Source organism: Pseudomonas sp. E315, from assembly GCF_055406205.1.
Window position 1 is genome coordinate 343,965 of sequence record NZ_JBUZPJ010000002.1, and the last position, 57,671, is coordinate 401,635.

48 protein-coding genes (2 of these 48 cut by a window edge) are annotated in these 57,671 nt (G+C 56.5%); 17 read left to right on the forward strand and 31 right to left on the reverse strand.

The genetic code is table 11. The annotated features are described in order from the left end of the window. The 5 genes from eutC to ACZRJQ_RS04915 form a co-directional block, all read left to right on the forward strand. Positions 1 to 465, forward strand: partial view of an ethanolamine ammonia-lyase subunit EutC gene (gene eutC, locus ACZRJQ_RS04895; RefSeq protein ID WP_463977279.1) — the 3' portion only. 336 nt of this gene lie to the left of the window's left edge; the window shows 465 of its 801 coding nt (coding positions 337-801); the start codon falls outside the window, past its left edge; it ends in the stop codon at positions 463 to 465. 254 nt (positions 466 to 719) lie between these two features. Beyond that, complete coding sequence (locus tag ACZRJQ_RS04900; RefSeq protein WP_463977280.1) at positions 720 to 1,376, forward strand: DedA family protein; 657 nt, start codon at positions 720 to 722, stop codon at positions 1,374 to 1,376. A 5-nt stretch (positions 1,377 to 1,381) separates the two neighbouring features. After that, positions 1,382 to 2,194 carry a M90 family metallopeptidase gene (locus ACZRJQ_RS04905; RefSeq protein ID WP_463977281.1) on the forward strand — a complete coding sequence of 271 codons (813 nt, stop codon included), beginning with the start codon at positions 1,382 to 1,384 and terminating at the stop codon, positions 2,192 to 2,194. 101 nt (positions 2,195 to 2,295) lie between these two features. Continuing rightward, positions 2,296 to 2,823, forward strand: coding sequence for an inorganic diphosphatase (gene ppa / locus ACZRJQ_RS04910; RefSeq protein ID WP_016779241.1), 528 nt, complete (start codon positions 2,296 to 2,298; stop codon positions 2,821 to 2,823). Between the two features lie 231 nt (positions 2,824 to 3,054). Then, positions 3,055 to 3,807 carry a LexA family transcriptional regulator gene (locus tag ACZRJQ_RS04915; protein WP_463977358.1) on the forward strand — a complete coding sequence of 251 codons (753 nt, stop codon included), beginning with the start codon at positions 3,055 to 3,057 and terminating at the stop codon, positions 3,805 to 3,807. A gap of 535 nt (positions 3,808 to 4,342) precedes the next feature. On the opposite strand, the gene ACZRJQ_RS04920 is transcribed toward ACZRJQ_RS04915, so the two are convergent. From ACZRJQ_RS04920 to tssA, 20 genes are all read right to left on the reverse strand, one after another. Next, the gene (locus tag ACZRJQ_RS04920; RefSeq protein WP_463977282.1) at positions 4,343 to 4,600 is read right to left on the reverse strand and encodes a hypothetical protein; all 258 of its coding nucleotides are present in this window, start codon (positions 4,598 to 4,600) and stop codon (positions 4,343 to 4,345) included. Positions 4,601 to 5,777: 1,177 nt separating this feature from the next. Beyond that, complete coding sequence (locus ACZRJQ_RS04925) at positions 5,778 to 6,290, reverse strand: hypothetical protein (protein WP_463977283.1); 513 nt, start codon at positions 6,288 to 6,290, stop codon at positions 5,778 to 5,780. Continuing rightward, positions 6,290 to 14,773, reverse strand: a complete 8,484-nt coding sequence (locus ACZRJQ_RS04930; RefSeq protein ID WP_463977284.1) for a two-partner secretion domain-containing protein — start codon at positions 14,771 to 14,773, stop codon at positions 6,290 to 6,292. The genes ACZRJQ_RS04925 and ACZRJQ_RS04930 overlap by 1 nt, the downstream gene beginning before the upstream one ends. 30 nt (positions 14,774 to 14,803) lie before the next feature. Continuing rightward, the gene (locus ACZRJQ_RS04935) at positions 14,804 to 16,462 is read right to left on the reverse strand and encodes a ShlB/FhaC/HecB family hemolysin secretion/activation protein (protein ID WP_463977285.1); all 1,659 of its coding nucleotides are present in this window, start codon (positions 16,460 to 16,462) and stop codon (positions 14,804 to 14,806) included. A 288-nt stretch (positions 16,463 to 16,750) separates the two neighbouring features. Continuing rightward, positions 16,751 to 17,710 carry a serine/threonine-protein kinase gene (locus ACZRJQ_RS04940; RefSeq protein ID WP_463977286.1) on the reverse strand — a complete coding sequence of 320 codons (960 nt, stop codon included), beginning with the start codon at positions 17,708 to 17,710 and terminating at the stop codon, positions 16,751 to 16,753. Next, entirely contained in the window at positions 17,703 to 18,434 is a 732-nt protein-coding gene (locus tag ACZRJQ_RS04945) for a PP2C family protein-serine/threonine phosphatase (protein ID WP_463977287.1), read from the reverse strand. The genes ACZRJQ_RS04940 and ACZRJQ_RS04945 overlap by 8 nt, the downstream gene beginning before the upstream one ends. Next, positions 18,434 to 21,964: a type VI secretion system membrane subunit TssM gene (tssM, locus tag ACZRJQ_RS04950; protein ID WP_463977288.1), complete on the reverse strand. Its 3,531-nt coding sequence runs from the start codon at positions 21,962 to 21,964 to the stop codon at positions 18,434 to 18,436. The genes ACZRJQ_RS04945 and tssM overlap by 1 nt, the downstream gene beginning before the upstream one ends. Next, positions 21,964 to 22,842, reverse strand: a complete 879-nt coding sequence (gene icmH / locus ACZRJQ_RS04955; RefSeq protein ID WP_463977289.1) for a type IVB secretion system protein IcmH/DotU — start codon at positions 22,840 to 22,842, stop codon at positions 21,964 to 21,966. The genes tssM and icmH overlap by 1 nt, the downstream gene beginning before the upstream one ends. Before the next feature lie 5 nt (positions 22,843 to 22,847). Continuing rightward, positions 22,848 to 24,179 carry a type VI secretion system baseplate subunit TssK gene (tssK, locus tag ACZRJQ_RS04960; RefSeq protein ID WP_463977290.1) on the reverse strand — a complete coding sequence of 444 codons (1,332 nt, stop codon included), beginning with the start codon at positions 24,177 to 24,179 and terminating at the stop codon, positions 22,848 to 22,850. Between the two features lie 2 nt (positions 24,180 to 24,181). Next, positions 24,182 to 24,685, reverse strand: a complete 504-nt coding sequence (gene tssJ / locus ACZRJQ_RS04965; protein ID WP_463977291.1) for a type VI secretion system lipoprotein TssJ — start codon at positions 24,683 to 24,685, stop codon at positions 24,182 to 24,184. A gap of 5 nt (positions 24,686 to 24,690) precedes the next feature. Beyond that, the gene (gene tagH / locus ACZRJQ_RS04970; RefSeq protein ID WP_463977292.1) at positions 24,691 to 25,890 is read right to left on the reverse strand and encodes a type VI secretion system-associated FHA domain protein TagH; all 1,200 of its coding nucleotides are present in this window, start codon (positions 25,888 to 25,890) and stop codon (positions 24,691 to 24,693) included. Between the two features lie 16 nt (positions 25,891 to 25,906). Further along, positions 25,907 to 26,041 carry a type VI secretion protein gene (locus tag ACZRJQ_RS04975; protein ID WP_463977293.1) on the reverse strand — a complete coding sequence of 45 codons (135 nt, stop codon included), beginning with the start codon at positions 26,039 to 26,041 and terminating at the stop codon, positions 25,907 to 25,909. Positions 26,042 to 26,126: 85 nt separating this feature from the next. Further along, positions 26,127 to 27,635, reverse strand: a complete 1,509-nt coding sequence (locus tag ACZRJQ_RS04980) for a sigma-54 interaction domain-containing protein (protein ID WP_463977294.1) — start codon at positions 27,633 to 27,635, stop codon at positions 26,127 to 26,129. A 10-nt stretch (positions 27,636 to 27,645) separates the two neighbouring features. Next, positions 27,646 to 30,237, reverse strand: coding sequence for a type VI secretion system ATPase TssH (gene tssH, locus ACZRJQ_RS04985; RefSeq protein WP_463977295.1), 2,592 nt, complete (start codon positions 30,235 to 30,237; stop codon positions 27,646 to 27,648). Positions 30,238 to 30,249: 12 nt separating this feature from the next. Beyond that, on the reverse strand, positions 30,250 to 31,257 hold the full coding sequence (gene tssG, locus ACZRJQ_RS04990) for a type VI secretion system baseplate subunit TssG (protein ID WP_463977296.1): 1,008 nt from the start codon (positions 31,255 to 31,257) through the stop codon (positions 30,250 to 30,252). Beyond that, positions 31,221 to 33,008 carry a type VI secretion system baseplate subunit TssF gene (tssF, locus tag ACZRJQ_RS04995; protein ID WP_463977297.1) on the reverse strand — a complete coding sequence of 596 codons (1,788 nt, stop codon included), beginning with the start codon at positions 33,006 to 33,008 and terminating at the stop codon, positions 31,221 to 31,223. Before tssF ends, tssG begins: the two co-directional genes overlap by 37 nt. Positions 33,009 to 33,060: 52 nt before the next feature. Next, the gene (gene tssE, locus ACZRJQ_RS05000) at positions 33,061 to 33,468 is read right to left on the reverse strand and encodes a type VI secretion system baseplate subunit TssE (protein WP_463977298.1); all 408 of its coding nucleotides are present in this window, start codon (positions 33,466 to 33,468) and stop codon (positions 33,061 to 33,063) included. 11 nt (positions 33,469 to 33,479) lie between these two features. Next, entirely contained in the window at positions 33,480 to 34,955 is a 1,476-nt protein-coding gene (gene tssC / locus ACZRJQ_RS05005) for a type VI secretion system contractile sheath large subunit (protein ID WP_463977299.1), read from the reverse strand. 28 nt (positions 34,956 to 34,983) lie between these two features. Beyond that, positions 34,984 to 35,490, reverse strand: a complete 507-nt coding sequence (gene tssB, locus ACZRJQ_RS05010) for a type VI secretion system contractile sheath small subunit (protein ID WP_463977300.1) — start codon at positions 35,488 to 35,490, stop codon at positions 34,984 to 34,986. 34 nt (positions 35,491 to 35,524) lie between these two features. Beyond that, a complete protein-coding gene (gene tssA, locus ACZRJQ_RS05015) occupies positions 35,525 to 37,078 on the reverse strand; it encodes a type VI secretion system protein TssA (RefSeq protein WP_463977301.1) in 1,554 nt (517 codons plus the stop codon). A gap of 413 nt (positions 37,079 to 37,491) precedes the next feature. On the opposite strand from tssA, the gene ACZRJQ_RS05020 reads away from it, so the two are divergent. The 4 genes from ACZRJQ_RS05020 (at position 37,492) to ACZRJQ_RS05035 (ending at position 42,649) form a co-directional block, all read left to right on the forward strand. Continuing rightward, positions 37,492 to 37,734 carry an exodeoxyribonuclease VII small subunit gene (locus tag ACZRJQ_RS05020; RefSeq protein WP_048367754.1) on the forward strand — a complete coding sequence of 81 codons (243 nt, stop codon included), beginning with the start codon at positions 37,492 to 37,494 and terminating at the stop codon, positions 37,732 to 37,734. After that, entirely contained in the window at positions 37,731 to 38,618 is an 888-nt protein-coding gene (ispA, locus tag ACZRJQ_RS05025; RefSeq protein ID WP_463977302.1) for a (2E,6E)-farnesyl diphosphate synthase, read from the forward strand. The genes ACZRJQ_RS05020 and ispA overlap by 4 nt, the downstream gene beginning before the upstream one ends. A gap of 131 nt (positions 38,619 to 38,749) precedes the next feature. Next, positions 38,750 to 40,648 carry a 1-deoxy-D-xylulose-5-phosphate synthase gene (dxs, locus tag ACZRJQ_RS05030; RefSeq protein WP_463977303.1) on the forward strand — a complete coding sequence of 633 codons (1,899 nt, stop codon included), beginning with the start codon at positions 38,750 to 38,752 and terminating at the stop codon, positions 40,646 to 40,648. A 117-nt stretch (positions 40,649 to 40,765) separates the two neighbouring features. After that, a complete protein-coding gene (locus ACZRJQ_RS05035) occupies positions 40,766 to 42,649 on the forward strand; it encodes a TonB-dependent receptor domain-containing protein (protein ID WP_463977304.1) in 1,884 nt (627 codons plus the stop codon). A gap of 24 nt (positions 42,650 to 42,673) precedes the next feature. Here ACZRJQ_RS05035 and ACZRJQ_RS05040 read toward each other — a convergent pair whose 3' ends face one another. The 10 genes from ACZRJQ_RS05040 to nrdR form a co-directional block, all read right to left on the reverse strand. Then, positions 42,674 to 43,468 (reverse strand): cobalamin-binding protein, encoded by a 795-nt coding sequence (locus ACZRJQ_RS05040; protein WP_463977305.1) that lies wholly within the window; start codon positions 43,466 to 43,468, stop codon positions 42,674 to 42,676. After that, complete coding sequence (locus tag ACZRJQ_RS05045) at positions 43,468 to 43,887, reverse strand: MFS transporter (RefSeq protein ID WP_463977306.1); 420 nt, start codon at positions 43,885 to 43,887, stop codon at positions 43,468 to 43,470. Before ACZRJQ_RS05045 ends, ACZRJQ_RS05040 begins: the two co-directional genes overlap by 1 nt. Then, positions 43,884 to 44,501: a GTP cyclohydrolase II gene (gene ribA, locus ACZRJQ_RS05050; RefSeq protein WP_322237386.1), complete on the reverse strand. Its 618-nt coding sequence runs from the start codon at positions 44,499 to 44,501 to the stop codon at positions 43,884 to 43,886. The genes ACZRJQ_RS05045 and ribA overlap by 4 nt, the downstream gene beginning before the upstream one ends. A gap of 232 nt (positions 44,502 to 44,733) precedes the next feature. After that, positions 44,734 to 45,696: a thiamine-phosphate kinase gene (gene thiL / locus ACZRJQ_RS05055; protein WP_463977307.1), complete on the reverse strand. Its 963-nt coding sequence runs from the start codon at positions 45,694 to 45,696 to the stop codon at positions 44,734 to 44,736. 15 nt (positions 45,697 to 45,711) lie between these two features. Beyond that, complete coding sequence (gene nusB / locus ACZRJQ_RS05060) at positions 45,712 to 46,212, reverse strand: transcription antitermination factor NusB (RefSeq protein WP_463977308.1); 501 nt, start codon at positions 46,210 to 46,212, stop codon at positions 45,712 to 45,714. Next, positions 46,209 to 46,685, reverse strand: coding sequence for a 6,7-dimethyl-8-ribityllumazine synthase (ribH, locus tag ACZRJQ_RS05065; RefSeq protein ID WP_003444275.1), 477 nt, complete (start codon positions 46,683 to 46,685; stop codon positions 46,209 to 46,211). Before ribH ends, nusB begins: the two co-directional genes overlap by 4 nt. A gap of 92 nt (positions 46,686 to 46,777) precedes the next feature. After that, positions 46,778 to 47,869 carry a bifunctional 3,4-dihydroxy-2-butanone-4-phosphate synthase/GTP cyclohydrolase II gene (gene ribBA, locus ACZRJQ_RS05070; protein ID WP_463977309.1) on the reverse strand — a complete coding sequence of 364 codons (1,092 nt, stop codon included), beginning with the start codon at positions 47,867 to 47,869 and terminating at the stop codon, positions 46,778 to 46,780. Positions 47,870 to 47,885: 16 nt separating this feature from the next. Beyond that, positions 47,886 to 48,551, reverse strand: a complete 666-nt coding sequence (locus ACZRJQ_RS05075) for a riboflavin synthase (RefSeq protein ID WP_463977310.1) — start codon at positions 48,549 to 48,551, stop codon at positions 47,886 to 47,888. Between the two features lie 46 nt (positions 48,552 to 48,597). Further along, positions 48,598 to 49,731, reverse strand: a complete 1,134-nt coding sequence (gene ribD, locus ACZRJQ_RS05080) for a bifunctional diaminohydroxyphosphoribosylaminopyrimidine deaminase/5-amino-6-(5-phosphoribosylamino)uracil reductase RibD (protein WP_463977311.1) — start codon at positions 49,729 to 49,731, stop codon at positions 48,598 to 48,600. After that, positions 49,728 to 50,192: a transcriptional regulator NrdR gene (gene nrdR, locus ACZRJQ_RS05085; protein ID WP_463977359.1), complete on the reverse strand. Its 465-nt coding sequence runs from the start codon at positions 50,190 to 50,192 to the stop codon at positions 49,728 to 49,730. Before nrdR ends, ribD begins: the two co-directional genes overlap by 4 nt. 141 nt (positions 50,193 to 50,333) lie before the next feature. On the opposite strand from nrdR, the gene ACZRJQ_RS05090 reads away from it, so the two are divergent. From ACZRJQ_RS05090 to ACZRJQ_RS05100, 3 genes are read left to right on the forward strand one after another with little or no spacing between them, the layout of a single operon-like run. Beyond that, on the forward strand, positions 50,334 to 50,783 hold the full coding sequence (locus ACZRJQ_RS05090; RefSeq protein ID WP_463977312.1) for a YbaY family lipoprotein: 450 nt from the start codon (positions 50,334 to 50,336) through the stop codon (positions 50,781 to 50,783). Next, the gene (locus ACZRJQ_RS05095; RefSeq protein WP_463977313.1) at positions 50,780 to 51,469 is read left to right on the forward strand and encodes a class I SAM-dependent methyltransferase; all 690 of its coding nucleotides are present in this window, start codon (positions 50,780 to 50,782) and stop codon (positions 51,467 to 51,469) included. The genes ACZRJQ_RS05090 and ACZRJQ_RS05095 overlap by 4 nt, the downstream gene beginning before the upstream one ends. 30 nt (positions 51,470 to 51,499) lie before the next feature. Next, positions 51,500 to 52,375, forward strand: coding sequence for a tetratricopeptide repeat protein (locus tag ACZRJQ_RS05100; RefSeq protein WP_463977314.1), 876 nt, complete (start codon positions 51,500 to 51,502; stop codon positions 52,373 to 52,375). Between the two features lie 925 nt (positions 52,376 to 53,300). Here ACZRJQ_RS05100 and ACZRJQ_RS05105 read toward each other — a convergent pair. Continuing rightward, positions 53,301 to 53,642: a hypothetical protein gene (locus tag ACZRJQ_RS05105; RefSeq protein ID WP_463977315.1), complete on the reverse strand. Its 342-nt coding sequence runs from the start codon at positions 53,640 to 53,642 to the stop codon at positions 53,301 to 53,303. A gap of 134 nt (positions 53,643 to 53,776) precedes the next feature. On the opposite strand from ACZRJQ_RS05105, the gene ACZRJQ_RS05110 reads away from it, so the two are divergent. The 5 genes from ACZRJQ_RS05110 to ACZRJQ_RS05130 form a co-directional block, all read left to right on the forward strand. Then, on the forward strand, positions 53,777 to 54,328 hold the full coding sequence (locus tag ACZRJQ_RS05110; RefSeq protein ID WP_463977316.1) for a DUF2796 domain-containing protein: 552 nt from the start codon (positions 53,777 to 53,779) through the stop codon (positions 54,326 to 54,328). 90 nt (positions 54,329 to 54,418) lie between these two features. Next, positions 54,419 to 55,129, forward strand: coding sequence for an ABC transporter ATP-binding protein (locus ACZRJQ_RS05115; RefSeq protein ID WP_463977317.1), 711 nt, complete (start codon positions 54,419 to 54,421; stop codon positions 55,127 to 55,129). A gap of 1 nt (position 55,130) precedes the next feature. Next, positions 55,131 to 56,396, forward strand: a complete 1,266-nt coding sequence (locus ACZRJQ_RS05120) for an ABC transporter permease (protein ID WP_463977318.1) — start codon at positions 55,131 to 55,133, stop codon at positions 56,394 to 56,396. A 10-nt stretch (positions 56,397 to 56,406) separates the two neighbouring features. Further along, positions 56,407 to 56,937: a DUF3299 domain-containing protein gene (locus ACZRJQ_RS05125; protein WP_463977319.1), complete on the forward strand. Its 531-nt coding sequence runs from the start codon at positions 56,407 to 56,409 to the stop codon at positions 56,935 to 56,937. A gap of 202 nt (positions 56,938 to 57,139) precedes the next feature. Next, a protein-coding gene (locus tag ACZRJQ_RS05130; protein ID WP_463977320.1) for an OmpW/AlkL family protein crosses the window boundary here: on the forward strand, positions 57,140 to 57,671 show its 5' portion. The gene runs 167 nt beyond the window's last position; 532 of the gene's 699 nt are visible here — the first part of the coding sequence; the start codon lies at positions 57,140 to 57,142; its stop codon lies beyond the right edge, outside the window.

Below are 57,671 nucleotides of genomic sequence, written 5' to 3' on the forward strand. Positions count from 1 at the left end.
ATCGACGTGGCGGTGGTGGTCGCGGATGGTTTGTCGGCACTGGCGGTTCATCGGCACACGCTGCCCTTTTTGACGCACATGGAAGAACACGCCGCCACGGAGGGCTGGTCCCTGTCGCCGGTGATTTTGGTGCAACAAGGCCGGGTGGCTGTCTCAGATGAAATCGGCGAGTTACTGGGCGCCAAAATGGTCGTGATGCTGATTGGCGAACGTCCCGGCCTCAGCTCGCCAGACAGCTTGGGCCTGTATTTCACCTACGCGCCTAAAATTGGCCTGACTGATGCCTATCGCAACTGCATTTCTAACGTGCGGCTCGAAGGCCTGAGTTATGCGATGGCTGCCCACCGGCTGGCGTACTTGATGCGTGAAGCCTGCCGTCGGCAGTTGTCCGGGGTTAACCTCAAAGACGAAGCACAAGTGCAAACCCTCGAATCACAAACCCCAAGAGAAAACTTCCTGCTGTAGTCGCTGAGGCGCGTAGCGAGGCTGCGATTGGCGACGCAGTTGATCGCAGCTTCGCTACGCCAAGCTGCGACTACGGATTTTTAAGGCCTCCACCATTCAATACACGCTTCGCTACAAACTCTGGCAGCAGAATGCGCGTCAATCCGTATAATCCTCTCGGTTCAAAATGTACGAAAAAACTACATTTCCTGTAGTTAACTACCTCTTCCCCCGCACAGACCTGCCGAGCCGGGTCATCAACACAGGTGCTTTACATGGATTTCAACCCGATCGACATTATCTTGCATCTCGATATGTACCTCGACTTGCTGGTAACCAATTACGGGCCGTGGATCTACGCCATCCTGTTTCTGGTGATCTTCTGCGAAACCGGTCTGGTGGTCATGCCGTTCTTGCCGGGCGACTCGCTGCTGTTTATCGCGGGCGCTGTGGCCGCAGGTGGCGGGATGGACCCTGTATTACTCGCCGGTCTGCTGATGCTCGCAGCGATTATGGGTGACAGCACCAACTATGTAATCGGACGAACGGCCGGTGAACGTTTGTTCAGCAACCCGAACTCGAAGATTTTCCGTCGCGACTACCTTCAAAAAACCCACGACTTCTACGAACGCCACGGCGGCAAAACTGTGACGATGGCGCGCTTTCTGCCTATTTTCAGAACCTTTGCCCCCTTTGTAGCCGGCGTAGCACGCATGTTCTACCCGCGCTTCTTTATGTTCAGTGTGTTCGGCACAATCCTGTGGGTCGGCGGCTTGGTCACTCTGGGCTACTTCTTCGGTAACGTGCCATTCATCAAGAAAAACCTGTCCTTGCTGGTGCTGGCTATCATCCTGTTGTCGCTGATCCCCATGATCATTGGCGTCATCCGCAGCCGCATGGGGCGCACGCCCTCTAAAGTCGAATCGAGATAAGCCCTATGTGGTCTCTGAGTGAATGGCGACGCCATCGGATACTGGCGCAACATCCGGTGGCACCTGACGTGTGGCACGACGTTCGCCAACACCTGAGCATCCTTGACGGTCTGGATGAGGCGCAGGACAAATGGCTGCGTGAAAGCAGCGTTTTGTTTCTGCAAGAAAAGCACCTGACACCCATGCCCGGCGTTGAGCTAACCCCCGAAGGTGAGCTTTTACTGGCAGCTCAAGCGCAACTGCCGCTGCTCAATTTGGGCGATCTGGACTGGTATCAGGGCTTTCATGAAATCGTGCTGTACCCCGATGATTTCATCAGCCCGCAGCGCCATCGCGACGCCAGCGGCGTGGAACACGAATGGCAAGGCCATCACAGTGGCGAGGCGTGGCAACACGGCCCTGTGATTTTGGCGTGGCCGGGAGTGCTGGCCAGTGGCAGTTGGGAGGGTTACAACTTGGTGATCCACGAGTTGGCGCACAAACTCGACATGCTCAATGGTGCAGCCAACGGCATGCCTCCTCTGCACAGCAGCATGAAAATCAGTGACTGGACCGAGGCCATGCAACAGGCTTTCGATCACCTCAATCACGCCCTCGATCACCACCCGCATGCCCCTGCACCTATTGATCCGTATGCTGCTGAAAACCCGGCTGAGTTCTTCGCCGTCACCAGCGAATACTTCTTTAGCGCACCCGATCTGTTGATTCAGGCGTACCCAAAGGTCTATCACCAACTGAGCCTGTTTTATCGCCAGGACCCGCTGGCCCGTCTGAAAATGCTTCAGAACGAACACCCGGAGTACCGCGCACAGCACTGAACGGCCAAGCGTGACGTCGTTGCAGGAATACGCCTATAATCGGCGCCACTTTTTGGCCACATCGGCCAAGTAAATTGGCCTACTTACGGGGGCACCGCCCAATGAGCTACAGCAAAATTCCGGCTGGCAAAGACCTGCCGAATGACATCTACGTCGCCATCGAGATTCCGGCCAACCACGCGCCGATCAAATATGAAATCGACAAAGACAGCGATTGCCTGTTCGTTGACCGCTTCATGGCCACCCCGATGTTCTACCCGGCCAACTACGGTTTCATCCCCAACACCCTGGCGGACGACGGTGATCCCCTCGACGTACTGGTTGTAACGCCTTACCCAGTAGCGCCAGGCTCGGTTATCCGTGCTCGTCCGGTTGGCATTCTGCACATGACTGACGACGGCGGCGGCGATGCCAAAGTTGTTGCAGTACCTCACGACAAACTGTCTCAGCTGTACGTTGACGTGAAAGAGTACACCGACCTGCCACCTCTGCTGATTCAGCAAATCCAGCACTTCTTCGAGAACTACAAAGACCTCGAAAAAGGCAAATGGGTGAAGATCGAAGGTTGGGGCGACGCTGAAGCTGCCCGCGCCGAAATCACCAAGTCGGTTGCTGCCTATAAGGGCTAAGCACTGAGCAGCATGTTGTTGCAGCATGCTCGAACACAAAAAACCTCGGTTCGCCGAGGTTTTTTTATGCCCCGAATAAACATCAAAAACGTGCCGTTCATCGCCATCGCATTGTTGTTGCACGGGAGTATGAATTTTCAATTTTTACGTGCGACCAATCTCTATCTACATCGCATTTTTGAACGCTTGGTTTATTTAAGCGCTCGCAGCTTCTCCGTAAACTCCGTGTTCATGAATACATCCGGTGATCGTCTAAGAAACCTCCTGCGGGAGTGCCATTTATCTGCTTCGGACTTCGCAGCCAACCGCCGCGTAACACCGCAGCACGTCAACAACTGGTTCAAGCGTGGCATCCCCATGGCTCGGCTGGATGAAATCGCAGAGTTGCTGTGCGTCAACAGCCGCTGGCTGCGCTCCGGCGAAGGCCCTAAACACCCGGGAGCCGATGTCCTCCATGCGATGACTCACTCCAAAACAGTCAACCATCCACCACCGCCAACAGCCTGCCTGAGCAGCGACATCACCACGCTGGACATTGCGTTCTACAGCGAAGTGCTAAACCCTGACGGCTCAGGCAAAACCCACGTGGCCGAAATACCTGCCAGCCAAGTACGGCTCACTTACGAGATTTTGTTGGCAATGGACGTCAGCTCCGAACACGCCATCTGCGCCCCCATGATCGGTAACAGCATGGCGCATAGAATCCAGAACGGCTCCACAGTCGCCATCGACCGCAGCCTGACCCACATCATAGACGGCGAAATCTACGCCCTCGAACACGATGGCATGCTGCGCATCCGATACCTTTACCGCCTCCCCAATGACGGCCTGCGCGTGCGCAGCCATAACCACACCGAATACCCGGACCAAATACTCAGTGCACAGCAAATCCAAGAACAGGGCGTTCGCATATTAGGCTGGGTGTTCTGGTGGTCCACCCTCAACACCCGCCGCCCCACCCTCCCCGGAAAACCAGAGGAGTGACGAGACATCAGCCCGAGGCTGGAAACTGCCAGAAAATCCCCGTATGCTCTGGCCCACTTTCGCACGCACCTTGATGTTTACCGGGTTCGCATGCACGACAACGCAGCCATGCGCTGCCACGTCCTACAGCCAGTCGCCTCGCGCTGGATGTCCACATTGCAGGTGAGTACGGTTTACCAAAAATAAACCAAACCCACCCACGAGAAGCCGGCCACAAGCCGGCTTTTTAATGTCTGAAATAATCCTGTCCCGTCCGAGAATCCTGCCGATAGCCTAGCTATCACGGACATTTCAGGCGTTTCCCTGTCCGATGGTGTACAAAGCCATTTGAATCGATAGCTGAAGGACTACGGGACAAACTGGATCTGGACATACAATCACGATCGCCCGAATATGGCTCTCGGAGGCATCACTCCCAAACAGAAATTGGCTCTGGTGGCCTGACCTCTATTTCTCGTGTGCACCCCAGGTTTTGGAAGAAGGCCGGACACTTCCCCCCTTTGCACCAATTCAAAGAGCCGAAAAAGCACGAGTTCTAACGCACCTGAGCACGACCTCTGTTGACCGAATCCAGAAGCAATTCAAGCTCAAGGCCATAACTATTCGGTTCGAAGCTTTCCTCTATACCATTCATCAAAAACTCGTTAGAAATCAACTCACAAAGTTCATCTACCTCACTTGATGATAGTGAACCATTAAGCAATTTCTCAGCCAGTGCTAGTTGGAACGCTCCCGCCATAAAGCGCAACGAAAATAAAAGCTGCCATTGGGCACTTGTTAAGAAACTACTCATTTTCCGGTCCCCGAAGCGGATTTTCCCCAACCAGTGACGACTTTACCTTCAGCATGACCACTATGACTGCATCCGTCCCCGTTCACCTAAATGTTGGACCGTACTTTGAGGGGACATATTCAATTTTTAGAAGGCTAGACCAAGCACCACTGAGTGCAGACTGACTTACACCAATGCCGCCATCCCTTCCTGCAAATTGTTCTAATGCGTGATTTGAATAGCTAGTGATTTGTGTAAGTGCCCTGGCTCCGGCGGCCTGCTCAGCAACCATCTGCATTTTAAGCAGCATTAGCCGCGCTGCTCGCTCCTGACTCAGCAATAGCGGGAACGCCTTTTGCACCAACTAATTATCGACTATGGGCAATACTCAACCATATAACTGCCCTCTAGTTCTTGTTGTATCGATCTCGCCAGTTGCACCCCTTCGGCTTTATGCCGAAGCTCTGCCTCAGGGGTGGTAAAACCAGAATCGGGAGGGTAGTCGCTATTGAACGTAGCTTGATACTCACTGTCCCACTTACTGATTTTCGCCATCAGCTCTTGAGAGAGGGGCAAATCTTCGATATCAACGTGCCCCATTCTATCCAGATCTGGGCAAAATATTGGCCCAGCCAAATACTCATTCGTTAGCCTTAACCTGATCATGGCAATGACTTCCAAGAACTGACCGGATTAGCTCGAACCACGAAACCGTTTGAACCAACCCCAACTGCAATATTGTGTTCAACACCATTGTACGTGATGCGATAAACATTAGCCGAACCATTAGTCCCGATAACCTGTCCACGTTCAAGAGCGTTCATTACCACATTTGGGATGTCATTACGTGAGATGCCTTTATTTGATTGTCGATGTTGGAGCGCCTGAGACGTTTGTTCCAATCACCTTACCTGCGCTGTACTCAATAACGTGCCCACCTGGGCCATTAGGAGTTACCTTCCCATATCTCAGTGCGTTATCAACATAGCTAGAGACATCTTTAACAGATGTTCCTTGCGAGAACTTACTAACATTCGCAAATCCTGAGTCAGGTCTATGGCGATAGAATACATGCTCAACATCTGTCATCAAACCGCCTTTGTTATAAGTGCTCGCGCTCCACGACGCATCTATTTGTCTTGGGACTGGTAATGCCTTGATTGTGTCATCTACAACAGCCCCAGTTACTTTTGCATCATTAAATCAGGCCAAACTCTCGCAACTGCATCTCACTCGCAAATTCTAAACCACCACTCTCAACCCTAGATCCATCTGAATAATGGGAGTACCCACAAACATTGCACTGAAAAGCCAACAATCCATTATGTTTACCTATAAAAACGCGCATCCCTTCAGATTTACACTTGGGACATTGCTCATCAATTTCAACAGTCGCCAGTTCCTCAACCGTATCGCGTAAAAATCTCGCAATCGCCTCTACATCTCTAGCCTGACGTTTCAGAATAACACTCTTGAAATTAATTAAATCACTCACCTTAAAGGAAGAGTACTCAACTGGAATCTCCCTCTCATCTACCTTTGCAAAGCTATCGAACCCATAGACCGAAAACGGCTCACCGGCAAGATGCTTATAGTTACTCCTTATCCAAAATAGTATGACTTCAAGAACTTGCCTCAAAGGTGCTTCATCACTCAGAGTCGCCACTGCCAACTGGAATTCATGCCATATTTTTATGGGGAGAGTACGCATCAGTTGCCCACCTTAACCGGGAAGGTTGTAATCAAATTCCCTGCTTTATCGGTGAACACCTTTATCACAGAAGTAGGAACGCCACCATCCTTCAATGTAGTAGTGCCAATAGCCCGACCTACATCAACCGTTCTTAAAAATTGGCCATCTGGCAGCGCAATAACCGGAGACTTCACAACAGAACTGCTTTGCAGGATCCCCTTCAGCTCATCCGGAGCAATAGTAAACACCGAGCGCGAGTTGGAGATTTCTCTATTGAAATGCCCTTCTAGAACGTGGTCGAAACCCGCAGATACGGGATTGCCGTTATCACGAAAAGGGGTCGTTTCCGTACGACCATTGGCAATGTTTACACGAGACTGTACTCGGCCTGGGATCTGAGTAGCAGCTTCGCCTGTCGCTTTTGCCCCCCCCGATACGAGCCGACCTAATACTGCTGCCAGGCCCGCCCCTGTGAGCTCGCCGGCCATAAACATGCCCCAGGCCGTAACGAACTCAGTAGCAGGCTGCACACCATCAAACCCTTGTCCTTGGGCCAGTGCTAATTGCCCTTGGGCTATTTCGCCATTAGTCGCCCCCTTTTTTTGCATGTCTTCTGCGAGGGTCGTTGCCGCTTGCCCATACTCAACCAAACCTGGCGGCAGGTGTTCCAAAAAGTTGTATTGCGTTAGGCTCTGCGCAATCCATTTCCCGTTCTCAAGCTTGCTGGCGCTAACATCATTTTGAGCGGCCGCAGCCAATACACCCAAAACCTGTGAACTCATGGTCAGCAGAGCTTCGTCACCCTTGACCAAACTATATAGGTGCCCCGCAAGTGCTTCGTTAGCACCGGCTGCCAAAGCGCCGATTTTAAAGTCGCCGCCCGTAGCTTCGGCCAGTAAGCCACCTACCATGGCCTGGATCGCTAACTTCTGTACTGATCCGTCATTAAAAACACCTTGGGTATAATCGCCTACCGCATTGAAACTCGCTGCCGCCAAGGTGTTGAACAAGGCATTTTTCAACGCATCACTAACATTCCCACCCTGACCTAACGCCTTACTCAAGGCCAAAGAAGTACCACTTTGCAGCGTCTGATTTGCTGCAAAGTGGCCAGCACCTTTCCAGGTGTTGAGCGACACATTGACCTTGCTGGTTCCCGTATTAGTTTGAGTTCCAGTTAAGTCATCAAAGTAACCCGCCGTGACTCCTGCTGTAACACCTGATATCACGTAGCCCTTCATGGCATCCGATGACGTTACATCTTTGATCACTGCGCCAAGGTTGCCGCGATTATTTACCGCGCTAACGGCAGCATTTGTTGCCGCTCCCGCCGCAACAGCGCCCGCCCCGGCAGCAACTCCAGCGCTAGCGCCCGCGACAGTCATTGCACTCATTGCTGCCGGCCCTACAAAAGCCGCCATCACAATCGCAATAATGATCTGCGAAGCTGGCCCAAGCCCAGAGTTGTTGTATTTGAAGCCCTCGTGGATTTCCTTGACCTGACGCCAATCTACATCGCCACGCTTTTCAGCTTCTTTGAGCCAGGCCAGTTGCGGGTTGGCCTTGACCATCGCATCGATAGACTGGCTAACGTTTTGTTGGTCGATGTGCTTGATGTCGATCTTCAGACCATCAACAGCTTTGATCGCAATATTGCCTTCGGCAATAATTTTGGCTTGGCGCAGAGTTTCGTCAGTGTTGCCTTTGCCTTTAGATGAAACCCAAAACGCGTTGTCGTCACTCTTCTCGTGACTCTCCTGATGCAGGTCTTTAACCGCTTTGAACGTGATCGCACCACCGCTGATGAGCGCGATATCATTCCCGCTGCTCAGTTGGGCCGCTTGGTAACGTTGATCTCCCCCGCTGCTCAGGGTTAAATCACCATCCGTCTTGATTTCGCTAACCACGTTTTTTATGTCAGTGATTTCGTCGCGTTGGGTTTTCTTGCTCCCCCAACTGCCCTTTTCTTTCATGTCGTACAACGAGTAGTTGCTGTCTTTCGCGGCCAGTAGGCTTAACTCGGTTACAGCATGGATGTAGGCTTCGTTACCTGCACTGATCTTGCTGGCAAGCAAGGTCATGTTCGTGCCAGCAATGGCGATCAAGTCACCGCCAGCGTTCAGCGCAGCACCTTGTTGAATTATCTGATCCGATTGGGTGGTGGTTTTGGTTTGACCCTTTTTGCCCTTGGAGTAGTCATGCTGCTCATTGGCGGCAGCAGCAAGGGTGAGGCTTTCTCCGGCCGCCACATGCAGATCGTTCACTGCACTGACGTTACTGCCGATAAAGGCAATGTCACGCCGAGCCTTAATGCTCAGATCGCCGCCTACGTCCACGGCAGAGGTGTGTTGCAGGATGGTTTGACCGGTGCCTTTGACTCGGCGCCGCTGGTAGTCGTAGCTGTCTTCTTCAGTCTGACTGGCAATCATCACGTCGCGCCCCGCGACAATGGAGGCATTGCCACCGGCTTTGAGGGTGCTACCGATGCTCATCGCATTGCGACCAGCGCTGAGTTTGAGAGTGTTGATGGCTTCAAATCGGGATGCGTCGCTCACCACATCGTTACGCAGTTGATACCCATCCCCTTCACGCTTGAAAGTGGTGACGGTACGTTCGTTGATGATGTCGCCACTTAGCGCGGTTGCATTAATGTCCCGCCCAGCGACAACGCCACCACGACTATTGGAGATTGAGTTCGTGGCGCGCATTTCCAGACGGTTGCCTGCTTGCATCAGGCCACTGTTGTCGATGTTGTTGGCGAGCAGGTTAAGGTGATTGGTGGCTCGCAAGGTGCCACTGTTATGCAAGTCAGCACCGGAAATCAGGCCGACGTCCTGACCTTGAATCAGTGCACCGTTTGGCGCGAGACGGTTATCCGCTTGAGCCAGGTAAAGCACAGGAGTCAGGACTCTTTGGCCGTTAACTTGAGCCTCTTCCATCCAGACAATATCGTGTGTCAGCGCAGCCACTTGCTCAGCGGTCAAAGAAACGCCGATTTGAAGATTCAGCGAATCTTTGTAGGAAATGGCGTTGTCCATTAAGTAGCGGTACAACGCATCGTCGCTGGCAATACCGTCGATATAACGCTGTCCCGTGCGGGCGACCACTGCTTGACGAATCAACCTTTGTTCGTAAAGACCATCACCCAAACGGAGGTGGGTGTTATCAGGGGTAATCCTGAGTTTGTCGAGCAGGTAGTCCGAACTCATAAACTGTTTAAGGTTTGTGAGCACCGGGTTGGTTTCGATCAGGTACTTGTGCCGGTTATCCAGGTGAGCAATCTCAAGCAGTCCTTGCACGCGCTTGACCTGTTGAGCATTGGTGTTCAATGCCAAGGGCCCAAACCCGCTGATTGATCCGCTAACCGGCTGGCTTTCGAGACTGAAACCGCGCTCTTTTACGCCACTGTAGTCCAACGCTTTTACACGCCTTTGAGACGAAATTTCGAGCCCCGCAACACTTAATTTAGAGCGATGACTACCAGTGTCAGCAGTGGGTTGCTGAGCACTCCAACGGAACAAACCATTTTGCCCGGCAGGCAAGCTGAAGCCTGCTAAAGCCACAGGGTTCACTTGGCGTTGTGCGAGATCCGGAGGCAGTTGCGCAGTAATCACCGGTTTGACGGTAGAGGCGAATACGGCCGCGCTGGTGTTGCGGTTAGAGGCTGAGGCGTTGATGGATGTAGTGTTCGGGCGGATAACGCTGTTGTTGATTTCCTGAGTGGCGTTGACCTTTACAGTACCTGCTGCCTGAATCACAGCGGGGGCAATAACACTCCCGGTAGTCGGTACTACGTAAGCACTGGTCTCATAAAAGCCTTTTAGACCAGCCATTACCTGAGCCATGCTCAACTCGCCCGGACGGTAGTCTGTCGAACCTGGTGTGTTGTGAAGGTTGAATTGGTCTCGGCGATTGATAAAGGTGCTGTAGTCACCGCGATTACGCGTATAAAAACCTGAGTTAAGATGACGTTCTTCGCCACCTGCAGCTCCCGTGTTGTTCAGCACACCCGTGTTGATCAAGATTTTTTTTGAAGCGGAAACCGAGCTATAGAGGTTATCGAAAGTCTTACTGCCAACCGTCAAATCACCACCGGCGTTGATAAACGCCGACGCCGAGCTGCCAGTGATCGCATCCTCATATTTTTCAACCGACTTGAAGTAGAGCTCGCAGCCTTTGCCCTTGCAGCTGTCATTCGAGTAAATGTTGAGATTGCCCGACACTAACTTCTTTTCAGCACTGAATTGATCACGCCGATTACTCAGCCTATCGCCCAGCAAACGCATGTTGCCGGTACTTTCCAAAGTGCCGGAGACGTTTTCGATCAGCCCACTGCGCCTTTTCATGTCGTTGCGTGCAATGTCTAGACCACCGAGGCTATAGACATCACCAAAGCGGTTGCTGAAGTTATTGACCCGCAGAGTCATGTTGTTACCGCTGAACAACAGGCCTTTGTCGTTGAGCAGGTGAGTGGCTTTCAACCGCACCTTTGCGGCACCACCCAAGGTGCCGTAGTTATTCAAGGTCGTGGTATTGATCGACAGGTCGCCTACGGCAGTCAGGCGCCCACGGTTATTCAGGGTCTTGCTTTTAATCTGGCTAATTCCCCCGCCAGCGATCCGAGCACCATCACCCAAGTTCAAGTTGACACTGGTGAGGGTCATGTCACCCAGACTGCTGATACGACCGTTACCGCGGTAGCCACTGGTGAGCGTCAGATCAAGGCTGCCATCACTGGCCAGAAGGCCTTCGTTTATCCACGTAACACCTTTGCCACTCAAACGTTGCAAACCCAACAACTGACCGCTGGGGGTCTGGGTGAGCTGACCTATATTCAGATTCAGGCGCCCCGCCTGAATCACGCTGCTGTTGATCCAGTTCGCAGCGTTGATGTCCAGTTGACCATTGGTGACAAAGCTACCGCCTGCACGAGTAACTTGGTCTGACGTGAGGTCAAATTTGCCGCTGCCCGTGTGAACGATCTGACCGTCGTTGTTATCCAGCCAAGCAGCTCGCAGATTGAGTTGCTCGTTAGCGCTTTCCAACGTGCCGGAGCGGTTATCAAAAAGACCCGAAGCGTTAATATCCGTCGTACCACTACGGCCCTTCGCCCGAAGGTTACCGCTGACGTTGTGGATATCGCGCGCAGCGAGGCGAAACGTTTCGTCACTTTCAATCAAGCCAAAGCGGTTACTTAACGTGCCGGTCAAACCGATGTCGATATGCCTTGCGCCGACGTTGCCACCGCTACCTTCTGCTTGCCCTTGGTTGTCGAAGTGTTCCGCTGCTAGGTTGAGCCGGTTGTCGGCATAGATACCACCACCCTGATTTTTCAAGGTGCTAGTGACGATGCTGTTTTCACCCCCAAGAGCAGACAGGTGCCCCAGTTGATTAAGCAACCCACCCTTGGCGTGGATGCTCAATGATTGCGCTTGGGTGGTGCCACCGCTGTTGTCAAACAAGCCGGTGACGAACTTGATCCAACCCTTGTTGCTATGGATCACGCCGCCCGTGTTATTGGCTACGCTGGCCGTGTCGAGATCCAGATTGCCATTTAGGCTATCAACCCTGCCGCCTTGGTTGTTAAGGGCGCCGCTGAGACGTAATCGGGAGTCTTCCTGACTTTGCAGTGTGCCTGACTGGTTGCTGAGGGTACGAGCAGCTAAGTTGAGTCGACCTGTCTGGCTGAAAATCAGGCCGTCCTGCTGATTGTTTACATCACCGGCCAATATCTTGATCACCAGATCGTTATGACTGGTCAAAGTGCCTTTGCGGCTATTGTCCAGATTGTCTCCAATGACAGTCAGACCGTTCCAGCCGGAGATCAACCCTTTGTCGACGTTGAGCACATGCTCAGCTTCCAAGCGCAATTGGTCGGTACTGAGAATGATGCCGCGGCCACTGTTATCAATGTGCTTGGCCGCAATAGTAAAGGCTCTCTGGCTGGATATTTCCCCTTGCTCACGATTGTTCAAGGCTGCCAACCGAGCAAAGGTCAGCGGCCCCTTGGCGCTGATCAGACCGGCGCGGTTGTCTAGGTTTCCGCCTTGCAGGTCAATGGCCACTGCACGCTCACCGATCAGACGGCCTTGGCGTTGGATCAGTTGTTGTACCGTGAGCCTCATGTCGCCCTTGGCCGAAACTTCTCCACCAAAGCTTGAGTCCACACGCTGGCCCAACAAAGTCAGATCATCTTGGCTGCTGATCAGACCGGCGCTGTTTTCAAGGTTAGCGGTGATCAGGTTCAGCACCTGTTGACTACCGATCACCCCGCCTCGGTTATCGACATCGCCAGCAGTGATCGCCAAGGCGCCATGACTGGCGAGCGAGCCACCCATCTGGTTGTCTAGTCTGGCCGCCTCAATTTGCAATACACGTTGTGCTGACAACACCCCTTTGAGGCTGTTGTCCAGCGCACTAGCGACTCGCAGTTGGAGACTATCGCCACTGATGACCTTGCCTTCTTGGTTGTTCAGTCGATCGGCAGTAAGCAGCACCTTGGCTTGGCTTGAAATTTCACCTTGCTGGTTGAGAACGGTTTGGCTATGCAGGTCTACACCCTTATCAGCTGTGATCAGCCCTGCATTGCGGTTATCCAGCGTGACGCTTTTTAGCGTCAACGCCCCCTCACTGACCAGTTCACCGCCTTGTTGATTAAATACGCCAACCGTTGCGTGTATCCCCCCCTTGGCACTGATGTGACCTGCGCCGCTTTCGATTTGATTGGCCTTGATAACTAAAAGGCCATCACTGCTCAACTTGCCGCTACTACGGTTGTCCAAATGACCCAATTCAGCATAGGTATCTGCCTTGCTGCTGATGACACCTTCTTGGCTGTTGTCGACACTGGCTGCGCTCAGGGTCAACGCGCCTTCGGCGATCACTAGCCCACGGTGATTGATCAGTGCATCGCTGGCAGTCACGACGAGGTTGCTGCCAAACAATTTGCCAGAGCGATTATCCAGAGTTGAGGCGGTCACACGGGTTTGCGTAGCCGATACTTCGCCCGACTGGTTGCTTAGATGACCCGCATTGAGCCTCAAATCTTTGAGGCTCATCACGCGCCCACTCTGGTTATCCAGAGCCGTTAGCACCGAGATATCGGCGTTGTTATTGCTATGCAGCAAGCCATTGGCCCGGTTGTCTAGCCGGGCGGCGTTAATCATGAGTGTGTCAGTGCTGAGGACGCGGCCACGTCGGTTATCGAATTGGTCGGCAGTAACCTGTATTTTCAGGCCACTCAACGTGCCCGCTTGGTTGTCCAGTGTTTGCGCAGTCGTCACAGTCAAACCACGGCTGGCAACTACGCTATTGGTATTTTTTAGCGTGGCCGATGAAAGGCTGATATCACCCGTTTTAGTGCGGGTGTTGTCTGCGCTGACCCCAGCTTCGATGATCCCGTTATTGGTCAACTGACCACCGCTGCTAAGGGCAAGGCTGTCCCGTGCGGCAAGGCTTTTTTGATTGCTCAGCCCAGTAACGGTTTGCACCTCAAGTCGGGTGCCGGCATAGACCGCTCCTTGGGCATCAAAGCTCTCAGCTTTGACGTTGATGGCACTGCTGGCTGACGCTTGGGCCATGCTCAAATGCCCATTAGCATCAAGCTGAATATCCCCCCCACTGGCGGCCAAGTTGCCATCCAGTTTTACGCCGACACCCTTTTCAGTGCCGACTAACTTGATCGCGCCCGCATACATACCGCCCAAGGCAGAAGAGTCGATAGCCAATTTAGGCTTGGCACTGCTGTCTTCAGTGCGAACCTTGGCGTTAAGGGTTTTCGCATTGACATCGTTACGACCAGCTATTACCGCCAAGTGACGGGCGTTGATTTGCGCGTTGATTTTGGCCGAGCGGGTGATGATTTCGAAACGATCAATATTGCTGGCGTTCAAACCTTGGCCGTCGATGGTCACAGCACCGCCATCGACTTGGTAACGAACCAGATGACCGTTACCAAGCATGGGTTTACCGGTCGTCAGGGTGACATTCGGGGTGTTGATAAAGCCACAACCGTTACAAGTGATGCCATGAGGGTTGGCCACAATAACTTTAGCTGCTTGTCCGGCAACTTCGGTGTAGCCGCGCAATTGGCTTGGGCTAGCACCATTAACTTCGTTCAGGATGATATTGGCCGCATTACCCTTCAAGTTGGGGTTGCCAAGAATGATGCCGCCTAATTGGGTTGGCTGAGTTCGGCCGGTGGCGTTGTTAAGAATGACCCCCGCGGCACCAACGTTGAAGTCCTTGAACTGGTTATGTGACAGGCCGCTGTTGTTGGGCGCTGCAATGTTGACGATGGGCACGCCATTACCTGCTGCACCCAGGCTGGTACCCGGCCTACTGACCACAATTCCGTCGGCTTGTACCAACAACGGCTGCCAGAAAATAGCGTTCGCCAATAAAAATGCCAGGCCACGCTTGGGCATTCCCAAAAATGACTCACGGGACTGCAAGACAGCAGAAGGCTGACGAGCCAAAAAGGCTAAATGGTGAACATCCATGTTGGGGTCTCGATGCAGCAATGCAGTTAATTAGAAAAAAAAGTCCATGCGCATGTAGATCGGAGCTTCGCGCTCACTGATCGCATCGGGCCGCTCCAAAGAGTGAGCAAATGTCACGTTGGCACTGACGTTACGGCCTCGGGCAAATAGCTCCAGCGAGTTGCTGGACAACCGGCCATGTGCTTCGCGGTTGTAGCGCTGGTTACGGATCACACCTTGGTCATAACCCAGACTGATGCCGTACTCCGCGAAAACTGGGCGAAGCCAGTCCAGCGTTACAGCACGCGACCAACGAAGGTCATTGCGCCAGTAACCTCCGCTGTCACCAGAAAGCTGCTGATCCTTGTAACCACGCACCGACGCCATCCCCCCCAAACTCATGCGCTGGGGACTGAAAAGCACGTTTTCACTGCGCTGACCGGCGGCCAAACTCATGAAGCGAAATGACTCACCCCACAGCTGGAAAGGTTGAAAGTAGCTGACCGTAGCGGTGTATTTACGGTAGCGAGCATCCGGAACACCACTGCGCACGTTGTGGTTACCTTGGGCGTGGAAGGCACCGATGCCGTTTTGCATCCCGACATCAAGGTTGGTAAAAGCACTGCCAATTCGCCGGCCATAGTTAACGCCTACTTGAAACTCACTCAGGCGATTGCTGCTGTTCTGTAAACGCGAGTCTTCGATGTAGTTGTTGGAGCGCACATGCGCTAACCCGGCATTGAGGGACGTTTTGCTCAGGGCGTCACGATGAACCACCCGCTCGACGCGTAACTGGTGGTTTGCACTGTCGCCAGTTTGTTTGAAGTCAAACCCCTTGCCGTGGGCCACCGAGCGGTAGTCGCTTTGGCTATGGGTGTAGCTGAAGTTCCACCAACCCCATGGCAGGTTGTAGTGAAGCATGGCGTTTTTCGAGGTTTTCTGATGATCACTGATCGCATCATGGCCACCACGCAGCACCATTTGATCCGCTAAACCTAACGGGCTGTCCCATTCAAAACCTGTACTCCACTGTTGCTCGCCGGTACTCTTCTGACCCTCGTTATTTCGCGACAAATTGGCGCGCCAAGGTTTTTGGTGATCGTTTTTAACCAACACCATACTGGCGCCCACTTCACTGCCAGGAGCTAGCTCCATGTGTGCCTGGTTGGACGGCAAGCGGTTGAGCTGATCAATCGCTTGTTCGATTTCTTGCAAATTGAGCAGGCGCCCCTCATGACCGGGAAAAGCCATGGCCAATTCGCGATTCGACAGTCTGCTGTTATCGGCCCCCTTGAAGCTTTCGAGCTTACCCTCGACCACGAGCACTTGCAGATGACCTTTGGACAAGTCCTGTTGCGGCAAATAAGCACGACTGGTTACCAAGCCTTTGTCTATGTAATAGCTGGTGATGGCCTTGAGCAATTCGTTGAGCTGAGACACCCCCAAACATTGAGCAAGATAAGGCTTAAGCAAACGTTCGCGCTCACCGTGCGAAATGCTGTCAGCACCTTTGAGTGTGATGTCATTAATTACAAAGCAACGGCTGTCGACGGCCGCGGGAGGAGCTTTGGAGGCGACCTGCTTGCCGGGTAACTCTTTGAGCTCCTCAAGCCGACGCTGTTGCTCTTCAAGTAAACGTTCCTGACGATCACGAATCAGATCTTGATCACCCGGCGTTGGCCCTGAAGCGGCCACAACAGCTCCCGGCATCAGCAGGCAACCCAGTGAAAAGACAGTTAACAACCTCATCCCGAGGTGAAATGCCAACATACTGAATTCGTCCATGAGTCGTTAAGTTGGCTGGGCAAATCCAGCGTATTCCCAAGGGCAACGACCACGTTGTATCGAGCCTCAGCGAGCAGTCATTCTTCCTATATTTTGTAAAAAAATATTTATGACTGATCCGAGAAGTGTGACGGAATCATCCGAACGGAATGACCGCATTCGCCACGCGAAAAGTGGGCACAGGTATTCAGGCGCATAACAGCCGCTCTGAGTTCAGTTTGACACCCACCCCCAAAACCCTGACGTGGGCGCTATTGCATTGCGCAGTTGTTTAACGCTGACGTTGCGTCGCGCGGGGTCGAACGCCAAGGCTGTGCGAAGGGCTGGCCACGCTTTTCGTGCAAGGTGCTTGGGCCGTTTTAGTCTGGGTTGGGGCTGCTGGTCTCTGGCGTGGGTGGATAACATTCGATTGAACGGGTGTTGACCACTCGCCAGTTCATAGAGCAAGCACCCCAGCGCGTACACGTCTGCCGCACGTGTGAGCGGTACGCCTTCTAGTAGTTCCGGGGCCGCATAGCCTGGGGTCCATGCGTTGAAGCAGCTGCGGTTCAAGTGTGCCAAGCCGTTCAACGTGCCAGGTTCGGCCTGCCCAAGCCCGAAGTCGTATACGCGCACACCCTCGTCACTGAGCAGCACGTTGCTTGGCTTGATGTCGCCGTGCAGCACGCCTCGCTCATGGGCATGCGTTAACGCATCAAGCAGCGGCAAGGCAATGTCGCAAAACGGTTGCCACGCCAGACCAAAGGGGCGTTCGCACAGCAAGCGGTCCAGCGTCGGCCCTCGTAACAACTCCATTACGATAAACGCCCGCTGATGCACCGTGTCGACTTCAAAGCTGTGCAGGCGCAGCACATTGGGATGGTGTAAGTGCCGGGTGAGCGCGAATTCATTGAAGAGCAGCGCGCTGGCGTCGGGTGATGGGCTGATCGCTTCACTGAGGATTTTTATCGCCACATAAGGCGCGGGGTCACCAAACTGCTCCTGCAACAAGTCCCGCGCTCGGTACACCGCCCCCATGCCTCCCGCGCCCAACAAGCCTTCAAGTCGATAACGCCCGCACAAAACTTCAGGCAACTGACCAAAAAGTGTGCGGGCGCTCTCCTTGGGAGGCTCAAGGCTGGGCAGCGCAAAACAGGTCACTGGGCTCTGATCTTCAAGCCGTGAGTCACCCATGACGAATCACTACGGCGCTCAAATTGTCCTTTGCCGGCCCTTGCAGTACGCCATCGAACAGTTGGGCGAGTGCCATCTGTGGCGAGAGCAAATTCAAGGCATTGCCCAGTTGGATGTGGCTTAGGTTCTGATACACACCATCACTGCACAACAGCAATACGTCCTCGGGCTGCACCTCAAATTCAAGCACGCCCAAGCTCAAATGTTCACTGGCGCCCACCGCTCGGGTCAGGGCTCGGGCTGCGGGATGTGCCTGTGCCTGCTCGCAACTCATGCGCTGTTCATCCATGAGTTGTTGTTGCAACGAATGATCCCGTGACAGTTGGTACAGCCGTTGCCCGCGCCATAAATAGCAACGGCTGTCGCCCGCCCAAACACAGGCTGCGCGCTTGCCCTCAACTAACAACGCAACCACGGTGCTGCCCATGATGTTGTGCTCGGCCTGATCGCACTGGGTCAAGTCCTGGCCCATTCGGCGATTGAGCCAATGCAAACACTGGCGCACAGACGTGAGCTGTTCATCAAACCCAAGCGGTGCGGGCAGTTGGGCCAAGCTGTTGACGATCATCTGGCTGGCTAAATGGCCCGCTCGATGACCGCCCATGCCGTCTGCCACCGCCCAAAGCCTGTGCTGCGGGCAGTCGAGAATGGCATCTTCGTTGCGCGCCCGAACCTTGCCCGTGTCGGTACGCGCACAGCTGCGCCACGTTGCGCCGGCTTGCATCACAGCTGTGCAGGCAAGCGGAAGCTGCGCAGCACGTCCATGTCAAATGGGTTCGGCATGCGCTGGCTCATCAGCAAGTAATTGGCCCGCAAACCACCCACATCCGCCTTAAGCACCATGACATCACGGCCACTCAGATATTCGGTTTGCATCAAGTCCAGCACGCGGAAAAACGACCAAGGGCCTGTGCTTTTCTCTATGCCTACCGGGCGCCCAACGGCCTTTTCCAACACCAGACTGGTGCGGCCGTTTTCAGCATCGGTCGGCCATTGAAGCGTGATGGGTACGATGGGCCCGTGGCGGTACTCAATCAGGTGGCTGCCAAACCTGAACTCAGCTCGGCTGACGCTGGAGTCCAAGGTGTAGGGCTCTAACGTGAATTGCACGAGCGGCTCGGACGGATTTTGGGCGAAGAAGCTTTGGCGGATCACCTGAAGTGCAGCCATTTGATCCAGATACACCCGGCTCATGGGCAAGGTTTGCCCTTCCAGGCTGCGCAAGCGATAACTGCCCGGATCGCCGCTGACGAAGGGTTTCATGTAGCTATCGAAGAAGCGCTCTGCAATGCCTTGCCCGCGAAAGAACTCACGGAAATCGTTGAGCGCCACATCGCTGCTGCTGTGAGCGTTAAACGGATAGCGCTTATGAATCGCCCGACCATAGAAGCTGTACAGCTCGCGCTGATAGCGCTGGTTGAGGAACTGATAAGCGTCGTTGAGCACCAAACGCCAAGTGTCTTCGGCCACGACGTTAAACCAGCCGCTGATCGGCAGTGGTAAACGATGAGTCGCTTGGCGCAGGCTACTCAACGCATCGCGCTGTCCGCCCATGCGGCTTTTGGCCATTTCAAACGCGGCGTGATCCGGGGCACTGGCGCGCCCCAAGCTGGCCAGTTGAAGTTGCACGTCGTTGACGCCCTGAAACGCCACCATCAAGTCTGCAGCCGGGCCGTTGTGTTCATCCAACAAACGGTGCAACGGTTCAAATCGCAGTTGCAGGGCTTTTTTCGCCGTATCCGGCAGGCTTTCAGGCAACGTCTCTTTGGCTTTTGCCACCGCCGCCGAGGCGACCTTGCCTAGCAACGCCGCCTGTTTAGGGGCTTTTGCATCAACGACGGGCAACGCCGCTTCAAGGTCTTCGGCCACGCTGGAAAAACGCGTGTTTTGGCGTACTTCAATTAACAGGCCCAACAGCGGCGAGTTAGCCGAGGTCAGACCCGCCAGCTGTTCGGCACCTTCACGGGCATCACTGAACGGCTGCAAGCTAAGCTGACCAACCGCCTCGCTCCAGTGGTTGGCATAGTCGCGAAAGTACAGCTGTTCAAGCTCCACCATCATCCGGCGCATGTCCATTGCGCTGATGGTGCTGCCCTCACCCAAGATCCAGTTGTCACGCAGAATGTCGCTCACCAGGCTCGCGCCCTGAACCGAAAAATACTGCTGATAGCCTTGCTGGGTGTAAAAGCCCGGAATCACATAATCGGCCCCGCTAAGCAAATGAGCTTGCGGCCCAATGTGTTGATCCAGACGGTAAGGGGCCAAGGCGTGCGCCTGCTCACGCAACACGCGGTACACAATCGTTGCCAGCGACTCGTTACGCAGCGTCTGTCGAGCCTGGGCAACCAGTGCGTCATTGACCGGGTAGCTAAAAGGCAATCCAAGTAAGCGTTCAAAGTGCTTATTCAACCCGTTTTGCGCAGCTGTATTGCCGGGGTAACGTGCAGACCAATCGCTGGCCAACCATGCTTTGAGCCAAGCGTTATCACGACGTTCGGGCATGTTGAGCATCAAATACGCACGCACGCTATTAAGCAGCCGTTCGCGATCATGCAAGCTGGCGCGGATCTGGTTTTCAAGTTGAAGGCCAACCCGTGGCAGCAATTGCGCCTCAAGTTCATGGGCATACGCTTGCTCAAGCACGCCATTGGCGCGGCCGCCCTGATATAAGCCGCTGCGCTCATGCAAGGCCACGTCAACCGTCAAGGGGAACACTTGCGTTGCCGCGAGCTGGGTGTCCAGAACGTTAAGCACCTCGCGGGCATCATCACGCGGGCTCAGCAGGGCTCGCTGCTGGCTCCATTGTTGCGCCAGAGCGCGCAGTTTATCCAAGCGATCATGGTTGGCCGAAAAACTCCCCGCCCACAGCAAACCCAATACACCCACAGCCATGAAAGAGGCCGCATACAGGCCGCGTTGTTTCCATTGAATGCGGCGACGCTCCCGCTTGCCCAGACGGGCCAACTGAGCTTGCGGGAAGATAACTCGGCTCAATAGGTGATGAATAAACTGCGATCGGCCGCTGTGCAGCGTGGGCAGTGCTTGATAGCTGGCAGGTTTGGTAACGCTCGAGGCCTCGTCAATTTCAGCCACGGGTTGTTGCAGATGGGGCGCGCTGGTCAGATAAAAACCGCGCAACGGGCTGGCGCGCTGATACCGATTACCCGTGAAAGCCATGTCGACAAACAAGCACAGCCGCTCGCCGATAGTGCTCAACTGATGCGGAAAATCGAGGATTCTGCCCCGCCGCTGGCTATCACGCTCTTGGTGGATGCGGGTGATGACCTGACTGTTAAGGCGCGTCAGCAGGGCTTCAAATTCAGCACGTAACAACACGGCATCTGTTCCGTTTTGCTCTTTGCCAAAGCTCGCGCCCAGCACCTGCTCACTTTCTTCACGGCTCAGGTGATCGAAAAACTCGGCGAAGCCCAGCAACGTGTCGGCCTTGCTCAACACCAGATACACCGGCAAGTCGATGTGCAAGGTTTGATGCACTTCTTGCAGGCGACTGCGCACCTGATCCGCCAGCACCGACAAGTCTTCCTCGGCACCAGACAGCAACTTATCCACAGGCAGCGTCACCAGCACGCCGTTCAAGGGTCGCTCGCGACGACGCTTACGTAACAAACCAAGCAGGGCGTGCCAAGCGCTGGCATCGACTTCATCGCCGGGCTGGGTCAAGTAACGGCCTGCGGTATCGATCAGCACGCCATGTTCGGCAAAGTACCAATCGCAATGCTCAGTGCCACGGGTGCTACGTGTGAGTTTTCGCTCAATTTTGTTGAGCGGAAAGTCGAGCCCCGAGAAGTCCAACAAACTGGTTTTGCCACTGGCCTGCGGGCCTAGTACCAAATACCACGGCAGCTCGTCGCGCCAGCGAGCGCTATGGCCTCGGTAAACGCTGGAGGTTTTTAGAGTGCGCAACGCCTCTTTAAAACGCGCACGCAAAGCTTTTTGCGAGACTGCAATCTGTTGCGCCTTAAGTAAACGCGCCTGACCCGTCTCGCTGTCTTCACGTGCTTTTTTACGCAAGCCCGCGCGCCAACTGACAAAGACCATGCACAGCCCCCACGTCAGGTACAGCACGCTAATACTCAGCAAACGCGTTGAAGCATCGGCCCAAAACTTGTGGTCGTTGACCGCCAACTGCGGGCCGCCCCACCACACCAGCAGAGAAAGCAACAACACCAGCAACAGTGTCCAGACCCAGGTTTGACGCACGACAGTGCCGACCATTTTTAAAACGTTTTTCATCACAAATCCCTGTTTACGACTGCTGGCCAAGCATCTAACTGTTGATACGGCTGCAACACCGCTTCGCGTTGTTCGCCAAGTACCCAAGCGAACCCTGAATACATCACCGCCAAGCAGCCCAGCGTGAACACCGCCAAGACCCATCCCGACACCCTGCGCACCAAATGACTACGCCGCTCATTGAGCCCTTGCCCGTGCGGTGAAAGTTCACGGGGAACATCGCCGCGCAAATGGCGGATCTGGCGATACAACGCATCCCGGATGGCTTCGAGCTCCAAATTCCCGCGGGCAACGATTCGAAACTTGCCCTCAAACCCCAAGGACAAGCACAGGTAAATCAGCTCCAGCAACGAGAGGTTCTTGACCGGGTCTTTGGACACTTGCTCAAGCAACTGAAAAACCTTTTCGCCGCCAAAGGTTTCGTTGTGAAAACTGCTGAGCAAGCTCATTTGCGACCACGCACTTTCACTGCCCCAGCCTGTGGTGACCACCGCTTCATCCACCACGGTGCACAGCACGTAACGCGCTTTCATCATCTGGCTGCTCTCAATGCCTGCGCGCAAAGCATTGGCCTCAAACAGCTGCAAGGCGCTTTTAAGCTGCTCGCGCAGAGCAGGCAGTTGCTGTTGATCCTTAGAGCGATGCCTGAGGTTCACGACCAACGACAGCAAGCCACTGGCAGCGGCAACCAAAGGGTTGAGACTGATCGTGAAAGTGCTCGCGGGCTTAACCCGGGCCGAGTAAATCATGCGTTGTTCAATTTGCTCGATTCGCGGGGCCGAAGGCGCATCGGTTAAGGCCCGATGAGCAGGCGCACCGCCATGGCGGTCGACCAATACGGTTTTTTCATCCATTGCAGGCTGCATTTGATTGTTCATGGCGGTCAGCTCCTGATGGCCCAAAAATTGAGTTCAAGCTCGCTAAATTCACCCGACACATGAAAGGCAAAGCCCCCGCAACCCTCTAGCTGTGCAAGGTCTTCGGTGCTGAGTTCGAGGATGAAGTAGCTTTTGTTGGCGTGGTACGGAATCTGCCGTGGCGCCACTGGCAAGGGCTTTATCTTGAAGCCCGGCAAATGCAGATTGACCAGTTGGCGGATGTTTTCAACCGAGCCCACTTTCAGGTGGGCGGGCAAACGATGGCGCAGCTCTTCGCTGTCGCAATTGGCCTGAGCCGCCAACACGAACGAGGTTGAACCCAGCATGGCGTGATCGTGCAAAGGCGCTACCAACACACCGTATTGCCGGGTTTGCAACACCAGCTCAATGGCATGTTGCTCAAGCACCATCGACAGCACATGGCGAATCGCGTCCATCAAGATGCGAAAGCTCTCTCCCTGATTGCTGTGCTGATAACGGCTTTGTAATTGCGGGCGCTTGCTGTCGCTGGCAAACGTCGCCAAATCCCCCAACATCGACAGCAAGGCGCAATACAGCTCTTCTGGGTGCAACTGCTCTAGGTGCAAGTAGTGACGCAGCACCAGCTCAGTGCGATTGATCAGTTGCAGCATCATGAAGTCGCCGACTTCCGCGCCGCCTACTTTGCCATTGGAGCGCATACGCCCAGCCAGGCTGTCGCCACGATTGCCGAGCATGCTGATGACCTCTTTGAGGCACGACAGCAAATAGCCTGAGGCATGGGTGTGAATGAACGTTGGCACGAACGCAGTATCGAGGCTGATGGCCCCGTCAGCCGTGGAGTCGAGGATTTGGCAAAGCTGCAGTTTTACGTAGCTTTGGTCACTGTTTTGCTCACCCAACAGCAAACGAAAGTCTGGGCGAGCGCACATGACCTGACTGCTGGAGTCGTCGCCGGCATTGGAGTCTGACACTTGCGTTTCATAGCCGATGTAACGCGCTAGCACATCCACGTGCTCCGCCCGTCGTGCCTCAATGTGATTGCCGGTCACCAGCGGCAAAGCCAGATAAACAGGGGTTTGCCCAGTGTTACGCGGCACATCGAGTACCAGCGGCTGGGTGTTAGCACCCAACTCAAACAAGCTGCCGTCCGGCAAGATGCCCGACGCCTGATTAATCACCAGCTTGCCCATGTTGAGAAACTGCACGTCGATTTCCAGCCCCAAAAACCCCCAGGTGTAACGCCCCAGTAATTGGGTGCGGGTTTTCATCTGGTAATCGTAATAACGGTCGTTGTGCTGAAGGTGTTGCGGGCGCAGCAACATGCCTTCCTGCCAAAGAACTTTATGCGCGTTCATGATCAGTCATCCGCCTTGGCAAACGGCTGTTGGGCCACGTGAATACCGGTCTGATCAAGTAACAAATGCGCCTCGGTCAGCTCCAATGCAGTCACCGGAACCACATAGCGCCATTGGGTTTGCGGCAGGTCTCTGTAGGCCGCCAGCACCCCGACGTATCGGCTGCCGGGCTCGACGCTAAGTTTGAGGGCGAGCGTCTCGCCGGGACGCAACTCCAGCTCTTCGCTGACCACCAGATCCTGAGCCAGCGACTCTTTTGTCCGTTGGTACAAGCTGAAGAAATCTGCATTCTCGAAAGCCACGGGGTGCTTAAGCTCCAGCAAACGAATCACCACCGGTGAAGGCCGCCCGTTGAGGTCAGGGTTAACCTGATCGCTGGCACTTAGGGTCAGGTTCAGCTTGGTGAGGCTGGAGTAAGGCGACAAAACGGAGCATCCGCTCAACAGCAACACGGTCAGTGCCAACGCCAGTCGCGCATTGAAATAAAGAGGCGTACAACGCAGCATGCGCATCATCCTTGAGGGTCGTTGTGAAGGGTTGAAATCAGGCGAATTTGCTCTTCATAAGCCTGAGCAAAATCTCGGGCCAACAGGCGCTCGCTCCAATCGTTGCCTTGCTGCAAGGCTTGGTGATAGCGGCCAAATGCACGCCAACGGCTGCCCGCAGTGGCGAGCAGCGGCTTAAAGCCGTCACGCTCAAAGCGCAAGGTCAGTTGTTGTGGCGAAAAGTGCTCGAGGCTGCTGCGCACAGCGGCGCGGCTGGCGTGAATCAAGGCCACTTGATGGGCTTGAACATCACGAAAGGCCGCTGCAATAACGTGTTCAGCGCCGGCCTGATACGACTTGCCGGGCTGCAACAACAACCCCAGCGCCTCATGGGCGTCATGACTGGACTTGAGCGGGTTGTGGCGCGTATCGGGGGCGACAGTTCGAGCCAGCCGCAACTCATTTTTGAGTTCGCTGCGGGTCCATAAACTTTGCTGTAAGCCCACAACGCTTTGTTTAAGCAACCGAGCAGCCTTGAGCGCTAGCGCCTCTCGGGCCGGCTCATCCAGCGCGACACAATCAACCCCCAGCACCTCGCCAAACGCTTGCCAAAACGTTTCATTGCCGGGCATTTTCGCAGCGGCCCGAGGTTCAGCGCTCGCGGGGGACGCAGCCTCAACCAGCTTGGGAATCGTGAGGTTTTCGAAGTCGATTTGGGCGTAATCAACCGGTTGCTCCCACACAGGCGCAACTTCACCCATACGGGCAGGCTCGTCGAAAATCGAGCTGACAGACGCGATTGCAACCACTGGATCAATCGGATCAAGGTTCAGAAACACTTCATCCGGGATCGTCCTACCTGCCGCTTGAGGGCACCCGACTTGCTCCAGCAACTCGTGCAGCTCGTGATCCAACCGAGCACGAATTTCAAAATCCCCCAGACCAAACACAGCGCCATGCTCAATGCGCTGTGGCTGCCCGCTGTTCAGCCAGCTGTCGCTGCGGTTGAGCTGCACGCCATTGGTGCTTATGTCCGTCAGGTAAAAAGCGCCATCTCGATAGCTGATTCGAGCGTGGTATTTGGACACCCGTTGCGTGCTATCGAGCAACGTCCAATCACAATCAGGGTTGCGGCCAATCACCCCGCCGCTTTCAGTAAAGGTTTGGCTCATCAACTGCGTGGCCGCCATTGACTGAGCGCTCTGTAAATCAAAAACCAGTTCCATGATGATGCTCCTGCGCTCACTTACCGCGATTGACCGCTTGCGGATCACCCAATGGGCGATAGCTGTTGTCGTTAAATTTGAAATTGGTGCTGCACCCGCCGCACAGCACAGCAAGGGTCAGCAACACAGCGAACCAAGGACGAGCAGTCATCGGGGGAGTCTCCAGAGGTCGATCACGCACACAGCGCCAGCCCTTTTCGGGCGTGCTGAACACTGCGTTAAAGGAATAAAAAGCATCACCACGCCATGTGCCGGGTGTCTGTCGAATCAATGTTCAGGCGTTTGAGGCGGTACAGCAGCGTGCGACGCGCAACACCCAGCTCACGGGCTGTACGGGTTTGGTTACCAGCATTCCTGCGCAAACAATCGAGCAGCACACCTCGCTCAAACTGCTCCATGCGGGCGCTCAAGCGCGGGCTGTTGAGTTCAAGGTTGGCATCGGCGGGCAATGAGAAATGCCTGGCTTGTAACTGCTGGCCGTCACAGAGCACAACAGCACGTTCGACGATACCTTTGAGCTCGCGCACGTTGCCGGGAAAGGAGTAATGCGTGAGCTGCTCAAGCGCCGCATCCGACCAGAGCAATGGCGGGCGCTGTAAAAAGGCACAGGCCGTGGCAGCGAAATGCCGGGCCAGCTCAAGGACGTCGCCTTCTCGTTGGCGCAACGCGGGAAGCTCAATAGGGAACTGCGCCAAGCGGTAGTACAAGTCTTCGCGAAACTTGCCTTGGCGCACCAAAACACTTAAATCCTGATGCGTGGCGGCAATGATGCGCACGTCAACTTTATGGGTTTCGTTGGAGCCCAAAGGGCGAACCTCACCGTCTTGCAGTACGCGCAACAACTTGGCTTGCAACAACAGCGGCATGTCTCCGATTTCATCGAGCAACAACGTGCCGCCATCCGCAGCATCAAACAGCCCGGCACGATCACGATCGGCACCTGTGAATGCGCCTTTGCGGTAACCAAACAACTCACTTTCCAGCAAGTCCTGCGGGAATGCCGCACAGTTTTGCACCACAAATGGCCGGGTACGCCGCACGCCGCCCTCGTGGATCACCCGCGCGACCACTTCTTTGCCGGTGCCGGTCTCACCCAACAACAACACCGTATAAGGGCTGTGCGAAACCTTATGAATTAGCCGATAGGCTTGACGCATGGCAGCGCTTTTGCCGACCAAACCCACCGTTTTGATACGCGAGCCGGACGCAGCTGTAGCTTTGGACTCGGGCTGCAACAACAGCCATTGCATCAACACGAACGTGCCCAGCATGCCCAGCGATTGGGCGTACCCTTGCAACTCTCTGGGTTTACGGCTGGCGACCAGCAACACACCTCTGACCGCTTGCTGCGCATTACGCAGCGGGACACACAACAACGATTGCCAAGGCTCAACCTGCTCAGGCAAAAAACCGACGTCGAACAAGGTGGTGTTCAAGTGATTAACGCTGACGACGCGGTTCTGACACAGCGCAAACTGAAGCAATTGCTCACCCGTAAAATCGGCTGGCAAATCCCCTGCACGCTCCGGCTGTAGCACGCCGTCAAGCGACTCGGCGCTGAGTTTCAGGTGCTTATGCGGCGCATCCAGCACGTAGACCTGACTCAACTCACAACCACTGAGTTGAGTCATTGCTTGCACACAATCGCCAAATAAAGCGCTGCATTCACGGGCTTGCGAGACGCTTGCAAACTGCTGCAACAACAATTCGGCGTAGGCCAATGGCTGCTCAACGTGACTAAACATCAGTGCCACCTCAAGCAAACTCGCAGAGCACTTGCGCCTGCGAGTCGAGCGTTGCATGAACATGTTTGAGGGTTTGCCCGCTGGCCATCGCCTCCAGCAGACGATCCACAACCAGCGGCAAGACGTGCGTGTCGAGCAAGTAATCGATCAACCGGGCGCCGCTGTCGCTTTGGGTGCAACGTTCGGCCAAGTGATCAACCAGAGGTTGGCAATACGTGAACTGCAAATGACGACGCGCCAGCCGTTCTTCCAACCGTTGCAGTTTGATTTCGATTAACTCGCGCAACACCGGGCCGCTAACCGGGTAGTACGGCACAACCCGCATGCGCGCCAGTAATGCGGGTTTGAAGTGATGACTGAGTACCGGGCGAATGCTCTGCTCAAGGGTTTGAGCGCTTGGCCGGGCGCCGTTTTCGCACAGCCTATTGATCTGATCGCTGGCCAAGTTGGAGGTCATCAAGATCAACGTGTTACGAAAGTCGATTTCACGCCCCTCGCCATCATTGGCCACCCCTTTATCGAAGATTTGATAAAAGAGGTTGAGCACATCGGGGTCTGCTTTTTCGACTTCATCAAGCAGCACCACCGAGTAAGGTTTTTGCCGAACGGCCTCGGTGAGCATGCCGCCTTCGCCATAGCCCACGTAACCAGGCGGGGCGCCGATCAAACGCGAGACGGTGTGTTTCTCCTGGAACTCGGACATGTTGATGGTGGTCAGAAAGCGCTCGCCGCCGTACAACAGATCGGCAAGCGCTAGCGCGGTTTCGGTTTTGCCGACCCCGCTTGGCCCCACCAACAAGAACACACCCACTGGCGCATCAGGTTTATTCAGCCCCGCCGCCGTGGCGCGCATCGAGCGATCAAGTGCCTGAATAGCGTGTTCTTGCCCGCGAATTCGGGCGCGTAAATCACAGGCAAAGCTGGCAACTTGGCTGCTGTGTTCACGGGCCAATTGCGACACTGGCACGCCTGTCCAGGCGCTGATCACTTCAGCGACCAAACGTGGGCACACTTCAAAACTGACCAAACGCTCTTGAGTCTGGGCCTGTGTCAGTGCGCGCTGAGCCTGGTTAAGGCTGTCGTCTAGCGCCGCCATGTCAGGGGCGTCATTACCTTCGGGCGGCATATCGCGGGCTTCGGCAATTTGTTGGCGCAACGTCAGCAACTGTTCAGCCAATGTGCGCTGCTCAACCCAGCGGGCTTCTAAAGCAATGTGCTCGCTGTCGGCCTGCGCCAGTCGCTGTTCCAAGGCTTCGAGTGCTGGGTGATCAATCAACAACCCGGCTTGAGCATCACGGCGCAAAGCCTGAAGTTGACGCTCGCCTTGCGCCAACTCAGTGCGCAGTTGCTCCAGCTGTTCGGGGGCTGCGGCGAGGCTGATACGCACCCGAGCACAGGCAGTGTCGAGCACGTCCACCGCTTTGTCCGGTAGCTGACGCCCCGTCAGATAGCGCGCCGACAACTGTGCCGCAGCCACCACGGCATCATCACGCAGGTAAATGCCGTGACTCTTTTCATACACCGGCGCCAAGCCACGCAAGATGGTCACTGCTTGGGTGACGGTCGGCTCATGCAACTGCACTGGCTGAAAACGTCGCGCCAGCGCAGGGTCTTTTTCGAAATACTTTTTGTACTCGCCCCATGTTGTGGCCGCGATGGTGCGCAACTCTCCACGGGCCAGCGCGGGCTTGAGCAGATTGGCGGCATCCGAACCACCAACATTGCCCCCCGCACCAATCAAGGTGTGGGCCTCGTCGATAAACAAAATGATGGGGTTGAGCGATGCTTTAACCTCGTCTATCACCCCTTTGAGCCGTCGCTCGAACTCACCTTTGACGCTGGCCCCGGCCTGCAGCAACCCCATGTCCAAAGACAGCAGCTCAACCCCCTGAAGCACAGGCGGCACTTCACCCGCTGCAATGCGCAAAGCCAAGCCTTCAACCACAGCGGTTTTACCCACGCCCGCCTCGCCCACCACAATCGGATTGTTTTTACGGCGGCGCGCCAGAATGTCGACCATTTGCCGGATCGCGTCATCGCGGCACAACACCGGGTCAATTTTCCCCGCCCGGGCCTGCTCAGTCAGGTTGTGGGTAAAGCGCTGCAACAGCGACTCGCCCGGCGCAACGGCGTTGCCAGTGGCGGGTTGCTCCTGCTGCGACAAGGCAAAGCCTTTAAGACGCTCAATATCGAGCTTGGCCAGCAACGCTTGATAGCCGCTACCGGCATAACGCAGCGGGTTGCGCAGCAAGGCAAGAATCAACGCAGCCTGTTCAACTTGGCTCTGGCCCAACTCCAAATTGGCCACCAATAACGCGTCCTGCAGCCACTGCACCAACTCAGGGGCAAACACCGGATTGCGCGTCGAGCTGGTTTCAGGTCGCGCCTGCAAGGCGGCGCTCAATTGGCCCGCATCCACTTGCGCGTCTTGCAGCGCACGCGCCAGCAAACCCTGCGGGCGCTCAAGCAATTGCAGCAACAAGTCTTCGACCAGCACTTGGCTTGCGCCCCGCGCAACACAGCGCTCGGCACTGCCTTCAAGGTCGCGGCGGGTGTCAGCATCCAGTGCTTGAATCAGTTGTTGCAGGTCTACGTTGATCATTACCAATGGTCCTTAATGTAATTGGCTGCCCAAGGTCACGACGCCGTCTGCCCGTTCGCGGCCTAGCCACGTGGTCCAGCCCAGTCGGCAAGGGTTGTGTTGCGCAATGCGCAGCTCACGAATATCTTCGTGGCGCAGCTCCAGCCGAATGTCGTAATCCAGCGGGTCTCGCAGGGTGAATCGCACCAGCGCGCAGAGCGGCTGATAGCCCTGGCCAATGGGCAAAAACTCATGAAAACGTTCCCACGTGAGCTGACGGACATGAATCCGAAACTTGCCGCCGCAGTCGCGCACGCGCTCGCCCAGCACCAAGGTTTCGCTCAGTTGGTGGTTAGCAAGCCCCAGGCGGTTGCGCTGTTCTTGCAAAATGTCGACGCGACGCTCAATGCACTGCTCAATCGTCAGCTCGGCATGTTTGAAGTAGTAACGCAGCACCGACTCGATCAAAGCTGCGGAATGAGCCCGCAGGCTGAGCAGGCCGAGGTAAGGCAGTAAACGTCTCCAGTTCAGCTCTTGGGCATCGCGAATGGTTTTGCCGCCCAGACCGATCAAGGCAAATAACTGGCTGGAGAACGGGTCAGCAGCGCCTGATTCAAAGCGCGCCCGATAACGATATTTGCGCCAAATGGGCAACATCAGGCGCTGCAAACGGTGGTGAAACAGGTCCAGAAACTGGCGAGTGGGGTTGCTCTGCTCGCAGTCACCCAGTGCCTGTTCGCCATAAAACGCAGGCAGTGGCGAACCCGCTCCCACAAGGCCCATCAGGTTGAATCGCAGGCGCGCACGTTGCTGGCCGTGTTCGACAAAAAACTCCACACCGTCCACGTCACTCCCAGGAAACCCAAGGCTGGGGTTGGCCACAAACTCAACACGTTCGTACGCCTCATCGTCGCTGAGCGTCGAGTCGCCTTCGCGCAGCCGGTCGACGACCAACAGCACGGCCTGATACAGCGAGTACTCACGAATATTTTTGGCCAGCCCGCTCAAAGCAGAGGCTGGAGACCCATGCGGGGTGTCCATTGGTACACCTCTCCCTGCGTACTGTTGACGCGTAACTGGTGATACGAATTGAGGCTGGCGTACAGCGCGAAAAACTCGTTGAGCACTGACGCAAAAACAAACACATCGCCCTCGCCCACATACCCCTGCGGGTCAATCGTCAGCTCTGTGAGCACCCCGCGCAGGGGCAACCCACGGTGCAAACGATCAACGTGCTCATGGCGAATCGACTTGAGGCCATCGAGCAAACACTTGCTGACACGTGCGGCGTGCTCGTCGTAGTAACGCGGCAGGTCGTAGGTTTCGAGAATCACCTTCAAGGCATCCACGTTCGCCAGCGACAGGTAGTTGAGTGACATGTTGCTGATCAGCCGCCACAGGAAGTCGCGGGTCAACGGGGGCGCGTAACTGGAGGTCACAGCGGTGATGTTGCGAAACATCAGGCCTTCGGGTGTGCCTTCAGTCGGCAAACAAATGTCGCCTTTGTTGAGTTGTCTGGGCAGGTTTTGGTTAGTGCACGTCAGCTCAACTGACAGGGTTTCACTGTCCTGTTCATGACGAATGCCAAAGCTGAGGTAGGTGTCCAAGCCGTCATGCAGCATCGACGAGCGTTGGCGCACGCTGTAATGCGCCTGATTGCTCGGTACATCAAAACTTGGGTCGTGCTCGAAAGATTCAAATGGCACATACGCCTGATGACCGGCTCCACCCACGCGCCAGCCAGTAACGCTGTCCACCGAGAACACGCCGCAGTTGTGCGTGCCCAACTTCGAAGGCATCACCAGGTACTCGTCCTGCTTGCCATCCAAACGAATGGGCGTTGCGTCGTGTTGGAACAAGTTCACCACGGGTGTGCAATACAGCTTCACGTTATCGAGTGTCGGACGCAGACGCTGGCCGCTGCTCTTGCGAATATCGAAGCGCAGCTCCAGCCCGCAAACCTGTTTAAGCGTGTCTTCGGGCAGGGTTTTCAGGACTTCCAGGCCATTGAGATCAACAAACAGAAACTTGTCCTGAAAGGCGAAGTACTCCTGCAAATAGCGATACCCGCGAAAGGTGTTCAGCGGGTAAGGAATCAAGGCTTCATCTTCGGCAAAACCCACTGGCTGTACGCGATCGGGCGCTAGCGTGAAAGACAGTGCGCTACCTTCTTCGCCCGCCAAGGTTTGCCCCGAAGCGTCCAAAGGCACCAACTTGATGTTGTCCAGATGGCGCAACAACTCCAGGTAAAGCATTTGGCTGATATAGCGCTCGCCCGCCAAATGCAGACGCAAGCGGGTCACGTTCAATTCGCCCAAATGCCCCTCACATGTCATCGCCAAACGCAGGCTCAGCATCGAGCCATCACCCTTGGCCGAGTACTTGAGGTCCACCAGTTGCAGTGGCCACACATCGGTCGCATAGCAGGTGCGAAATTCGCAACTCACCCCATCAATGGGCTTGCTCGTTACGGGAGTGTCCCGCGCAACGCATAAAGCCGGGCCAGAGCGAACCAGAGGATCAAACTGCACCATGCTAAACGCCGGTAATGGGCGCATGTAGTTGGGCCATAACAAGTGCATCAGCGAGTGGCTGAGTTCAGGCAGTTCGTCATCGAGCTTTTGACGCAGACGCCCAGTCAAAAAGGCAAAGCCTTCGAGCAAACGTTCAACGTCAGGGTCGCGCCCTGCTTGCCCCAAATAGGGCGCCAGTGCGGGGCTACGCTTAGCGAATTGGCTACCCAACTGACGCAATGCAGTGAGTTCGCTTTGGTAGTAATGATTAAAAGACACGGCGCTACCTGTTGAAGACCGACGACATAAAGGGGGAAATGACTTCAGCGCTTTAGGTCACTGAGACTTGACCACTGCCATCGAGCTGCGCCGAAAACATGACCTGACGCTTGCAACCCTCAACTTCCAGCAAACCCTCAATGCTGAAGGCAAGCCGCAATGGGTTGTGGTCTCGGGGCAGTGAGACAACCCGCACCCGGCTCAGGCGAGGTTCGTAACGCTCGATAAAGTGCTCAATGGCGCGGCGCGCCTGACTCAGCGATTCATGTAGGCTCAGGCTCATGTCATTGAGGTCGGGTAACCCGTAGTCGGGCAGCGTTTGCACACTGCCCGCCCGGGTGCTGAGCATTTTGGCCAGATGGGCCGCCACGGACGCCAAGGCGCAGGCCTGCGGGCTCAAACCGACCCGTTGCAAGGTGTCGCCGCCCAGGCGTTCGAAAAGGCTGCCGTAACCTGCCATGCCCGGCGCCCTTACTCTTTGTCCAGCTTGCCGACCAGCGACAAGGTGAAGTCAGCGCCCATGTATTTGAAGTGCGGGCGCACATTGAGGCTCACGCGATACCAGCCGGGCTCACCTTCTACATCGCTGACAGTGATTTGGGCTGCGCGCAATGGACGACGCCCACGCACTTCGGCGCCCGGGTTGTCTTGGTCGGCTACGTATTGGCGAATCCACTTGTTAAGTTCAAGCTCAAGGTCCGTACGCTCTTTCCACGAACCCAACTGCTCGCGCTGCAAAACCTTCAGGTAATGCGCCAGGCGGTTGACGATCATCATGTAAGGCAGTTGCGTGCCGAGCTTGTAATTCAGCTCTGCGTTTTTGCCTTCTGCACTGTTGCCAAAAAACTTCGGCTTTTGGGTTGAACTCGCGGAGAAGAACGCTGCGTTATCGCTGCCTTTGCGCATGGTCAGGGAGATGAAGCCTTCCTCCGCCAACTCAAACTCACGGCGGTCAGACACCAACACCTCGGTCGGGATCTTGGTTTCGATTTCACCCATGCTCTCAAAGTGGTGCAGTGGCAGGTCTTCAACAGCACCGCCACTTTGCGGGCCAATAATGTTTGGGCACCAGCGAAACTTGGCGAAGCTTTCAGTCAGTTTGGAGGCGAATGCGTAGGCCGTGTTGCCCCACAAGTAGTGCTCATGGTCGTTGGCAACGGTCTCTTTGTAGACGAACGACTTGACCGGGTTTTCTTCTGGATCGTAGGGGTTGCGCAGCAAGAAACGCGGAACCGTGAGCGCCATGTAACGTGCATCTTCAGACTCACGAAAGCTCTGCCACTTGGCAAACTGCGGCCCGGCAAAGTGGTCTTTCAGATCTTTGAGGTTGGGCATGCCGGTGAAGCTGTCCAGGCCGAAAAACTTCGGCCCGGCCGAGGCCACAAAGGGGGCATGGGACATGCAGGCAACGCTGGACACGTACTGCATCAGCTTCACATCCGGCGAACTTGGGGACATGAAGTAGTTGGCGATAATCGCGCCCACGGGCTCGCCACCAAACTGGCCGTATTCGGCGGTGTAGATGTGCTTGTACAGGCCCGACTGCATCACCTCTGGCGAGTCTTCAAAGTCCTCAAGCAGGTCGTCTTTGGACACGTTGAGGACTTCGATTTTGATGTTTTCGCGAAAGTTGGTGCGCTCAACCAACAGTTGCAGGCCGCGCCAGGCTGACTCCAGCGATTGAAAGTCGGCGTGGTGCAGGATCTCATCCATCTGGCGGCTGAGCTTGGCGTCGATCTCGGCGATCATGCGATCAACCATCGCCTTCTTGACGGGCTCGTTCTTGTTCTGCGGCTTGAGCAGCTCTTCTATAAAGGCTGCGACGCCACGCTTGGCAATGCCAAAGGCTTCATCATCAGGGGTCAGCCGGGTTTCGGCGATGATGTCATCAAGAATGCTGTATTCGGTGCTTGGGTTAGTTTTTTGCTGCGCGGAGCGTGTGCTCATGGTCTGACTTCCTTTGCTGATAGGGGGCTCAAGCGTCCGTAGCTGGTGCGACGACCAGATCTAGTTCGCTCAGCACGCGCGCGCGGGACTCATCGTCAGCCAGCACGCCTTCAATCGCCTTGCGAAAGCTCGGCGCGTTGCCCAGTGGGCCTTTCAGGGCGACCAAGGCATCACGAAGCTCCATCAGTTTTTTCAGTTCTGGCACTTGTTCAACCAGACTCGCCGGGGAAAAGTCCTTCATGGCATTGACCCGCAGCGCAATTGCCAACTCATCGCTGGCCGCATCATCCTGCAGACGGTTGGGCACGCTGAGCGTCAGTTGAAGCTCCTGTTTGGACAGCACTTCGTCGAAGCTCATTTTGTCGATGGCAATGGGCTTGCGATCTTCAAGCTTTCGCTCATCCAGCCGCTGGGTGTAATCACCGACTACCAGCAGTTTCAACGGCAGCTCGATCTCTTCTTGAGCGCCGCCCGTGGCGGGTTTGAACGTGATATTGATACGTTCTTTGGGGGCTACAGAGCCTTCTTTGGCCATGACGTTTTTCCTTGCGTTGGTGTGGCCTTAAGGCCTATTCGAGTACCACTTCGAGATCGAGGTGACACAACCTGCGGTACATCTCATCCTTGCGCTCTCGAACCTCGTTGTTCTGCGGCAATAACTCGCAGCAGCGGTACAAAAGGCGCAGCACTTCCAGCACCAGATCAGGCTCCCAAGCTTGAATTGCCGAGCGTTGAAGCCACTGATCGAGCATCTCCAACTGGGCCTTGGCCAAGTCGTACTTTTTGCTCGTGAAGCACAGCCGGGCGAGCGCCAGTTGCCAGTGAAAACGCACGCGCTCACCCTGCGCACTCTGCAAGCCAAGCTTGATTCGCTGCACGGCAGGCTTGAGGCCACGGCTGCGAAAAATTTCCAGCGCGTCTTGCAGCGCAAGCTCCCACTCTGGTTGCTCAGCCGGGGCCGTGGTTACGGGGGCAGCGGGAAGTTGCAGATAGGGCATCACGTGGCTCGCTATCCAGGCTTGAGTCGCCGGGTCAGCAAAAGGCGTGGCGTCACTGAAGCGCAGCTCGACGAGGCCGGGCAGCCGATGAAGCAGCAGCGCAAACTGGAATTCGATCTCTCGCATCGCCGACTCAGCGCGCAAGCCGTTCAGGCACTCCCACACCATGCGTTGACCGTCGAGCCAAAACGGCGCCTTGGGCAACCCGGCTTCAAGGTCAACCAACAAGTCAGCCAACTGCCCCTGCTCAAAACGCTCGCGATAGCTTTTCAACTTGTCAGGCGGCAAACCGCGTACCGACGTCACGTGTTCAGCATTGCGATCAGGAAGCACTTCAATTGCCAGCCAGCTCAGGGTGCGATTGAGGCGCAGGGCTCGAAGGTCCGTGGCCTTTTGTTTAAGCCACCACCTGCACAGGGGCTGACCGCTGTCTTGTTGCGCACGCAAGGCTTTGGCGGCGTCCTTCTCGTTTTCGATTGCAGTGCTGGGCGCGATGATCTGAGCGGCGACTTGCTTGACCTGAGCCACAACCGCTTGAACAGGCGTGGCGACGGGCTGGCTGTCTATGGCGCGCTGGACCATGCGATTGAGGCGGCGACAAATGGGCAACAACAGGGGGGCTTCACTGCCAAGGTGCCGTGACAGTTCGCTCTCCAGCTCTTGGAGCAACACAACCATGTGCTGAAAAAGTGCCAATTGCTCTTTGATCGGTACGTTTTCACTCAGCACTTGATCAAGGCGCGAAAGCAACCAGCCAATGGCCGCCCCACGGGTGCGCAATTTAAGGGGGTGAATATGTTCCCAGTGGTGTTTGCACAAGTGATGCAGCAACCCCAGACCCGCCAATAACCCGGCAAACGATTCACGTCGATACAAAGCCCACGTTAGCCAGACACCCACGCGCAGGTCTTTGGATTGATCACGCAGCAAAGCCTCGCTGCTTTCCTGAACCACGAACCAGTCAACCTGAGCGTTTTCATACAGAGCTTGAGCCTTGGCCAACTCACGTTCTAGCGCTTCAAATTCATTTGAAAAGCGCACGTCATTCCCGGCAAAGCTGTCTTTGAACACCGGCGTTTTGGCCAGCTCAACAAGACGAGCAAACAACTGGCTGGAATATTTCATCGTTGCGCGCCCCCAACTGGAGCGCACAGCACATAAACACTCAAGGTGAGAATTGGGGTCGTCACTGCTTACTACCGAGTCCGTTCAGAGGGCGAGACCTTAGGGCGAAGCAGCAAATAAATATGTCGGAAAAATCCTTCAGCAACGCGGGAATAGTGGACGGTGACGTGACCTACCCAGAAAAGCACTCATTCGGATGTCAGCACGCCGCCAAGGCTCATTCATTCCCACACCAAAGAACGCACTGTCATACGCAGAGCTGAGCAAACATAAGGATTCGCAAGCAGCAACAGAAATACCCTGCAACCTAAAAAGAACCCACCTATACAACACGCCTTTCCCACCCTCGATTTGCCCCAAAACCCGCTGTCTGCTAGTGTCAGCCGGTTTTAACGCCTACCGAGACCGCCGCCATGGCCCGCAAAAAAGCTTCTCTGGATTTCGAACAGTCCCTTGCCGACCTTCAAACGCTGGTTGAGCGTCTGGAAAATGGCGAGCTGTCGCTGGAAGACTCGCTGACAGCCTTCGAACAAGGCATCCGCCTGACCCGTGATTGCCAAGGTGCGCTGGCCCAAGCAGAGCAAAAAGTGCAAATCCTGCTGGAGCGCGACGGCGAGTTGGCGCAGGAACCTTTTGACGCGGAACAGCCAGAATGATCGACGCTTACCAGACCAGCAGTCAGGCCCGGGTCAATGCAGCGCTGGAGCGCCTGTTTGTCGCGCCGTCACCGGAGCTGACCCGTCTGTACGAGGCCATGCGCTATAGCGTGATGAATGGCGGCAAACGGGTTCGCCCGCTATTGGCCTATGCCGCCTGCGAAGCGCTGGGCACCGCACCTGAACACGCCAACGGCGCAGCTTGCGCGGTAGAACTGATCCACGCGTATTCGCTGGTTCACGATGACTTGCCTGCGATGGACGACGACGACCTGCGACGCGGGCAGCCAACAACTCACAAAGCTTTCGACGAAGCCTGTGCGATTCTGGCCGGAGATGGCCTGCAAAGCCTGGCCTTCAGCGCCCTGCTCGACCCACAACTGAACACGTTGGACGCTGAAACGCGCTTGCGCATGGTGTCAGATCTGGCCTTGGCCGCAGGCCCGGCAGGTATGGTCGGCGGGCAAGCCATCGACTTAGGCTCGGTGGGCCTCAAGCTCGATCAAAGTGCTCTGGAATACATGCACCGCCACAAGACGGGCGCCCTCATCGAAGCCAGTGTGCAACTGGGCGCTCTGGCCAGTGGCCGAGCGCAAGACAGCCAACTAAAGGCATTGAAGGTTTACGCACGCGCTATCGGTCTGGCGTTTCAAGTGCAAGACGACATTCTTGATGTTGAAGGCGATACAACCACGTTGGGCAAACAATCGGGTGCTGACGCGGCGCGGGACAAACCGACTTACCCTTCATTGATGGGACTCGAAGGCGCCAAGGCGTATGCGCTGGAGCTTCGCGACCAGGCACTCAATGCCCTGCGACCTTTTGATGCAGCGGCGCAGCCATTACGTGAACTCGCCCGCTACATCGTAGAACGCAGCCACTAAAACACTCATAAAGGCCCTTTTCTGGCAGCGTCTAATGCCAAGGTCTGACTAACGAACACCACACTTCGTGGGCAGCTTACGTTCCATAAGGTAAACTGCCGCCTCTTCTTATACCTATAACGATTCGCCTGATGCCAACGACGTTTCACGAGTTTCCCCGCCAGCGCCCAACCACGCCCCTGCTCGACCGAGCCGGCACGCCTGCGGGCCTGCGCCGGTTAGCCGAAGCCGAGCTGGAAACCCTGGCCGATGAATTGCGCCAAGAACTGCTCTATACCGTCGGCCAGACAGGCGGTCATTTTGGTGCAGGCTTGGGGGTCATTGAGTTGACCATCGCGTTGCACTACGTCTTCGACACCCCGGACGACCGGCTGGTGTGGGATGTAGGCCATCAGGCGTATCCGCATAAAATCCTCACGGGCCGTCGCGAACAAATGGCGACCTTGCGCCAGAAGGACGGCATCGCTGCTTTCCCGCGTCGCTCCGAAAGCGAATACGACACCTTTGGGGTCGGCCACTCCAGCACATCAATCAGCGCGGCACTGGGCATGGCTATTGCTGCCCGCCTGCAAAACAGTGACCGCAAGGCGATTGCTGTGATCGGTGATGGCGCTTTGACCGCAGGCATGGCGTTTGAAGCGCTAAACCATGCGCCTGAAGTCGACGCCAATATGTTGGTGATCCTCAACGACAACGACATGTCGATTTCACGCAATGTCGGTGGTTTGTCCAATTATCTGGCCAAAATCCTGTCGAGCCGCACTTACGCCAGCATGCGCGAAGGCAGCAAAAAAGTGCTGTCGCGCTTGCCCGGCGCGTGGGAAATCGCCCGTCGCACTGAAGAATACGCCAAAGGCATGCTGGTGCCCGGCACGCTGTTTGAAGAGCTTGGCTGGAACTACATCGGCCCCATTGATGGCCACGACTTGCCGACGCTGGTGGCAACGCTGCGTAACATGCGTGACCTCAAAGGCCCGCAGTTCCTGCACATCGTGACCAAAAAAGGCAAAGGCTTTGCGCCTGCCGAAGTTGATCCGATTGGCTACCACGCCATCACTAAACTAGAGCCGCTGGATGCGCCAAAAGCCGCACCCAAGGCCGCTAGCGGGCCGAAATACTCAGCCGTGTTTGGCGAGTGGCTGTGCGACATGGCGGCAGCCGACTCGCGCTTGGTAGGGATCACCCCCGCCATGAAAGAAGGCTCTGACCTGATCGACTTCAGCGAGCGTTTCCCGCAGCGTTATTTCGATGTGGCCATTGCTGAACAACACGCGGTGACCTTTGCTGCCGGCATGGCCTGCGAAGGCGCCAAGCCCGTGGTAGCGATTTACTCGACGTTCTTGCAGCGCGGTTACGACCAATTGGTGCATGACGTCGCGGTACAAAACCTGGACGTCCTGTTCGCCATCGATCGCGCCGGTTTGGTGGGTGAAGACGGCCCGACTCACGCGGGCAGCTTTGACCTGTCATACCTGCGCTGTATTCCGGGCATGGTCATCATGACCCCGAGCGATGAGAACGAACTGCGCAAAATGCTCACCACCGGCCACCTGTACAACGGCCCGGCCGCTGTGCGTTACCCGCGTGGCACTGGCCCGAACGCGCCTATCGAAAAAAACCTTGAGCCGCTAGAAATCGGCAAAGGCGTTATTCGCCGTCAGGGCAGCAAAGTCGCGATGTTGGTGTTTGGCGTGCAATTGGCCGAAGCCCTGCAAGTGGCTGACAAAATCGACGCTACCGTGGTCGACATGCGCTTCGTGAAACCAATGGACGAAGCACTGGTGCTCGACATGGCTAGCCGCCATGAGTTGCTGGTGACCCTCGAAGAAAACGCCATCATGGGCGGTGCCGGGGCGGCGGTCAGCGAGCTTCTGGCCCGTGAAAACATACTCAAATCGGTTCTGCACCTGGGCTTGCCAGACGTTTACGTCGAGCATGCCAAGCCGAGCCAAATGCTGGCCGAGTGCGGGCTGGATGCCGCTGGCATTGAGGCTTCGGTTCGCCTGCGCATGAAACTGCTGGGGCTGTAAGCACAGCCCTGTAGTCGATGCCGCAGGCTGTGATGGGGTTGCGCAGCAGCCCCCATTTTTAAAGGTCCTACGGCCCTTATCGCAGCCTAACGGCAGCGACTACAGTACTTGGTCTCCATGAAATACCTTCACCTCGCTTTAATCCTGGGTTTCATCCCCGCCAGCCCTGTGCTGGCGGACGCCATTGAGCGCGAAGACGCGCTCAAGCTCCCGCAAACACTCATTACCGGCAGCCGTCAGGTTGAAGCGCGCTCGGACAGCAGCAGCGCTAACACGGTGTTCACTCGTGGCGATATCGACCGCTTGCAGCCCACCAGCCTGACCGATTTATTGGGTCGGGTGCCGGGGGTGCAAGTGGCGCGCAGCGGTGGGCGTGGTGGCCTGCCGGGAATTTATATTCGCGGCACCAAATCCGCACAAAGCTTGGTGTTGGTGGACGGCCAACGCATGGCCAATGCCACGTCGGCCGACAGCAACCTGCAATACCTGAATATCGACCAGATTGAACGCGTTGAGGTGTTGCGTGGCTCACGTTCGGTGATTTACGGCAGCGATGCCATTGGCGGGGTGATTCAGATCTTTACCCGGCGCGGAGCCGACCAAGCGCCACAACTGCGCCTGCACAGCGCAATCGGCAGTTATGGCAGCTCGCTCAACAGCGCAGGGGTTTCGGGCGGCGACACGCAAACGCGCTTTAACTTAAGTGCAGCGCTGGAAAACACCGCCGGGATCAATCGCACCCGCGAGTCGTTCCCCAGCGACAACGACCACGACGCTTATCGCAATAACTCCCTGAACCTCAACTTCAGCCACCAACTGACTGAGCAACTTGAGTTCGGCCTCACCGCGCTTAAAAACGTGGGTAAAACCGAGTTGGACAACCCCTCTGGCCGCTGGGACCCAGCTACCGGAAACATCAGCGGCCAACAGCAATACAGCGATTTTGATATCAGCAGCGTGGGCAGTTTTGTTGATGCGCAATTGACCGAGCGCTGGAATTCGCGCTTGGAGTTGGGGCACAGCGAGAACCGTGAAAAGACGCGGGACAAACTCAGCCCTGATATTTACAGCTTCAACACTTATCGCAATTCACTGAACTGGCAAAACAACCTGACGCTGGACGATAAAAACAGCCTGATTCTGGGGGCTGACGCTTATGAAGACAGCGTTCGCAGCAACACCCCTTTCGACAAGGACAACCGTTGGAACCGCGCAGCTTTCATTCAACACCGCTTTGCTGGTGATTATTTTTCGACCGAACTGGGGCTGCGTCATGACTCAAACCAACAGTTCGGCAGTAATAACACGTGGAGTGCCAGCCTGACGGTGCCGCTAAATGCCAACAACGACGTGCTGCTGTCCTACAGCGAAGGGTTTCGGGCTCCGACGTTTAACGACTTGTACTACCCCGATTATGGCAACCCCGCGCTCAAACCCGAGCACTCCAAAAGCTACGAAGTGCAATGGCGCAGCCAGTTGAGCGCAAGCAGCAGGCTAGAAACTTCGCTGTATCGCACTGACATTCGCGACGCCATTGTGGCCGACACTCAGTGGATTCAACAAAACATCGGGGCAGCCCGTATTACCGGCTTTGAAAGCGCCCTGCAACAAGAGTGGTTCGGCTGGCAAAGCAGCCTGGGCATCGCGATTATCGACCCGCGTGACCGCGAAACTGGCCACACCTTGAGCCGCCGGGCTCGGCGAACCTTGAGTCTTGACCTTGACCGTCAGTTTGATCGGTTAGGTGTTGGCGCCAGCTGGCAAGCGGTGAGCCGCAGTTATAACGACGAGAAGAATGAGCGCCCCATTGCTGGCTATGGACTGCTTGGGCTGCGTGGTAACTGGAAAGTCAGCCCTCAGGTTCGGCTTGACCTGAAAGTCGATAACGTCTTGGACAAGACCTTCACCCGCGCGCTTTATGACTACAACGCCAACTACTACGCCTACCGCGAAGAGCGTCGCACCGTGCAATTGGCGATCACTTGGACCCCAACGCTCTGAGCGTTGCGCGAACAACGGGATCTGTTAATCGGGCCAAAGCTGCCCACACAACCGGGCAGTCGCCTCAATCATCTGCCCGCTGGGGCGTTCAAGGCCTTTATCGCTGAGCAACAACAAACGCCCGTGCTTGACCGCATCAATTTGCGGCCAGGCTTTCCAGGCATCGAGCTGCGCTTGGGTGCTGGCAATGATCACCTCAGGGTTGCGCTGTAGCACCGACTCCACGCTGACCTGCGGCGCAGGCAGCTTCAGGTCAGCGAACACATTGCTCGACCCGCACACCGCCAGCGCATCGCTGATGATTTGGCCCCCGCCGATGGTATAGAGCGGCTGATCCCACACTTGGTAAAACACCCGCAGCGGTTGGTCGCGATGGTACTGCTCACGCAGCCCGGCCAGACGCTGACGCAGTTGCGTTGCAAGCTCTCGCCCGCGCTCAGGGCGATTTAAAGCAACCGCCAAGGCTTGGACTTGATCCGCCAGCTGCTCAAGGCTTTTGGGTTCTGCTGTGTAGGTCGGGATGTTGAGCCGGTTTAATTGCTCGCGTTGCGCAACGCCTACACTGGCGGGCCAAAGCAAAAGCAAGTCGGGTTGCAGGCTAAGCAAACGCTCCATGTCCAACTGGCCATAGCGCCCCACTGAAGGCACCCCGGCTAACGCCGGCAAGGGCTCGCCTGCATCCAGTCGCCCGACCAGCAGGTCAGCGGCGCCCAGTTCGACAACCATTTCAGAGAGAGAAGGCGACAGGCTGACCACGCGCGTGGCAGCCGTGGCTGAAACGCTCATGGCCAGCAGCATAAGCGCTAGCCAGAGGCGCATTAGCCGACCTGACGGGGGATGCGGTAGAGGTAAAACAGCACCAGCGTCGACAACGCCAGCAACAGCAGCGGTACGCCTTCAAGCCCGACAAAAACCGCAAGTGTTGCGATCCAGGTGGGCAGGCCGGCGGCCAGCAAGGCTCGACGACGAACAACCGCCAGTTCGGCCCAGCTAGCGGGTTCTTGCGGGGTGTCGAGGGCTTTTTGCAGGTTGATCAAGCCGTGTTTGTAAGGCCCAAATGTACGCAGCGTGACAAACATCGAGAGCATGCCAACGATGAAAAATGGCATTGCCAGCTCAGGCAAAAGCGGTTCGGACTTGCCGAACAACACAGTGGCCAAAACCAGCGGGAGCAGGGTCAGCACCAACTGCTGCCACCAGCTGAAGCTCAATCGGCGACGGATCTGGCCTCGTGTCACGCCGGGTCAGCCTCGCTTTGATGTTGATTGCCCATCATGTGCCCGAGTTTATTGGCCTTGGTTGCCAGATACAGTTTGTTATGCGGGTTGTGACCTGTGTGCAACGGCACACGCTCAGCCACGGTAATGCCCATGTCGGTCAACGCTTTGACCTTGCGCGGGTTGTTGGTCATCAAACGCAATGACTTCACGCCCAAGTGCTCAAGCATTGGCAAGCAGATAGCGTAGTCACGCTGATCGGCGGCAAAGCCCAAACGCTCGTTGGCCTCGACCGTGTCGGCGCCGCCATCTTGCAGCTCGTAGGCGCGTACTTTATTGAGCAAGCCAATGCCGCGGCCTTCCTGACGCAAATACAGCAGTACGCCACGCCCTTCACGGGCAATCGCCTGCAAGGCCGCTTCGAGCTGCGAGCCGCAGTCGCAACGCTGACTGAACAAAGCATCACCGGTCAGACATTCAGAATGCACACGGCCCAAGACAGGGGCGCCGTCGGCCACGTCGCCCAAACTGAGCACAACGTGTTCACGCCCGGTGGCTTTCTCAAGGAAGCCATGCATGGTGAATTCGGCAAAGGGGGTGGGTAGCTTGCAAGCGGCAACGAAAACGACGGGCACCGTGTGCTCCTGATCAGTTTGAGGACTGGAGATTCGCAGAGGCGGCATTGTAGCAGGACGTTCCTACAGACGCTTAGGCTGAATTCTCGCGGATACATATCAAAAAGTTTGATTGTTTTGAGACGCCCCTCTCAACGTCCCGTAGTCGCTGCGACAAGGGCCGAAGGGCCTTCGTCTTTTTTAACCAACGACTGCAATTGCGCTGATCGCCGCCTATGGCAGCGGCTACAGGTTAGATGCCACGAAAGTGCTGGTAACCGCGAATGGCTGGGGTGATGTCGCAGCCTTCGGCATCCAGCAAGCCAACGCCCTGCCCTTCAACTACGCGGCCGATGACATGGATGGGCCAACCATCAGCCAGCAATGTCGGCAGTTCCAGTGCAGGCAAGGTGAACGCCAGCACATAATCGTCGCCGCCGCTCAAGGCGGCTTGCTGCGCGGCGGTGTCGCCCAAAAACTCTTGCAGCGCCAATGATATGGGCACGCGGTCGCTTTCAATCAACAGCCCCACCCGTGACGCCAGCGCAATATGCCCGCAGTCTGCGAGTAAGCCATCGGAGATATCCAGCGCCGAAGTGGCTTTGCCGCGCAGCGCCTGCCCCAACGCCAGCTGAGGTTGTGGCGACCAGTAATGCGCCAGCAGTGGCTCAGCAATGAAGCTTTCGGCGCTGCGCTGGCCTAACACCAACGGCAACGCGCCCGCCGCATTGCCCAACTCACCGCCCACACATAACAGGTCGCCCGGCTGCGCACCGCTGCGGGTCAGCGCTTGGCCACGCGGGACACGCCCAAACACAGTCAGCGTCAGGCACAGCGGCCCTCGCGTGGTGTCGCCGCCAATCAAGCGCAGGTTGCAGGCGTGAGCCATTTGGTTCAAACCACGGGCATAGGCGTGCAGCCAATCGGCGTCTACCGTCGGCAAGGTCAGGGCAAGGGTAAATGCGAGGGGAGTAGCCCCCATAGCCGCCAGATCACTGGCCGCAACTGCTAGCGAACGCTGACCGAGCAAGAAAGGGTCGCAAGGATCTGCGAAGTGCACCCCGGCTACCAGGGTGTCGGTTGAAATTGCCAGCTGTTCCCCGAAGGGAACATCCAGCAGGGCGCAGTCGTCGCCGATCCCCAGTGCAACACCCTCGCCGCTCTGCGCACAGGGCGCGGCAGCGAAGACATTGCGGATCAGCTCAAACTCGCCCATAGCCGACAGCGCAACTTAGCGCTTGAAAGCCTTTACTTCAGCTTCACGCAGACGCGGAGCCAGCTTGTCCAGCACACCATTGACGAACTTGTGGCCGTCAGTGGAGCCGTAGACTTTTGCCAGCTCGATACCTTCGTTGATCACAACGCGGTAAGGCACGTCGACACGCTTGATCAACTCCCAGGTCGAAAGACGCAGAACCGCCAGTTCAACCGGGTCCAGCTCTTCGATGGTGATGTCCAGGCAGGGAGACAGCGCCGCATCGATCTCGCCACGGTGTGCAGGCACGCCGTGCAGGATTTCACGGAAGTAAGCTGCATCAACGTCAGTGAAGTCGTTATCCACGCGAAACTGCGCTTCGATCTCGTTCAGCGAGTGCTTGGCCATGTGCCACTGATACAACGCTTGAGTCGCGAGCTGACGTGCTTCGCGACGTTTGGCGCTCTTGGATGGCTTGCCAGCGTCCGCAGGTTTAGGATCGCGCGGGTTGAAACGATCGCTTTCGTCGCTAATCACTTGGCCTCCAACTGTGCCAACAGGCTGACCATTTCAAGGGCGGACAAAGCAGCTTCTGCGCCTTTGTTACCGGCTTTGGTGCCGGAACGCTCAATGGCTTGCTCGATCGAATCGACCGTCAATACGCCAAATGCAACCGGTACGCCGAACTGCATCGACACCTGGGACAAGCCCTTGGTGCATTCGCCAGCCACGTATTCGAAGTGCGGAGTACCGCCACGAATCACAGCGCCCAAGGCGATGATGGCGGCGAACTCGTTGCGCTGAGCCACTTTTTGCGCAACCAGCGGGATTTCGAACGCACCCGGCGCACGAATGATGGTGATGTCGCTTTCGTTCACACCGTGGCGAACCAGGGCATCAACGGCACCACTCACCAGGCTTTCGACGACGAAGCTGTTGAAACGGCCCACTACTAAAGCGTAGCGACCTTTGGGGGCGATGAAGGTACCTTCGATGGTCTTCAGGGTCATTCGGTATGTCTCGTATTAAAGAGCCAGAGCGCACTCACATGCGCTCTTTAAGGATATTGGGCCACGAATTTCAGACTGGAAATGCCCGGTCTTTATTCGGAGGGCACGTATTCTACAACTTCCAGATCAAAACCGGATATGGCATTGAACTTCATTGGTGAACTCATCAGGCGCATTTTGCGCACGCCGAGGTCACGCAGGATCTGCGAACCGGCACCCACGATGCTGTAAGTGGTCGGTTTTTTGGCCGGCAATGAGTCTGCTGTTTCGCGGATATGCGCCAGCAGTACATCACCATCGAGCGGGTGGCCCAGCAACAGCACCACGCCGCTGCCGGCCTCTGCCACTGCACTCATAGCGGCGCGCAAGCTCCAGCGGCCGGGCTGTTTGACCATCAACAGGTCGCGCAGCGGGTCCATGTTATGCACACGCACCAGCGTCGGTTCGTCGGCGCAGATTTTGCCCAGGGTCAGTGCCATGTGCACATCGCCTTCGACTGAATCACGATAGGTCACCAAATTGAATTGGCCCAGTTCGCTGTCCAGCGGCTGCTCGGCAATCCGCTGAACGGTACGTTCGTGGATCATCCGGTAGTGGATCAAGTCAGCAATGGTGCCGATTTTGATGCCGTGTTCGGCGGCAAAGGTTTCAAGCTCAGGGCGACGGGCCATCGTGCCGTCGTCGTTCATCACTTCGCAGATCACGCCGCTTGGCTCGAAACCGGCCATGCGCGCCAAGTCGCAAGCAGCTTCGGTGTGGCCGGCGCGGGCCAGCGTACCGCCCGACTGGGCCATCAACGGGAAGATATGACCCGGGCTGACGATGTCTTCGGCTTTGGCGTCTTTGGCCGCCGCCGCCTGCACCGTGCGCGCGCGGTCTGCCGCCGAGATGCCGGTGGTCACGCCTGTGGCGGCTTCAATCGAAACAGTGAACTTGGTGCCGAACCCGGAGCCGTTGCGCGGTGCCATCAATGGCAACTTGAGCAGCTCGCAACGCTCGCGGCTCATAGGCATGCAGATCAAGCCACGGGCAAAGCGCGCCATGAAGTTGATGTGCTCGGCCTGGCAACACTCAGCGGCCATGATCAGGTCGCCTTCGTTCTCGCGGTCTTCGTCATCCATAAGGATGACCATCTTGCCTTGGCGGATGTCTTCAACCAGTTCTTCGATGCTGTTGAGCGCCACGCGGCACCCCCTTAGTTCAGGATTTGAGGTAGCCGTTGGCGGCCAGAAAACTTTCGCTGATGGTGCTGCCTTTGGTTGGCTCGGCGGCTTTATCGCCCAGCAACAAGCGCTCCAGATAACGCGCCAGCAGGTCAACTTCAAGGTTCACCCGGCGACCCGGCCGGTAGTCGGCCATGATGGTTTCGCTCAGGGTGTGGGGAATGATGGTCAGCGAGAACTCTGCACCATTGACCGCGTTCACCGTGAGGCTGGTGCCATCAACGGTGATCGAGCCCTTGTGCGCGATGTACTTGGCCAGCTCTTTGGGCGCACGAATGCGGAACTCGACAGCGCGGGCGTTCTCTTCGCGGGAGATCACTTCGCCCACACCATCCACGTGACCGCTCACCAAGTGGCCGCCCAGACGGGTGGTCGGGGTCAGGGCCTTTTCGAGGTTAACCCGGCTGCCGCTTTTCAGGTCGTTGAACGCGGTGCAGTCCAGCGTCTCGCGGCTGACGTCGGCCATAAAGCCGTCGCCCGGCAGCTCAACGGCGGTCAGGCATACGCCATTGATCGCGATGCTGTCGCCGAGTTTGACGTCGCTCAGGTCGAGCTTGCCGGTTTCTACGTAAACCCGCACATCGCCGCCTTTTGGGGTCAGTGCACGAATGTTGCCGATGGATTCGATGATGCCGGTAAACATGGCGTTCCCCTTGAGAACCAAGCCTGCGTAAAACGAAGGCTGAGAATTATACGCTCGCTGATGGCACAGGTATGGCAATCACTCGCCAGTCATCCCCTACCGCTCGCATTTCAATAATTTTGAGCGTTGTAGCCTCGCTCATGCGGGTCAATGGCAGTTCCAGCAAAGGCCGGGCCGTTGAGCCCAAAAACTTGGCGGCGACAAAAATCTGATATTCATCGACCAACCCCTGCTCAGCAAAGGCGCCGGCCAAGCGCGGCCCAGCCTCCACCAACACGTCGTTGACGCCGCGAGCCGCCAGCGCAACCAGGAGCTGACGCAAATCGACCTGGCCATTGTCGCCCGCAAGCACCAAGCACTCAGGCCCCGTGCTGTATTGCTCGGCGGGTGGCACACAGGTGGCGACCAGCGCCGGGCCGGCCTTGAAGAACGGCGCATCCAGCGGCACCCGCAAACGGCCATCAATCAGCACCCGCAATGGCGGACGACTTAACGCCAGTGCGGTTTGCTCGGCGTCCAAGCCCAGTTCATCAGCACGAACGGTCAGGCGAGCGCCGTCGGCCAATACGGTGTCTGCGCCGGTCAATACGACGCTGGCCTGTGCCCGCAGTCGCTGCACGGCTGATCGCGCTGCCGGGCCGGTGATCCATTGGCTTTCGCCGCTGGCCATCGCCGTGCGCCCGTCCAGACTCATGGCCAGTTTGACCCGCACATACGGTAGGCCGTGTTCCATGCGTTTCAAAAAGCCTTGGTTCAACGCCCGCGCTTCACCTTCAAGCACGCCGCAGCGCACTTCAATGCCAGCGTCGGCCAAACGCTTGAGACCGCGCCCGGCGACTTCAGGGTTAGGGTCTTGCATGGCCGCAACCACCCGAGCCACACCGGCGTTAACCAAACCTTCGGCACACGGCGGGGTGCGCCCATGATGGCTGCACGGCTCAAGCGTGACATAGGCGGTGGCCCCTCGCGCCAGCTCACCCGCCGCGCGTAACGCGTGAACTTCGGCATGGGGCTCGCCAGTGCGCACGTGCCAGCCTTCGCCGACGACCTGCCCGTCACGCACAATCACACAGCCCACACGCGGATTAGGGTGGGTCGTGTACAGACCGTTACGGGCCAGCTCGATGGCGCGCGCCATGTAATGGGCGTCTAAAACAGCTTGCTCAGTAGACACAGTCATTTCTTTGATGGCTCACGGGCAAGTCGGTCGATTTCTTCGCGGAACTCGTTCAAGTCCTGAAAGCGTCGATAGACAGAAGCAAAACGGATGTAGGCCACTTCGTCGAGCTTTTGCAGCTCGCCCATGACCAGTTCGCCAACAACCAACGATTTAACTTCACGCTCGCCCGTGGCCCGCAGTTTGCTTTTGATATGGGCCAGCGCGGCTTCAAGGCGCTCCACACTGACGGGGCGCTTCTCCAGCGCACGCTGCATACCGGCGCGCAGCTTTTCTTCATCGAAAGGCTGACGGCTGCCGTCTTGCTTGATAAGGCGCGGTAACACCAACTCAGCTGTTTCAAAGGTGGTGAAACGCTCACCACAGGCCAGGCATTCACGCCGGCGGCGCACCTGGTCGCCCTCGGCAACCAGACGCGAGTCGATGACTTTAGTGTCGTTGGCACCGCAGAAGGGACAGTGCATGGTGGCAGGCAACAAAAAAATGGGGAGCGCCATGTTAGCGCATCCCTCTGGCAAGACAAGACATAGGCTTTACGGTATACAGTCCGCCGACTACGTTTTACACACAGACACACCCCGACTGACCTGCCGCTGGAGCCTTCCATGTCGTTACGAACGCTTGTTTTGCTGTGCCTTGCCAGCTTGCTGGTCGCCTGTAGCAGTGAGCCGCCAAAAACGGCACAAACACCTGCGTTGGCGCAGCCAAAAACAGACGCACCTGCTGATCTTGGGCCGCTACCCGCCTATCAACGAGAGCTAAGTGGCGTGTTGACCGGCGTGCCCGCGGGGGCAGAGGTTGAGTTGGCAATGTTGGTGATCGACAGTCGCGGGCGTCCGCAAGGGTTGATGGCCAGCAGTAAGATTATCGGCAACAACCAGCCGCTCCCTTTCAAACTGCGCTTTAACCCGCAGGCCTTCCCGGCAGGTGCGCGAGTTGAGTTGCGGGGCCGCGCCAGCCAGTCCGGGCAGTTGATTTTGCACCTGCCATCCAAAATCATCAGTCAGCCCGCCACTCAAGGCATGGGCACACTGGCGTTCGTCAAAGCACCATGAACACGCCGCTCGACCTGCAACAGTCATTAGCCGCCTTGCTGGGCGATGCCCGGCTTGTGGTCACGGACTTGCCAAGCACCTCGCTCAAGCTTTGGCTGATTGACGCCCAGAATATGGACCGCGCCTTCACCCCCGACGAGACCCGGCGCATTCTGTATGAGCCGCCGTACTGGGCATTTTGTTGGGCCAGCGGGTTGGCGCTAGCGCGTTTTTTGGCCGAGCAGCCCCAGTGGGTACGCGGCAAACGGGTGCTGGATTTTGGCGCGGGCTCAGGGGTGGCAGCGATTGCAGCCGCCAAGGCCGGCGCACTGGAAGTGTTGGCCTGCGACCTTGACCCATTGGCGTTGGCGGCGTGCCGCGCGAATGCCGAACTCAATGAGGTACAGCTCAGCTACTCCAGCGACTTCTTTGGCGAACAAGATCGTTTCGACCTCATTTTGGTGGCTGACGTGCTCTACGACCGAGAGAACCTGCCACTGCTTGATCAGTTTTTAACCCGTGGCCAGCAAGCGCTCGTAGCCGATTCACGGGTACGCGACTTCAAACACCCGCTGTATCAACAGCTCGACACGCTCAAAGCACTGACCTTGCCGGACTTGGCCGAGCCCCACGAGTTTCGCAACGTGAGCCTGTATCACGCGCAGCGCGATCGTCCGGCTTTCAGCCTGCCCGAACAGCCTTTATAGTTGCTTTCATTTACCCGCTTCGAGACACCCATGACTCAGCCTACGACTTCTTACAGCTTCGACGTGACCTCCGCTGACTTTGACAAACAGGTCGTTGAAGCGTCTTTCGAACAACCCGTTTTGGTGGATTTCTGGGCCGAGTGGTGCGCGCCTTGCAAGGTGATGCTGCCGATTCTGGAGCAAATCGCCGTGGACTATCAGGGCGAACTGCTGCTGGCCAAGGTCAACTGCGATGTTGAGCAAGACATCGTTGGCCGTATTGGCATTCGTACCCTGCCCACTGTTGTGCTGTTTAAAGACGGCAAGGTGGTTGATGGTTTTCAAGAGGCGCAGCCCGAGTCTGCCATTCGCGCCATGCTTGAACCTCACGTCGAAATGCCTGCGCCAGCAGCGGCCGATCCTCTGGAGCAAGCGCAGGCATTGTTTGCCGAAAGCCGTTTTGCAGATGCCGAAGCACTGCTCAAGCAGATCCTGACCGAAGACAACAGCAACGCCAAAGCGCTGATTTTGTATGGCCGCTGCCTGGCTGAGCGCAATGAACTGAGTGAAGCACAAGCGGTGCTGGACGCCGTCAAAGGCGACGAGCACAAAGCCGAACTGGCGGGCGCCAAAGCGCAGTTGACCTTCTTGCGTCAGGCCGCAGACTTGCCGGACGTTGCTGATTTAAAAACCCGCGTTGCGCAAAACCCACAAGACGATGAAGCCGCTTACCAATTGGCCGTTCAGCAATTGGCGCGCCAGCAATACGAAGGCGCGCTTGAAGGCCTGCTGAAACTGTTTGTTCGCAACCGCAGCTACAACGAAGGCATCACCCACAAAACGTTGCTGCAAGTGTTCGACCTGCTAGGCAACGACCACCCTCTGGTCACCACCTACCGCCGCAAGCTGTTTGCTGCGTTGTACTAGCAGACCTCTTTCGTAGGCGTTGGCGCAGGCTGCGATCTTTTGATCGTTAAAGATCGCAGCCTTCGCAAGCGCCTACAAAGTCCGGGTTAACCGCCGATCCCCTGTAGGAGCTGACAAGGCACGCAGGCTGCGATCGGCTGCGCAGCAGCCGTAAAGTCAGGCACTGCGGTGGGGCAGATAGATGGGGTTGTCAGGTTTACGGACGCTTCGCGCCCGATCGCAGCCTTCGGCAGCGCCTACAAAATCCGCAATGGGTTATTCGATCCAGCTGTACACCGGCGAGTCTGCGCCGCTTACCACTTTACCGCCGCAAGCTGTTTGCTGCGTTGTACTAGCAGGCCTCTTTCGTAGGCGTTGGCGCAGGCTGCGATCTTTTGATCGTTAAAGATCGCAGCCTTCGCAAGCGCCTACAAAGTCCGGGTTAACCGCCGACCCCCTGTAGGAGCTGACAAGGCACGCAGGCTGCGATCGGCTGCGCAGCAGCCGTAAAGTCAGGCGCTGCGGTGGGGCAGATAGATGGGGTTGTCAGGTTTACGGACGCTTCGCGCCCGATCGCAGCCTTCGGCAGCGCCTACAAAATCCGAAATGAGTTATTCGATCCAGCTGTACACCGGCGAGTCTGCGCCGCTTACCACTTTACCGCCGCAAGCTGTTTGCTGCGTTGTACTAGCAGGCCTCTTTCGTAGGCGTTGGCGCAGGCTGCGATCTTTTGATCGTTAAAGATCGCAGCCTTCGCAAGCGCCTACAAAGTCCGGGTTAACCGCCGACCCCCTGTAGGAGCTGACAAGGCACGCAGGCTGCGATCGGCTGCGCAGCAGCCGTAAAGTCAGGCGCTGCGGTGGGGCAGATAGATGGGGTTGTCAGGTTTACGGACGCTTCGCGCCCGATCGCAGCCTTCGGCAGCGCCTACAAAATCCGAAATGAGTTATTCGATCCAGCTGTACACCGGCGAGTCTGCGCCGCTTACCACTTTCACTTCGCTGCAATGACGCAATCGCACCAGCAAGCGTTTGCCCGCGCCCGTGCTGCCCGTCAGCGCTTCAAGTTGCCCTAACAGTTCAGGCCCGCTCATCTGGCCCGCTTGGCGCAGTAGGTTTTTAGTGGTTTCCCACATGGCGTCATCCTGATTCACCGGTTTGGCCAGTGGCTGACTGGCCGGCGCATCGGTGACGTGCAGTTGCGCGCCCAGCTTCGCCCAATCTTCGTCATCCAGTTCAATCGTCAAATCCACCGGCCAGTCGCCGATACTTCCGCGAATGCGCACCATCGCTTAACTCCTGATTATTTCTGCTGCGCATGCTCCCACGCGTCTTGCGTAACGCCAAGCACACGGGCAAACTCTCGCAACGCTTGTTATAAGATTACATAACAAAATTTTCATCTTTCTACTGGAGTCACGCTATGCGCCGTTTGCTTCTTGCTTTGCCGCTTGCCTTGTTGCCGCTGGCGATGGCTCATGCCCACGACGAACATGAGAGCCTTGCGCCCCATGAGCACGGCGCAGGCAGTTTGAATGTGGCGCTGGATGACAAAACACTGGAGCTGGATATCGACGGCCCGTCGATGAATCTGGTGGGGTTTGAACATGTTGCGACCAGCGATACCGACAAAGCCAAAGTGGCCGCAGCCCGCGCTCAACTAGAAAAACCGCTGGAGCTGTTCAGTCTGCCGAAGACTGCCAATTGCGTCGTTGAAGCACAGGACCTGAGTAGCCCGCTGTTCGATCCCGCCCCGGAAGAAGACGCGAGCAAGACCAAAACAGAACACCATCACAGTGATATCGAAGCCCATTATGCGTTCACGTGCCAAAACCCTGAGGCGTTGAAAACCCTCGACCTTGCCCAGTTTTTCAAGACGTTCCCTGGCACCCAAAAAATTCAGGTACAAGTGATCGGCAGCGGCGGTCAGCATGGTGCGCAAGTCACACCGAATGCACCAATCGTGAAGTTTTAAATGACGTTTTAACCTTCATGTAGGAGCGAGCGTGCTCCTACAGAAAAGCCCCGCGCGACACACACCCATTGCAGGCGATTTTAACTCCCCATGACCCAAGCACTCATTGAACTGAGCGACCTGAGTTTCAGTTGGCCGGGCCAGCCCGTGTTGCTGGATATTCCTGCATTTCGCCTTGAACCCGGCGAAACCTTGTTTCTCAAAGGCCCCAGCGGGAGCGGTAAAACCACGCTACTGGGTTTGCTCGGCGGGGTGCACAAGGCTAATCGCGGCGACATCCGCTTGTTGGGTCAGGCGTTAAGCGAGCTGGGTTCTGGTGCGCGCGACCGGTTTCGGGTCGATCACACGGGCTATATCTTTCAGCAGTTCAACTTGCTGCCCTTTTTATCGGTGCGCGAGAACGTTGAACTGCCGTGTCACTTTTCCAAATTGCGCGCCAGCCGAGCCGCCCAGCGTCACGGCAGTGTTGACAACGCAGCCCGCACCCTGCTCGCGCACTTGGGCCTCAAAGACCCGGCACTGCTGGAACGTCGCGCCGATTCGCTGTCCATTGGTCAACAGCAACGGGTCGCGGCGGCACGCGCCTTGATCGGCCAGCCTGAGCTGGTCATCGCCGATGAGCCCACCTCTGCCCTCGATGCCGACGCACGCGAAGCCTTTATCCAATTGTTGTTTGCCGAATGCCGTGAAGCAGGGGCCAGCCTGTTGTTTGTGAGCCACGACCAAAGCCTGGCGCCCCTGTTCGACCGCAACCTGTCGCTGTCTGAACTTAACCGCGCCGCCACCCCGGCAGAGGTCTGAGATGTACTTGTTTCGTCTAGCGCTGGCCAGTCTGGCTAACCGACGCTTTACCGCCCTGCTGACCGCTTTTGCCATCGCGCTGTCGGTGTGCCTGCTCTTGGCCGTTGAACGCGTGCGCACCGAAGCCCGCGCCAGTTTCGCCAGCACTATCAGTGGCACCGATCTGATCGTGGGCGCGCGCTCCGGTTCGGTTAACTTGCTGCTGTATTCCGTGTTTCGCATCGGCAACGCCACTAACAACATTCGCTGGGACAGCTTTGAGCACTTCGCCAACAACCCCAAGGTGAAGTGGGCGATTCCCATGTCCTTGGGCGACTCGCATCGCGGTTATCGGGTGATGGGCACCAGCGAAGCGTACTTTGAACACTATCAATACGGCCATCGACAAAACCTCGAATTGGCGAGCGGGCGCGCCTTTGCGACTGACCCTTTTGAGGTGGTTTTAGGTGCCGAAGTGGCCGACGCGCTGCACTACAAGTTGGGCGACAAATTGGTATTGGCCCACGGCGTAGCAGCAGTCAGCTTGGTTAAACATGACGACAAACCGTTTAGCGTGGTCGGGATTCTAAAACGCACCGGCACCCCCGTAGACCGCACGCTGCATATCAGTTTGGGCGGCATGGAAGCGATTCATGTCGATTGGCATAACGGCGTACCGGCTCGTGGCAACGGGCGTGTCAGCGCCGATCAAGCGCGCAACATGGACCTCACGCCACAAGCCATTACTGCGTTCATGCTGGGGCTGAACAGCAAAATTTCGACCTTCGCCCTGCAACGTGAAATCAATGAGTTTCGCGGCGAGCCCATGCTTGCGATTCTGCCCGGCGTGGCGCTGCAAGAACTCTGGAGTTTGATGAGTACTGCCGAGAAGGCTTTGTTTGTGGTGTCGCTGTTTGTGGTGTTAACCGGGTTGATTGGCATGCTCACGGCCATTTTGACCAGCCTCAATGAACGCCGACGCGAGATGGCTATTTTGCGCTCCGTGGGGGCTCGCCCGTGGCACATCGCAACGTTGTTGGTGTTTGAAGCGCTGGCCTTGGCATTGGCAGGCGTAGTGGCCGGCGTCAGCTTGCTATACGTGTGTATTGCCGTGGCGCAAGGGTATGTGCAAGCCCATTACGGCCTGTATTTGCCGCTGGCCTGGCCAAGTGAATATGAATGGACGCTGCTCGGCGGTATTCTGGCGGCCGCCCTGTTGATGGGCTGCGTGCCTGCTTGGCGCGCTTACCGACAATCGCTGGCCGATGGCCTGTCCATTCGTTTATGAGCCCCGCTTTATGAAAAAGTCTGTTATGAGGCGTGCCTTGCTGGCGCTGTTACTGCTGGTCGCTACGCCTTTATGGGCGGCCCAGCCGAAAGAGCTGACCTGGTCGGAGATGATTCCGCCCGACGCTGCGCCAGAAGTTCCCGAGATGGCTCCCCTGCACGACCTGTCGCAACTGGGCAATCTTGACCCGGAGGCCGCGCCAGCCGCCAAACAGGATCTGCCCAACGCCCCCGTGGTGCCTGCACTCAATGGTCAGAACATTCGCTTGCCGGGTTACATCGTGCCACTGGAGGTCAACGAGGACGGTAGAACCACCGAGTTTTTGCTGGTGCCTTACTTTGGCGCCTGCATTCACGTGCCGCCTCCGCCGTCCAACCAGATCGTGCATGTGACCAGCAAAGTGGGGGTCAAACTCGAGGAGCTGTACCAGCCTTACTGGATTGAAGGGGCGATGCAGGTCAAGCCGAGTACCAGCGAATTGGCCGACGCGGGTTATCAAATGGATGCGCAAAAAATCTATGTGTACGAGCTCCCGGAATAACCCGTAGAAACGGCCGCAGGCTGCGATCTTTTGATTTTTTAAACAGATCGCAGCCTGCTGCTACCGGTGGAATTACAACTAGTTCACATAATTTTCACAATTTTTCAGGGCATCGCGTTTTCATTGAGCTGTGTCAACAGAGTGCGTCAAAGCGCTCATTACCATTGGCTATATAAATTTTAAATATCCCAATGGAGCTCCCATGCACAAGTCTTTGCTCAGCGCAGCCGCGCTTGCGCTCGCCGTCGTTGCCCCCCTCGCCCATGCGCACACTGAAGGCGACATCATCGTGCGTGCCGGTGCAATTACGGTAAACCCGAAAGCCGACAGCTCCAGCATCAAGGTCGATCGCGGTTCGTTGGCGGGCGCTGATTTGGGCGGCAAGGCGACCATGAGCAGCGACACCCAGCTGGGTCTGAACTTTGCTTACATGATCACCAACAACATCGGGATCGAGTTGCTGGCCGCGACCCCGTTTGAGCATGACGTCAAACTCAAAGGCTCCAGCCTGCCGCAAGCCAACGGCAAACTGGGTACGCTCAAGCACCTGCCACCGACCCTGAGCGTTGTTTACTACCCGCTTGATTCCAAGTCGGTGTTCCAACCTTACGTGGGTGCTGGTATCAACTACACCTGGATCTACGACGAACACGTGGGCAGCCGCGCCAGCGCCAATGGCTTCGACAACTTCAAAGCCAAGAACACGTGGGGCGTGGCATGGCAGATCGGTGCTG

What these genes read in the sequence shown, in the direction of transcription:
- tssJ (WP_463977291.1), bottom strand. Translation starts at nt 24,685, where the DNA reads ATGCTGCGTTGTACGCCTCTTTATTTCAATGCGCGACTGGCGTTGGCA.
- ACZRJQ_RS04925 (WP_463977283.1), bottom strand. Translation starts at nt 6,290, where the DNA reads ATGCGTACTCTCCCCATAAAAATATGGCATGAATTCCAGTTGGCAGTG.
- ACZRJQ_RS04900 (WP_463977280.1), top strand. Translation starts at nt 720, where the DNA reads ATGGATTTCAACCCGATCGACATTATCTTGCATCTCGATATGTACCTC.
- ACZRJQ_RS04935 (WP_463977285.1), bottom strand. Translation starts at nt 16,462, where the DNA reads ATGCCGGGAGCTGTTGTGGCCGCTTCAGGGCCAACGCCGGGTGATCAA.
- ACZRJQ_RS04905 (WP_463977281.1), top strand. Translation starts at nt 1,382, where the DNA reads ATGTGGTCTCTGAGTGAATGGCGACGCCATCGGATACTGGCGCAACAT.
- ACZRJQ_RS05115 (WP_463977317.1), top strand. Translation starts at nt 54,419, where the DNA reads ATGACCCAAGCACTCATTGAACTGAGCGACCTGAGTTTCAGTTGGCCG.
- icmH (WP_463977289.1), bottom strand. Translation starts at nt 22,842, where the DNA reads ATGAACAATCAAATGCAGCCTGCAATGGATGAAAAAACCGTATTGGTC.
- ppa (WP_016779241.1), top strand. Translation starts at nt 2,296, where the DNA reads ATGAGCTACAGCAAAATTCCGGCTGGCAAAGACCTGCCGAATGACATC.
- ribH (WP_003444275.1), bottom strand. Translation starts at nt 46,685, where the DNA reads ATGACCCTGAAGACCATCGAAGGTACCTTCATCGCCCCCAAAGGTCGC.
- tssC (WP_463977299.1), bottom strand. Translation starts at nt 34,955, where the DNA reads ATGAGCACACGCTCCGCGCAGCAAAAAACTAACCCAAGCACCGAATAC.
- thiL (WP_463977307.1), bottom strand. Translation starts at nt 45,696, where the DNA reads ATGGGCGAGTTTGAGCTGATCCGCAATGTCTTCGCTGCCGCGCCCTGT.
- tssB (WP_463977300.1), bottom strand. Translation starts at nt 35,490, where the DNA reads ATGGCCAAAGAAGGCTCTGTAGCCCCCAAAGAACGTATCAATATCACG.
- ACZRJQ_RS05040 (WP_463977305.1), bottom strand. Translation starts at nt 43,468, where the DNA reads ATGCGCCTCTGGCTAGCGCTTATGCTGCTGGCCATGAGCGTTTCAGCC.
- nrdR (WP_463977359.1), bottom strand. Translation starts at nt 50,192, where the DNA reads ATGCACTGTCCCTTCTGCGGTGCCAACGACACTAAAGTCATCGACTCG.
- ACZRJQ_RS04980 (WP_463977294.1), bottom strand. Translation starts at nt 27,635, where the DNA reads ATGTTTAGTCACGTTGAGCAGCCATTGGCCTACGCCGAATTGTTGTTG.
- tssA (WP_463977301.1), bottom strand. Translation starts at nt 37,078, where the DNA reads ATGAAATATTCCAGCCAGTTGTTTGCTCGTCTTGTTGAGCTGGCCAAA.
- tssE (WP_463977298.1), bottom strand. Translation starts at nt 33,468, where the DNA reads ATGGCAGGTTACGGCAGCCTTTTCGAACGCCTGGGCGGCGACACCTTG.
- ACZRJQ_RS04920 (WP_463977282.1), bottom strand. Translation starts at nt 4,600, where the DNA reads ATGAGTAGTTTCTTAACAAGTGCCCAATGGCAGCTTTTATTTTCGTTG.
- ACZRJQ_RS05110 (WP_463977316.1), top strand. Translation starts at nt 53,777, where the DNA reads ATGCGCCGTTTGCTTCTTGCTTTGCCGCTTGCCTTGTTGCCGCTGGCG.
- ACZRJQ_RS05075 (WP_463977310.1), bottom strand. Translation starts at nt 48,551, where the DNA reads ATGTTTACCGGCATCATCGAATCCATCGGCAACATTCGTGCACTGACC.
- tagH (WP_463977292.1), bottom strand. Translation starts at nt 25,890, where the DNA reads ATGGAACTGGTTTTTGATTTACAGAGCGCTCAGTCAATGGCGGCCACG.
- ACZRJQ_RS05035 (WP_463977304.1), top strand. Translation starts at nt 40,766, where the DNA reads ATGAAATACCTTCACCTCGCTTTAATCCTGGGTTTCATCCCCGCCAGC.
- ACZRJQ_RS05100 (WP_463977314.1), top strand. Translation starts at nt 51,500, where the DNA reads ATGACTCAGCCTACGACTTCTTACAGCTTCGACGTGACCTCCGCTGAC.
- tssH (WP_463977295.1), bottom strand. Translation starts at nt 30,237, where the DNA reads ATGATCAACGTAGACCTGCAACAACTGATTCAAGCACTGGATGCTGAC.
- ACZRJQ_RS05105 (WP_463977315.1), bottom strand. Translation starts at nt 53,642, where the DNA reads ATGGTGCGCATTCGCGGAAGTATCGGCGACTGGCCGGTGGATTTGACG.
- ACZRJQ_RS04915 (WP_463977358.1), top strand. Translation starts at nt 3,055, where the DNA reads ATGAATACATCCGGTGATCGTCTAAGAAACCTCCTGCGGGAGTGCCAT.
- ACZRJQ_RS04930 (WP_463977284.1), bottom strand. Translation starts at nt 14,773, where the DNA reads ATGGATGTTCACCATTTAGCCTTTTTGGCTCGTCAGCCTTCTGCTGTC.
- ispA (WP_463977302.1), top strand. Translation starts at nt 37,731, where the DNA reads ATGATCGACGCTTACCAGACCAGCAGTCAGGCCCGGGTCAATGCAGCG.
- ACZRJQ_RS05125 (WP_463977319.1), top strand. Translation starts at nt 56,407, where the DNA reads ATGAAAAAGTCTGTTATGAGGCGTGCCTTGCTGGCGCTGTTACTGCTG.
- ACZRJQ_RS05020 (WP_048367754.1), top strand. Translation starts at nt 37,492, where the DNA reads ATGGCCCGCAAAAAAGCTTCTCTGGATTTCGAACAGTCCCTTGCCGAC.
- ACZRJQ_RS04975 (WP_463977293.1), bottom strand. Translation starts at nt 26,041, where the DNA reads ATGACTGCTCGTCCTTGGTTCGCTGTGTTGCTGACCCTTGCTGTGCTG.
- ACZRJQ_RS04940 (WP_463977286.1), bottom strand. Translation starts at nt 17,710, where the DNA reads ATGGGTGACTCACGGCTTGAAGATCAGAGCCCAGTGACCTGTTTTGCG.
- ACZRJQ_RS04945 (WP_463977287.1), bottom strand. Translation starts at nt 18,434, where the DNA reads ATGCAAGCCGGCGCAACGTGGCGCAGCTGTGCGCGTACCGACACGGGC.
- tssG (WP_463977296.1), bottom strand. Translation starts at nt 31,257, where the DNA reads ATGGACACCCCGCATGGGTCTCCAGCCTCTGCTTTGAGCGGGCTGGCC.
- tssK (WP_463977290.1), bottom strand. Translation starts at nt 24,179, where the DNA reads ATGAACGCGCATAAAGTTCTTTGGCAGGAAGGCATGTTGCTGCGCCCG.
- ACZRJQ_RS05090 (WP_463977312.1), top strand. Translation starts at nt 50,334, where the DNA reads ATGTCGTTACGAACGCTTGTTTTGCTGTGCCTTGCCAGCTTGCTGGTC.
- ACZRJQ_RS05095 (WP_463977313.1), top strand. Translation starts at nt 50,780, where the DNA reads ATGAACACGCCGCTCGACCTGCAACAGTCATTAGCCGCCTTGCTGGGC.
- dxs (WP_463977303.1), top strand. Translation starts at nt 38,750, where the DNA reads ATGCCAACGACGTTTCACGAGTTTCCCCGCCAGCGCCCAACCACGCCC.
- ribD (WP_463977311.1), bottom strand. Translation starts at nt 49,731, where the DNA reads ATGACTGTGTCTACTGAGCAAGCTGTTTTAGACGCCCATTACATGGCG.
- tssM (WP_463977288.1), bottom strand. Translation starts at nt 21,964, where the DNA reads ATGAAAAACGTTTTAAAAATGGTCGGCACTGTCGTGCGTCAAACCTGG.
- ACZRJQ_RS05120 (WP_463977318.1), top strand. Translation starts at nt 55,131, where the DNA reads ATGTACTTGTTTCGTCTAGCGCTGGCCAGTCTGGCTAACCGACGCTTT.